Raw genomic sequence first — 57,671 nt, forward strand, 5'->3', positions numbered from 1 at the left:
CGGATGATCCGGCGTCATGCGACACGTCGACCGTTGCGCCAAACCGAACGGACGATCGGTACGCCATGGGGGCGTTCGACGCGGACGAGGTCCGCACGGCGGCCGATCGCGATACGCCCCCGATCTTTAAGGCCGACCGTGCGGGCCGGATTGTCGCTGACGAGCGCAATGGCCTTTTCCAGCCCGAAGCCCTCGATCGCATCGGCGAGCAGGAACGGAGCGTGAATGAGGCTGAAGGGCACATAGTCCGACGAGAGGACATCAAGAACGCCCCGCTCCGCCAGGTCGCGCGCAGCGATATTACCGGAATGCGAGCCGCCGCGAACGACGTTCGGCGCGCCCATGAGAACGCTCAGCCCGGCCTCATGCGACAGGTCGGCCGCCTCCAGGCTGGTCGGGAACTCCGCCAGCTTGACGCCAAGGTCGATCGATTCGCCGACATGGGCGGCGGTCGCGTCGTCGTGGCTGGCGATCGGAATGCCCCGAGCTGCGCAGAGCTCTGCCAAGGCGATACGATGGCGGGCAGAATTGCGCTCCGACAGCGCCAGCTGCTTCTCGACGTAGATCGCGAAGGCTTCGTCCGAGAGGCCACGTTTGGTCTTGTAGTAGAAGATGTACTGATCCATCGTCTGGAACTGCCGCTGACCCGGCGCATGGTCCATCAACGAAACGAGGCCGACCTTCGGATCGTCACGGAATGCATCGAACTGGTCGAGCACGTTGTCGGTCGAAACCTCGCAGCGCAAATGGATGCGGTGGTCGGCGCGCAACCGGTTGTCTCGCTCAGCCTCGGCCAAGGCATCGGCCATGGCCCGCATTTCGCCGGTCGCAAAGCCATCGTCCCCCTCGGCCGATCCCATCCGCAAACAATCGAAAACGGTGGTGATACCGGAGGTGACGATCTGTGCATCATGTGCCTGGATCGCCGCCATCTTCATCCAGCGCAGGCCCGGGCGCGGGGAATAGTGTGTTTCCAGGTGGTCGGTATGCAGTTCGACGAGACCGGGAATCAGGTAATCCCCTTCGAAGTCCTCGCCCGTCTGAACCGCACCGTCGGAGATGTCGGCGATCTGCCCGTCCCTCACGACGACGGACCCCTTCACGATCTGGTCCGGCAGGACGATACTGGCATTTGTGAAGACCTGCTCGACGGCCATCATTTCTCTCCTTCGGTCGCGGCATCGCCCAGCGGCATCAGCGAATGGACGGTAAAGGGGCTGCCGCGCTTCGGCTCGACGAAAAGCGCAAGCGCGCTGACCGGTAGCGGCTTTCCGAGAAAGCCGGCAAAGGCCTCTTCCAGCGCGACGCGCATGGCGGGGCGCCGATCCTCAGGAACCTTGCCGGTCAGGGTCATGTGAAAGCGGAATTCTTCGAAGACATAGGGATAGCCCCAGGTTTCCAGGTTTTGTCGCTCGGCCGGCGGCAGCGAAGCCGGCTTGCGGCGCTCCATGTCCTCGGGAGACAAGGCAGCTCGGAAGGGCTCGAACCGCCGCACGGTCTCGGCGGCGAAGCTCGAAAGTGCGTCCGAAGCGGCACCGGGGACGAGTGCAAAGAAGGGACCGAGTTCGCCCAAGCTCAGAGACGGTATTTCGAAGGGTTCGCTCTCGGCGCAGAATTCGTCCAGGGCGGCCAGCAGTTCGGCCTCCGTACGGCCGGGGGCCAGCTCGAAAGGTGCCTTCAGCGTGGCATGAAAGCCGTAGCGCCGCGGTTCCGCGGTCAGCGCGCCGAGCTCTTCCGTGGTGAAACCAGAAACGTCCGGCGTTGGTACGCGACCGTCGAGAAAGGCATCGCGCGAAAGCCATGCTGCTGCGGCCAGGGTCAGAGCGTCGTCTTTTGGGGGCGTGTAATAAAGGGCGTAGCGCATTGCATCCTCGTTATGTCGCCAACGGTCTCTGCGGATCCCGGTAAAGCCGTGGCCGTCTTTCTGTTCCACATCATCCGACCATGGTGGAAAGTGAGTCGGAGCGGATATGGACCCCGTGCCGTCATTGCGGCACGCGTGTCATCCTGGTGTGACGACGTCATGACATCCAACAATGTTCCCGCGTTTCCGCTGTGCACCATCTCCGCCAGCATATGTTCGGAGAAGCGCGGCCCGACCGTCCCTCCATGCTGTAACGGCCTGCCGATCGGAGAGGCCAAGCACGCCTGACAGGCATGACACCGATCGGTACGCTTGCCCGGTCGAGGAAGCGGCAAACGTGGCTGTCATTCGGTTTTGAGATCACCCAGACCGTCGATCGCGGCCAAAACGACCGCTTCGAGCGGGCGGTCGATATCGACGGTGACCACAAGGTCTTCGCCCGTCGGTGGTTCGAGCGTCGCCAACTGGCTTTCCAAGAGCGTCGTCGGCATGAAATGCCCCGTGCGGTGGCCCATGCGGGACTCCAAAACGGCTCTGGTGCCTGTGAGATACACGAAAGCAAGCCGTCCACCAGCGGCTTGGCGCAGGTGATCGCGATATGTCCTCTTCAAAGCGGAGCAGGACACCACAACCGCATGGCCGCCATCCGAGCCCTCGTGCAGGGCCTTGCCCACCGCATCGAGCCATGGCCAGCGATCTTCGTCGGTCAGTGGCGTACCAGCGGACATTTTGGCAATGTTTTCCGCCGGATGCAGCGCGTCTCCCTCGATGAAATCCGTCGCGAAAGCCTCGGCAATGGCCGCGCCGACGGAGCTCTTTCCGCAACCACTCACGCCCATGACCACCACAGGCACGGACAGATGAGACGCCGTCACGTCATCGAGAGAGGGATGGGGGGCCGAGGCCCCCCGGGTTTCGGATCTGCTGTCTTCTTGCACTGTTCAGGCCATCTTTGCGTAGGTTGCGGCCATTTCGGCCAGTCGCTTGATGCGGATCGACGGTGCCTTGCCGGCAGTGCGGAAGGCTTCGAAACGCTCCAAGCAAACATCGGTCATCAGAGCCGTTGCTGGTTTCAGGTATCCGCGCGGATCGAAATTCTCGGGCTTCTCCTGGAAGGATTTTCGAATCGTGCCCGTCATTGCAAGACGCAGGTCCGTGTCGATGTTGACCTTGCGGACACCGAAGGGAATGCCGCGCTGAATTTCCGACAACGGCACGCCCCACGTCTGCGTCATCTCTCCGCCATAGGCGGTGAAAAGGTCCTGCAGATCCTGCGGTACTGTGGAGGAGCCGTGCATCACGAGGTGTGTGTTCGGAAGGGCCCTGTGGATCTTTTCGATCGTCTCGATCGACAGGATGTCGCCATCCGGCGCGCGTGTGAACTTGTAGGCTCCATGGCTGGTGCCGATCGCAACCGCGAGTGCATCGACCCCCGTCTTGGCCACGAAATCAAGGGCCTGGTCCGGGTCCGTCAGCAGCTCTTCGCGCGTCAGCTTGCCCTCGAAGCCGTGTCCATCCTCTTTTTCGCCCGCGCCCGATTCCAGGTTGCCGAGGCAGCCGAGCTCGCCTTCGACGGATACGCCGGCGGCATGGGCAATCCTCACGACGTCCGCGGTCACCCCGACGTTGTATTCATAGCTGGCCACAGTCTTGCCGTCTGCGAGCAGCGAGCCGTCCATCATGACGGAGGTAAAGCCGTTGGTGATGGCCGAGATGCACGTCGACGGCTGGTCGCCGTGATCGAGATGGAGGCAGATCGGAATATGCGGATATTCCTCGGCGGCGCCGAGGATCAGGTGCCGCAGAAAGCCATCACCGGCATAGGCGCGGGCGCCGCGGCTTGCCTGAAGGATAACGGGGCTGTCCGTCTTGTCGGCCGCGCGCATGACGGCCTGCACATATTCCAGATTGTTGACGTTGAAGGCCGGCACCGCATAGTCGTTTTCGGCCGCATGATCCAGCAATTGCCGAAGGCTGATCAGTCCCATTCCGCTCTCCCTAGTGTACCGGCCGCTCTCTCCGCCGCCGTGATTTCTCCAGGTGGCGCCCGTCGCGGCGCCAACCTGTACGGTCGCTGCCGCACACCCCTGTTGATCGATCAGCATAAGGATCAAGACCGCTTTGGCAACGCTGAACGATCAATCCGGCCGCTGTTCGTCGCGAGGATGGCCTTTCTTGATCGTCTGCTCCCGGAAGAGGATGAAGAGACCCGAGGCAACGATCAGTGCAGCGCCGATGATGACGGAAGGGCGCGGGACATCGCCGAAGAAGATCCAGCCGAAGACGACGGCCCAGAAAAGAAGTGTGTATTGGAGCGGCACGACGGTCGCGGCGTCCGCGAGCTTCAGGGACCGGCTGACAAGCACGTGCGCGCTCATGGCGACCACGCCGAGAAGGGCGGGGAGCAGAATGGTTTCGGGATCGAGCGGTATCCAGCTGCCGGGAACAACAGCAATGCCGACTAGAGAAAAGACCAAGGAGCCGACGAACTGCCAGACGACGAGGGTCATATCCGGAGTGGTGCGCAAGGTGCGGCCGAGGATGATGGCAATGGCAAAGCACGCGCTGCCGAAGAATGCGACGAGAGCCGGGAGAGACAGGCTTTCGCGCGAGGGATCAAGCGCAACGAGCACGCCGGCAAAGCCGATCAAGATCGCCGTCCAACGTCGCCAGCCGACCTTTTCCCCAAGGAGAAACGGTGACAGCGCTGCGACATAGATGGGGACGGCGAGCCAGTAGATCATGGCGTCGGCAAGCGGCATGAACCTGACGGCAAAGTAGAATGCCGTCGCATCGATAGCAAAGAGCAGCGATCGCAGGGCCTGAAGTCCGGGACGCTCGACGCGGATCACGTTCGACAATCCGCGGCTGAGAACAAGGGGCAGCAGCACGAGGAGCGCGGCGACACTGCGGATCGCCATCAACTGCAAGACCGGATAGGTCTCGACAAGCCATTTCCCCATCGTGTCGTTCAGCGAGAACAGAAGCATGCCGAGAAGCATAAAGACAATCCCGAGGCCGACTGGTCTGGCGACAGGCGGGTCTAGAGGCACGGTGGACGACATGGCGGCTTGCTCGGCGTGATCGAGGGAGAAGGGACGGGATGCGCGTCACGGCAGGGGTAAGGCGCGGAGTGTTCGCGCGTGATCAGACGCTGTTTGCGGTCCTCTCTATTGCCATAAAGTGTTGGCGCGAACCAATGCGGCTTTGCCATGGTTTCATGACAAAAGGAAATGAGTTTACCCGTCGCGCGTGTCCTGACTTGACGTCGAGGACGAGATGGCTAGATAGTTCAGCAATTCCGCGCATACGATATCGACACTCGTGCGGAATGAACTTGGTGCCGGGCCCCTCTGGCGAGAGTTTTAACGGCGCTCTCGCGATGTCGGTACCGCCAGCATACTCAGCCGGCGGATGTAGAAATTCCCATGACAAAGAACGTCTTTACGACGATGCGTGCCCGTGCGGGTACGGCATCGCCTCTTGCCCATGCCCATGCCGCTCGCGGACCTCTTACGGTCTGCTTTAAAGCGGACAGTGCTTCGACAGGGAGGGTTGGTTCATGAACGCCTCCTCCCAGACCTCAACCCTCAGCTATTTCACCTGGGCTTTCATCGTGACCGGCATCGGTCTCGCGCTGGGTGCCTGGCTCGGCTGGAACGAGACCGGCACGATCGGCGGCATGGCCACCGTCTTCTTCATTTGCACGGTCCTTGCTGTGCTGGAAATCTCGCTGTCCTTCGACAATGCCATCGTCAATGCCAACAAGCTCAAGGACATGACGCCGGTCTGGCAACAACGGTTCCTGACCTGGGGCATCCTGATTGCCGTCTTCGGCATGCGGATCGTCTTTCCGCTCCTGATCGTCGTCATCGCGGCCGGGATTGGCCCGATCGATGCCGTCATCCTCGCTGCCGCCCGACCCGACGAGTATGCCCGCATCATGAACGACGCCCACTTGCCGATCGCGGCCTTCGGCGGCACCTTCCTGATGATGGTCGGCCTCTCCTATTTCTTCGACCATGACAAGAAGATCCACTGGATCTCCTTCATCGAAAAACGTCTGTCAGCAGCGGCCAGCATCAAGGGCGTCGAGATCGCTTTCGTCCTCATCCTGATCCTCGCCTTTTCCGCACTGATTCCCGACGATGCGGCAACACCGGATGTCGAAAGCACCACGTTCGTCTTCTCCGCCATCTACGGTCTCGTCACCTTCCTGGTCGTCGAAGTCATCGGTGGTCTGCTGGATGCCTCGCAAAAGACGATGAGCGAAGCTGCAAAGGGTGGTCTTGGCGCGTTCATCTACCTGGAAGTGCTCGATGCCAGCTTCTCTTTCGATGGCGTTATCGGCGCTTTTGCGCTGACGCAGAACCTGTTCGTCATCGCCATCGGTCTCGGCATCGGCGCCATGTATGTGCGCTCCATGACGATCATGCTGGTGGAAAAGGGAACGCTCGCGGAATATCGCTACCTGGAACACGGTGCGTTCTACGCGATCCTTATTCTTTCGGTGATCATGTATGTCCAAACGCTTGTGCATATCCCCGAAGTGATCACCGGTCTTGGCGGCGCGACGCTCATCGGTATCGCTCTCTGGTCATCCATCCGGTATAATCGCAGACATCAACCCGTGGGCGCCGACGCCGTGGCCCAGCCTTGAACGCCTGGTGGGGTGGCAGCAACCGCTGTCACTCCCGGCTGCCGTGACCTGGTGATTTCCATGGAATGGCAGGTCTCGGCCGGTCACATGGGGGCCAATGTTACCGGATCTCAAAAAAGCAAAGCCCGCCGGTCCGTCATGGACCTGCGGGCTTTTTGCGGCCCGGGATAGAGATCCCAGGCAAAACGTCTGATGCCACGTTCCCTCGACCTCACTGTCGAGAGCAATCAGCCGCGGCGATAGGGTGCCGGAAAGCTGGCCGGGTCGATGCCGAGCGTATTGAGATCACGGGCCTGCGGGCGACGGCCACCTTCGATGGCTGCGGCAGCGGCGGATGCGGCGCCGATAACGGCAAAGGCTCGGCCAAAAATGTTACGCTTCGTGGTCACTGTCTTTATCTCCTGTTCTCATCTTCACTGAACACAAGATGGGCTCTCGACGCCGCATTGACAACGTACAAGTGCTCATTGCAGCCATGCGCGGCAAGCAAGACGGATGTCCTAACAGAGTGTTACTTTGGGCGACGCTTCAGAAGCACGGATAATTACATGCTTTAATTCCGTCATTAAATCGATTATATTCAGGATTGTACGCTCAACAAAAAATGGCCGGATGCCTCACAGAAGCATCCGGCCATCGATCCCAGGACTTTCGATCTGATCAGTCTTCGCTGGCTGCGAGTTGCGACAGCACCTGTCCGCGTCCCCGCGCGCGCAGGATCAAGGGGACGATCAGTGCGAGCGCGGCGATGGTCAGCAGCACCGCGGCGATCGGCGAGGTAAACAGCACGCTCGGATCGCCTTGGCTGATGGCCAAGGCGCGCCGCAGTTGCTGCTCGGCAAGCGGACCGAGAATGAGACCGACGACGACAGGTGCGATGGGATAGCCGAGAATGCGCATGATGTAGCCGAGAAGGCCGAAGGCAAGCAGCATGCCGAGCTCGAAGACCGATGGATTGGCGCCGATGGTGCCGAGCGTCGCGAACAGCAGAATGCCTGCATAGAGCCAGGGTTTGGGGATCGTCAGCAGCTTGACCCAAAGTCCGACCAGCGGAAGATTGAGCACCAGCAGCATGAAATTGGCGATCAGAAGGGACGCGATAAGGCCCCAGACGAGCTGCGGATTGGTTGCAAACAGCAGCGGACCCGGCTGCAGACCGTATTGCTGAAAGCCGGCGAGCATGATCGCCGCGGTTGCCGTCGTCGGCAGGCCGAGCGTGAGAAGGGGCACGAGTGTGCCGGCAGCCGACGCGTTGTTGGCCGCCTCCGGACCGGCGACGCCTTCAATCGCCCCTTCGCCGAATTCCTCGGGATACTTCGTCAGTCGCTTTTCGGTGGCATAGGAAAGGAAGGTGCCGATTTCGGCACCGCCGGCGGGCATCGCACCGATCGGAAAGCCGATGAGCGTGCCGCGTAGCCAAGGCTTCCACGAACGGGCCCAATCCTGCTTGGTCATCCAGACCGAGCCTTTGACCGCCTCGACCTTGTCGGGCCCCGTCGCGCCCTGTGCTGCGATGTAGAGCGTTTCACCGATCGCGAACATGGCGACGGCCAGCGTCGTCACCTCGATGCCGTCCAGCAGGTCAGGAACACCGAAGCTCATACGCGCCTGGCCCGTCAGCTGGTCAATGCCGACGATGGCAAGCGCAAAGCCAATGAAGAGCGAGGTCAGCCCGCGCAGCGTCGAGTCGCCAAATGCCGAGGAGACGGTCACGAACGCGAGGACCATGAGTGCGAAATATTCGCGCGGGCCGAACACGAGCGCCACCTTGACCACGAAGGGCGCGATGAAGGCGAGACCGATGGTGGCGATGAGGCCGGCCACGAACGAGCCGATGGCAGCAGTGGCAAGAGCCGGACCGCCTCGGCCCTTTCGGGCCATCTTGTTGCCTTCCAGCGCGGTGACGATGGACGCACTTTCACCGGGCGTGTTCAGAAGGATCGACGTGGTCGAGCCGCCATACATGCCGCCGTAATAGATGCCTGCGAACATGATCAGCGATCCCGCGGGATCGAGCCGATAGGTCACGGGCAGCAGGAGGGCCACCGTCAGCGCCGGACCGATGCCGGGCAGAACGCCGACAGCGGTGCCCAGCGTCACCCCGACGAGCGCGTAAAGCAGGTTCATCGGCTGCATGGCAATCGCGATGCCCTGGAGCAGGAATTCGAATGTCGACATGACGCTCTCTTAAAAGAAGAGGTGTTCGAGCGGCCCTGCCGGCAGCGACAGCTGCAGGAGACCGGCGAAGATAAGCCAGACGGCGAGACAGAGAAGGATGCCGACGGGAATGGTGATCCACAGCTTGCGACGACCGAAGCCCGCCGCCGTGAACGCGAAGAGGAGGCCCGTGGCAACGGAGAAGCCGACCGTGCGCAGGAAGAGCATCTGGAGGACGAGACCGGCGACAATCCAGGCAACCGGCGGGATCTCCTGGCGCTCACGCGCCGGGAACTCGTTGCGGAATGCCGCAACGGCTGTCCAGATCGCAAGGCCGAGAAGACACCATGCGATGACGAAGGGAACGGTGGCAGGGCCGATCTTGGAATAGTTGGCCATGGCCGAGAGGCGCGAGCTATCCCAGAAAATCAGGCCGGCCAAGGCTCCCAGGAAGACGGCAACGGCAAGCGCCGCCCTGTCGGGGCGGCGCGAGGTTGCGCTTGGTGTGCGCGAGACGTCGCTCATTGAACGAGACCGATTTCTTTAAGGATCGTTTCCGTTGCAGAAACGTCCTTGGCGAGCTGTTCCTTGAAGGCGTCTCCCGAGAGATACGTGTCCTGCCAGCCCTTGGTCTTCAGCGTTTCCTGCCAGGAGGCGGACTTTACCATCTTTTCGATATCGGCGGTGACGGCGGCCTTCTGTTCGGCGGAAAGACCGGGAGCCGCGGCAACCATGCGCCAGTTCTGCACGACCACGTCAAGGCCGCCTTCCTTCAAGGTCGGAGCCTCGACGCCTGCAATCTTTTCGGCGCTGGAGACAGCGAGGAGGCGCAGCGTGCCGGACTTGACCTGCGACTCGAACTCGCCGTAGCCGGAGATACCGGCTGTGACCTGGTTACCGAGGATGGCGGCCAGAGCCTCGCCGCCGCCCGAGAAGGCGATGTAGTTGATCTTGGTCGGATCGACGCCGGCTGCCTTGGCAATGAGACCCACCGCGATATGGTCGGTGCCGCCGGCCGAGCCGCCGGCCCAGGATACCGAACCCGGATCCTTCTTCAACGCGTCTACGAGATCGCCCATGGTCTTCAGCGGCGATTCGGCTGGCACAACGATCGCTTCATATTCTCCGGTCAAACGGGCGATCGGCTCGACCTCGTTCAGCGAAACAGGCGATTTGTTCGTCAGGATCGCGCCGACCATCACATAGCCGCCAACCAGCAGTGCATTGGGGTTGCCAGCCGACTGGCTGGCGAACTGGGCGAGACCGATGGTGCCGCCGGCGCCCGGTACGTTCTGGACCTGAACGTTGCCGGCAATCTTTTCCTGCTGCAGAGCCGTCTGCATGGAGCGCGCCGTCTGGTCCCAGCCGCCGCCCGGATTGGCAGGAGCGATGATGGTGTAGTCGGCCGCGGCGGCCGGAAGCGCCATGGCACCGGCGATCAGGGATGCAATGAGAAACTGTTTCAAGGTGACGTCCTCCGTCAGCGCGTATACGCGCTTTGTTTCGATTGTTGACGCGAGGAGCTTTGACGACAGGCGCGCAGCCAAGATCGATACGATCTTCGCTCGGGCTGTTTTGGTGAGACACTCCTCCGCACCGCTTCGTCACCGCCTCCACGCTGACGAACATCAGTAAGCCACCATAGTAAGCTGACATCAACCTGACATTCATGCATCCAGCGCATGACGCACGATCGATCGCACCCGTTGCAGGGTAGCAAGCAGCGATCCACCCGCGACAGGGAAATCCCTACGGGAGGTTGAGAACATCCTTCCAGCGGGTGATCAGGCGGGCGCGTTTCACCTGGTCGAGGTAGACCATCAGACCGGGGCTGACGGGAACGGGCCGCAACTGCGCGCCGAGAATATCCTGGAGCGTGCTGGCCGTGTTGTTGCCGGCCACATCCGGATTGACAGCGGCGATATGTAGCTCGCGCGCCATGATCGACTGACCCTCGGCGGACATGAAGAAGGCAAGATAGCGGCGTCCAAGCTCGGGTGCCGCGGCGGCTTCCGGCACAAGACCGATCCGGGAAATCACGACCGTGTAGTCGGTCGGCAGGATGATGCCGAGATCGGGATGGTGTTCGGCCCAATCGGCCGCATAGGATCCGACAATGTTGTAGCCGAGCAGGAAGCGGCCGTCGGCCACCCGCTCCAGAATGTCGGAGCTCGTCGCGTAAAGCTTGACCCCGGCCTCACCCATCGCGCGGATCACCGACCAGATGTCGCTGAACTGCTCCTGGTCGCGGGCCATGAACAGGAAGCCGACGCCTGAGCGCGCGATGTCATAGGTGCCGATACGGCCATAGGCCGAACGTCCGGCATCCTGCAGGAAGCGCACAAACTCAGCTCGCGTGGAGGGCGGTTTGCGTCCGACAAAGCTTGGCTTGTGATAGACGAACACGGCCGGCTCGAAGGTCAGGGCATAGGCCGTGTCGCGCCAGTTCGCCCAAGAGGGCCAGGAGCGGGACAGAGGCAGATGGCTTGGCTGAGCGTAGCCGTCATTGGTCAGCTTGACCTGCAGATCCATCGCCGACGAGAACGCAAAATCCGCTGTCTTCTGCCCGGCATCCGTTTCCCGGACGATTCGGTCATAGATCTCGCCGGTCAGCATGTTTTCATGACGAACGGCAATGTCGGGATTGGCAGCCTGGAACCCCCGTATCAGCGGTTGCGCCAGGGGGTCGTCGAGCGACGAGTAGACATCGAGCACGGGTGCATCCGCCCGGCCGGACCGGGCGGGAAAGAAATCAGGCGCAGCAGTCGCCTCGATCGCACCTGCGAGAAGCAAAAGGATGGCTGCGATGAGACTGGACATAGGCGGACTTTGCGCCAGCGATCGCCGCCACACAAGTGCCGGAACAGTCTGACGCGCTGCCACATCGATCATCGGATGCAATATCGATTTGCCTCTGCCCGGACTTATCCTAGGATCGACCAGGGTGAGGAGCTGCCGCGTTGTGAGAATTCTTCTGGTTGAGGACAACAAGGTGTTGTCGGAGGGGCTTGCCGCCATTTTGCGCGGCAGCGGCTATGCCGTCGACGTGGTGCGCGACGGAGCCTCGGCAGATGCGGCCGCGGCGACGGAGCGGTTCGACCTCGTGATCCTCGATCTGACCTTGCCGGAGATGGACGGGCTCGACGTGCTGCGCTCCATGCGGGCGCGGCAGAACCGGTCGGCCGTGTTGATCCTGACGGCGCGCGGGAGCGCGGAGGAGAAGGTGCGAGGCCTCGATCTGGGGGCTGACGACTACATGATCAAGCCGTTTGATATCGGCGAGTTCGAAGCGCGCGTGCGCGTCCTTTTGCGGCGCCAGGCCGGCCTTCGCTCCTCGATGGTCAGCTTCGGCTCCGTTTCGCTCGATCTCACGTCGCGGACATTCTCTTCGGATGGCGTCCCCATCGATATCCCGTTGCGCGAAACGGGGCTTCTGGAAATCCTGTTCATGCGCGCCGGCAAAGTGGTGGCAAAGGATGCCATCATGCAGTCCCTCACGGCGTTTGACGATGATCTCAGCCCCAATGCCATCGAGCAATATGTCAGCCGCCTGCGCAAGCGGCTGTCATCCTACGGTCTGACCGTTCGCACAGCGCGCGGCATCGGATACTATCTCGACAAGGCGGAAGCGCCGGCTGACACCGGACCGGAGACGCGATGAGCGGCGTGCGTGCGGCACATTCGCTTCGCAGACGGCTGCTTGCCTGGCTGCTGGCGGCCACCGCGGTCATCGGCGTCGTCGCGCTCGGGGACACGTATCGGGAAGCCGTGAAGACGGCAAACAGCGTGTCGGACCGCGTCTTGGCGGGGTCGGCTCTTGCGATCGCCGATCGCGTCGTTGTGGGCGAGGACGGCACGCTTGAGGTGGACATGCCCTATGTCGCCCTGGAAATGCTCACTTCGGCAGCACAGGACAGGGTCTTCTATCGCGTCGATGGGCCGCCTGGCCATTTCATTACGGGCTATCGTACCCTGCCCGGCATTGCCGAAATGCAGGGACGACAGGCTGTCTATCTCGATTCCGACTACCGCGGCGAGCCGATCCGGATTGCTGCGCTCGAGCGGTCCGCCTCAACCGGGATCAACTCCCTGCCGTTTGTCGTGACGGTGGCGGAAACCACGGTGGCGCGCCAGCAGCTCGCCCGCGCGCTCCTGTTTCGCTCGGCATTGCGGCTGTTTCTGCTGATCTTTGGTGCAGCGGCCATTGTCTGGATCGCCGTCACGCTCTCGCTTCGTCCGCTTTACCGGCTGGGGGATGCGATCGCAGAGCGCAGTCCCGACGATCTTCGGCCGATCCGGCAGTCCGTGCCGCAGGAAGTGGAGGGGCTGGTCGAGACGGTCAATTCCTTCATGGTGCGGCTGCAATCGGCGCTGGATGCCATGCGGCATTTCTCGGGCAATGCGGGCCATCAGTTGCGCACGCCGCTGGCCGTCGTGCGCACCCAGCTTGCACTTGCGGCCCGCTCCGAAAAGCCGGAGGACATCAAGGGCTTCATCGCGCGTGGTGATGAAGCAGTCGGTCACGCGGAGCGCATCCTCGCGCAATTGCTGCTGCTTGCAAAGATCGACGCGACGGGATCGGGATCCTCGACAGCGCTCTTGCCGATGGACTTGACGGCGTTGGCGCGGGAGGTCACGGCAGAATACGTGCCCCGTGCGGCGGATGCCGGCATTGATCTCGGTTTCGCGGGCGAGGGGGCGTTGTCGATCGCGGCAGAATCGCTGCTCATCGGCGAGCTCCTGCGCAATCTCGTGGAAAACGCACTTGCCTACGCTGGACAGGGCGCCGAGGTAACGGTGCGGGTCGATCACGCGCCGGGCATCGTTCTGCTCGATGTCGAGGACAACGGTCCCGGCATTCCGCCGGAAAGACTGGCGGGCGTGCGCCAGCGCTTTGCCCGGGGCGAGAGCGAGGCTCCGGGTCTCGGCCTGGGATTGCCGATCGTCGAAGAGATTGCTGTTCGTTTCGAAGGCAGCCTCTCGCTCGGTCCAGCGGTTACGGATGAGGGGACGGCCGGTCGCGGCCTCCGGGCGAGGGTGGCGTTTCCCGCGGTCGCCCGCGGCGACTGAAGCCGCGTTTGCAGAGGCGGCCATTCCAGGGCGTGGTGGTCTGATCAGCGGATTTCATTGGTCATGTCAGGGCAATCGCGGCAAGGTCCTGAGCCAACTCCCAAAGCTGCCGATGCTGTCTGACGCGCGCGGGAGACATGCCTTGATCCGGGAGCTTTTCATGCGTGTCACATCCGACCTTACCCGTCACCTCCGGGATCCCCAGATCCTTGCCGGTGCGGAGGTGACAGGGGCGGCGTTCGAGGTGCGAAATCCCTCGTCCGGCGTTCTCCTGGCAACCCTGCCGGATATGGGGGTGCCCGAGACACGGGCAGCGATCGAGCGGGCAGGATCTGTGCAGCCGATGTGGGCTGGACTTCCGGCCAAGGATCGCAGCCAGTTTCTCCGGCGCTGGCATGATCTCGTTCTCGTGCATATCGACGACCTCGCCGCGATCCTGACCGCCGAGATGGGCAAGCCGCTTGCCGAAGCACGATCGGAGGTGCAGCACGCCGCAGCCTATATCGAGTGGTATGCGGAAGAAGCCAAGCGCGTCTATGGCGAGACGTTTCCGGCCCCGTCCACCGACAGGCGGATGTTCGTCATCAAACAGCCGGTCGGCATCGTCGGCACGATCACGCCGTGGAATTTTCCGGCCTCCATGGTTGCGCGGAAGGTTGCGCCAGCGCTGGCCGTCGGCTGCCCGGTGATCCTGAAGCCGGCGGAGCAGACGCCGCTCGTCGCTGTCGCGCTTCACCGGCTTGCGCTTGATGCCGGTTTCCCCGAGGGCGTTTTCCAGCTCATTCTTGCAAGCGAAGGTCAGGCGGTCGGCTATGAACTGTGCACGCATCCGAATGTGCGCAAGATCAGCTTTACCGGTTCGACCGAGGTCGGACGACTGCTGATGCGACAATGCGCAGATCAGATCAAGAAGCTCAGCCTGGAGCTCGGCGGAAGCGCACCCTTCATCGTCTTTGACGATGCAGACATCGATGCAGCGGTAGACGGCGCCCTGCAGGCGAAGTTTCGCAATGCCGGGCAGACCTGCACCTCCGCCAACCGGATCTAGGTCCAGTCGAGCGTCTATGACGTCTTTGCGGAAAAACTCGCAGCGCATGTTGCCGATCTCAAGGTCGGAGATGGTTTTGAGCCTTCCGTCTCGGTCGGCCCGCTGATCGATGAGGCGGCCCTGCGCAAGGTGGCGTATCATGTGGAGGATGCGACACTGCGCGGTGCGCAGGTGCTGTGCGGCGGCGGTCGCGTGGGGGAAACCGGCACCTTCTTTGCGCCGACGGTGCTCACCGATGTCGATCACGGCATGCTGGTGGCCTTCGATGAAACCTTCGGTCCTGTTGCGCCTGTCATCCGGTTCGAGACGGTCGAGGATGTGATCCATCAGGCAAACGACACGATCTATGGTCTCGCCGCCTATTTCTATGCCACCGAGCTGCGCAAGGTCTGGCACGTGGCTGAGGCTCTCGAATACGGCATGATCGGGATCAACACCGGCCGCATGTCGTCCGAGGCGGCACCTTTCGGCGGGTTGAAACAGTCGGGGATCGGCCGCGAAGGGTCGCGTCACGGCATGGAGGACTATCTCGACATGAAATATCTCTGCATGGGCAATATCTGACCGGCATGGATCGCGCAGGCCGATATCTGCCGAGGGGGAACGAACATGGCGTATCTGGATAGAAACCGGGCAGCACGGCTTATGGCGGAAGCGGGTCTTGATGCGCTTCTTTTGCTGACGCCGGAAAGCTTTACCTATGCGACCGGCGCCAGTCCGGGGGTGGGCGCGATGTGGCGACGAGCGGGCGCCGTCGCGGCGCTCGTGCCTGCAGATCCTTCTCTCGCCATCGGAGCCGTGGTCAGCGATCTCCATGCGGAAAGCTTCCGCGCATCGAGCGACGTGACGGATCTTCGCATCCATCCGCTCTGGGTCGAAACCGCGGATCTCCGCCCCTACGATCTGACCCAACCCGTGCCCGAACTCGTGGCTGCGGCTTGGGCCGGCGCCGGCCGAAAGGCGGGCTTCGCGCGGCCCGAGACCTTTGATGCGTCCCACGGCTTTCGGCTTGCCGGTGACCTCCTGGCCTCGCGGACGTTGTCCGCAGCGCGGGTCGGTATCGAGCTCGACAGTCTTTCGGTGTCGGATTTCGCCCTGCTGACGGACGTCTTGCCCGGTTGCCGGCTGATCGATGGCAGCGATGTGCTTCGACGTTTGAAGATGGTGAAGTCCGTGCAGGAGATCGATCACCTGCGGACGGCCGTCAGATTGTCGGAGGTCGGCATCGAAGCTCTGGCGGAAGCGATCGCGCCCGGGCAGACGCGTGACGCGCTGGCGGCCGTGTGGACGTCGGCCGTCCAGACGGCAGCGCGCGCAGAGAATATCCGCCATCTCGCCGGACACTGGGAATACGTTTCCGTTGAGGATAATCCTTGGTCGCGCGGCGGTGTGGTGGAGGCGGGCTCCTTGATCAAGGTCGATGTCGGTTGCCTGGTTCAGGGTTACACATCGGACACGGGCCGGACCTTTGTCTGCGGTGAACCGAACGCCGTGCAGAGCAGGCTTTTCAGCGCGCTGTCGCATGCGTTCGAGGCCGGTCTTGCGCAGATCCGGCCGGGCAACGAGATGCGAAGGGTTCATGAGGCCGCGACGGCGGCGATGACGGAAGCCGGGTTTCCCGGCTATTCACGCGGCCATTTCGGCCATGGTCTCGGCGCCGGGCTCGGCAGCGAGGAATGGCCGTTCTTCTCTGCGACCAGCAGGGTCGTGCTGGAGCCGGGTATGGTCGTTGCCTTCGAGACGCCTTGGTATGTGGATGGCGTCGGTGGGATGATCATCGAGAATCAGCTGCTGATTACCCCGGATGGTCACGAGGCCATGAACCGCCTGCCCACAGGTCTGGTTGCAATCCGATAACCTCTTTCGCACCGTGGCCGCTCATCCATAGTCGGCTTTACAGGTGGTCGCTCAGGCGCTTGATGGCGTGCAGATCTTCGCGGAACCGATCGATTTCCTCGCGCTTGCGCCCCTCGTCGGGAATGCGAAGGAGGTAGGACGGATGAACGGTGGTGTAGAGGGCGCGGCCGTCATCGAGATCGACCTTGCGGCTCCGATAGTCCCCGAGTTTCTCGGCATGGTTCATGACGGAGGTCAGCGCCGTTGCGCCCATGGCGACCACCAGCTTTGGCTGGATCAACTCAAGTTCCAGCTTGAGCCACCAGCGGCAGGCCCGGATTTCGCCCATGTTGGGTTTCTGGTGGATTCGCCGCTTGCCGCGTGGCTCGTACTTGAAATGCTTCACTGCGTTGGTGACGTAAGCCTGTTTGCGATCGAGATCGACCTCACCTGCGATGGTGTCGAACATCTTCCCGGCAGGTCCGACAAAGGGTTTTCCTGCAAGGTCCTCCTGATCGCCCGGCTGCTCGCCGACGAACATGAGCTTCGCGTCGTCAGGACCTTCGCCGAACACGGTTTGCGTCGCCTTGCAGTATAAGGGGCAGCGGGTGCAATCGCGGGCCTCGGCGCGTGCGGCGTCGAGGGTTCCGGGAAGGGCGGTGCTTTCCTCGGTCTTCGGCATGGCGGCTTCCCGTACTCTGGTGTGAAAGGTCGGTGGGTCTTTCATGGCCTGTTTCGCCATTTCGCGCACCCGTTCCTCCGCGCCGGCGATCAGGCCGGGAATGAGGTCTGCTTCCGGAAGGTTCTTCCAGTACTTCTTCGGCATTTCCGACTGCATGGCCTTCACCTTCAGCCGGGCCGGATTGAAGATGTTGCTGTAGTAGGTGCGCCACAGTGTGTCCGCATCATCGGTCAGCTTGGGGTCGTCCGCCGGCTCGGACGTCACGGTCAGTGTCGTTCCATCCCAAACAGCGGATCCTTTCGGCGTGGCGATGATCCAGTCCATATCCGTGAAACGCCGCTGGAAGAAAGGCGCAACGCGAGCAACGATGAAATGATCCGGCTCGAACCAGGCAAAAAATCGCCTGCGGCCGATCGCAATGCTGCCGGTTTCCAGGGAGACGGGATGGACGATGACGTCCATGATATCCGTCGTTGATGTGCCGGCACCAATCTCCTTGAAGCGGACGAAAGCTTTCATCTTGTGGCTATCGCGCCGAACGGACTTTTCCATCGCCTGCAAACGCACGACATCGGCGTCGGAAACGATATCTAGCAGATTGCGCTCTGACTGCAGACGCCAGAGCGTGCGATAGAGAAGACCAAAGCGGCCGGGATCAGAATGGCAGATCACCGTTTCGGCAAGCGTCATGAAAGCGCGGGGAACGGTGATCTGCATCGGTGATGCCGATCGGGCGCCCTCCCGTTCTTCGTCAAGGTTCGCAGGCACCGGCGTGACCTCGGCAAATAGGTCTGTGGCGATACCCTGTCTTTCGCGCCAGTCCACGGCGGTCGGCAACGTTCCCGCCATCAGGAGGCGGCGTGCTGCATCCCGCCATTCACCAAAGTCGCCTTTGCCATCGAGCATGACGGCTTGCCTCTCGATGAGCGGCGGCATCAGAGCAGGACCAGTTGTTCCGGTTTGGGCTCGAACATCGTGCGCAGATCTGGACGATCGATGAGCCGGGATGGCGTCCAGCCTTCTGCAACGATAAAGGCTTGGACCTTCTTCAGCGACACCTTGAGGCGTGCAAGATCTTCCAATCGCAAGGTGCGATGCCGGCGTGCGGACAGGATGGCGCGAACGATCTTGGTACCGAAGCCGGGAACGCGGAGCAGCATCTCGCGATCCGCCTTGTTGATGTCGACGGGAAAACGCTGCCGGTTGGCCAGAGCCCAGGCAAGCTTTGGATCGAGATCGAGATCCAGCATGCCGTCGGGCTGGTCGCGCGTGATCTCTTCGATGCCGAAGCCGTAGAAGCGGTAGAGCCAGTCGGCCTGGTAGAGCCGGTGCTCGCGCATCAGAGGTGGCTTGACAAGGGGCAGGTTGCGCGAGGCATCGGGGATCGGGCTGAAGGCGGAGTAGTAGACGCGACGCAGTCCATAGCTGCCGTAAAGCCGGGCGCTGGTCCCCAGGATGACGCTGTCGTTCGCCTGGTCGGCCCCGACAATCATCTGCGTGCTCTGGCCGGCGGGAGCGAAGCGCCGGGTCCGCTTGGTCTGCAGCGTGGGATCACGCATCTCCTCGATCTTCAGGCGAAGATCGCCCATCGATTTGCGGATGCCGTCCGGTCGTTTCTCCGGCGCATAGCGCGTGAGGCCCGCATCGGTCGGCAGTTCGATGTTGATCGACAGACGGTCGGCATAGAGCCCGGCCTCCTCGATCAGCGCGGGCGACGCTTCCGGGATCGACTTCAGATGAATGTATCCGCGGAAGTTATGCGTCACGCGCAGCTCGCGAGCGATGCGCACCATTTCCTCCATCGTATGATCCGACGAGCGGATGATGCCGGACGAGAGAAACAGGCCTTCGATGTAATTTCGCCGATAGAATTCGAGCGTCAGCCAGATCACTTCCTCAACCGAAAAACGCGCCCGCTCGACATTGCTGGACGAACGGTTGATGCAGTAGGCGCAGTCGTAGATGCAGAAATTCGTCATCAGGATCTTGAGCAGCGAAATGCATCGCCCATCTGGCGCATAGGCGTGACAGATGCCGGACCCCTCGGTAGAGCCGAGGCCGCCGCTTGCCGACGAATTGCGTTTCGTCGTGCCGCTGGAGGCGCAGGATGCATCGTATTTGGCGGCATCCGAGAGGATGGCCAAACGCTCTTTCAGCGATTTTTTCATAGTGTTCTACATATGTTCTTTTGGTGCAAACGTCAATGTTACGTGCGTTGACGCTTTCATTTTCGGAACGATCGGCGGCGCGCTTCGTTAACAGGTCGAACCCGTCGTGACATTCGCATGCGGGGTCACCGGCCAACGCGCCGTGACCGGACGCAACGTGACAAACAACAAGGAGCAGGCTCATGCCTTCCATCAAGGACTCTAAAATTCTCATTCTCGCCACCGATGGTTATGAACGGTCGGAACTGCGTGTTCCCTATGACGGCTTGAAAAAGCAGGGTGCAACCGTGAAGATCGCCTCGATTGGCAAGACCAGCATCAAGAGCTGGGACGAAAAGGATTGGGGCGACAGCATGGATGTCGATCTCGAAGCCAAGGATGTGAACATCGCAGATTTCGACGCATTGGTTCTGCCGGGCGGCCAGATCAACCCGGACAAGCTGCGCGTCGAAGACGAAGCCTTGCGGATCGTGCGTGAGTTCGTCTCCTCTGGTAAGGTCGTCGCTGCCATCTGTCATGCGCCGTGGCTTCTGGTCGAGGCCGGCGCCGTCAAGGGCCGCAAGGTTACCTCGTTCGCGTCGATCAAGACCGATGTGGTCAACGCCGGTGGCCTGTGGTCAGACGAGGCCGTGGTGACCGACAAGGGCATTATCACCTCCCGCAATCCCGGCGATCTCGATGCCTTCGTGGCAAAGATCGTCGAGGAAGTTGAAGAAGGTCTTCATGACCGCAAGGCAGCCTAAGGTCTGTCCCTGAAAGATCTGACCGGCTCCATTTCAGAATGGGGCCGGTTTTTTTGTGCTTGGTTGTCTGCTGACCCGGAGCGGGATGGCTCTGCGATTATCCTATGCCGAACTGAGGCCATCCTACGCTGAACGGAGGCGGTGGCGGGACCATCTCCGGTGCACGACGCTTGCGAAGCCGAAACGAGACAGGCAAAAGGGTGCATGATGTCTATGTCCGACCGCCACCCCCATCGCCTGCGCCGCTCCGTGCTCTGCGTGCCCGCCGACAATGATCGTGCGCTTGCAAAGATGGCAAGCCTCTCGCCCGATGCGGTTATCTACGATCTGGAAGATGCCGTGCTTCCGGAGCACAAGTTGGAGGCCCGCCAAGCGCTGGTGCGCCATCTTGGGCAGTCAACGCAGACCATGCCGGGCGTCGAACAGATCGTCCGGATCAACAGTCTGGCCTCGGGTTTCGGCGAAGCGGATCTTCAAGCTCTTTCCGTCTGCCGGTTTGATGCGGTTCTTGTGCCCAAGGTGGAGGGGCCGCGGGATATTCTCGACATCGCCGAAGGCTGGGACGAGGGTGATGCGCTTGATGATCTGCGGCTTTGGGCAATGATCGAGACGCCAAGGGGCGTTCTCAATGTGGCGGCGATCGCGGAAACAGGGCGCACGCGCGGCGGGCGGCTCGATTGCTTGATCCCCGGCCTCAACGATCTGCGCAAGGAGACAGGCGTCGCGGCTCTTTCCGGACGCACCTATCTCGTCCCCTGGCTCATGCAGATCCTTCTCGCGGCGCGGGGAAGCGGGCTCGATGCTCTCGATGCCGTCTTCAACGATATTGCCGATGCGGAAGGCTTTGCCCGGGAGTGTGCGGCGGGTCGTGATATGGGGTTTGACGGCAAGATGCTGATCCATCCGCAGCAGATCGCGCCGGCGAACACCGCTTTCGGACCTTCCGCTGCCGAAGAGGCGGAAGCCCGAGAGATCGTCATGGCCTTCGATCATCCGGACAATGCCGGCAGATCGGTCATCGTGCACAAGGGCAAAATGGTCGAAACACTGCATCTCGACCAAGCGCTTGCCTGCCTTGCCAAGGTCGAGGCCATCAAACGAAGAGGGAAACCCACATGAAACTCTACCGCTTTCTCACGGGTCCAGACGATGCGAGCTTCTGCCACAAGGTGACGGCCGCTCTCAACAAGGGCTGGGATCTGCACGGCTCACCGACGTACACCTTCAACGCAGACGCGCAGATCATGCAGTGTGGCCAGGCAGTGGTGAAAGATGTCGACGGCAAGGATTACGTGCCCGACATGAAGCTGTCCGAGCAATAGGCAGACGCACGATTTACATGGCATGCGGCGGGTTCATTACCCGCCGACATGCTCCACGCTTGCCTCGATCCGCTCCATATCGTCGTCAGACAAACCGAAATGATGGCCGATCTCATGGATGAGGACATGGGTGATGATATCGCCCAGCGTCTCGTCGTTTTCGGCCCAGTAGTCGAGGATCGGCCGGCGATACAGCGTGATCCGGTTCGGCATCGTACCGGTTTCCATGGTAAAACGCTCGCCGATACCGCGCCCCTCAAACAGCCCCAGCAGATCGAAGGGCGTTTCCAGCGCCATGTCTTCGAAGACATCGTCATCCGGAAAGTCTTCGATCTCGATGATCAGGTCAGTGGCCAGCAGCCGGAATTCCTCCGGCAGGTGCCCATAGGCTTCCAGCGTCAGGGACTCGAACGTGCTGATGGTCGGCGCATGGCGCTCACGCCAATCGTCGCTTTGGTCAATCCGGGCCATGGATACTCCTTGTCCGTTTATATAGCCATTTCCTCGGTCATTTCGAGAAGCAATTCATACCGTCAGGCGATTGTGCAGAATCTGCGGAATCTTTTCCCAGCTGCGTTGACTCTTTTTTGAAGCTCTGGAATCAATAAGAACATAACAGGAACGTATAGGAGCTGACTGCCATGGCTGAAAACGCTGTGCCGCGGGAGACGGTGCTCGCCCTGCGCGACGCCATTGCCCGCTTGGAACGAGACAGGCCCTCCGGTTCCTGTCTTGCCACTACAAGGACGGAGGGCGAAAAAGCCGGGTTTTCCGCGTCCGGCCTTTCTCCGACCGCGCACGAAGAAACGCTGCCGCTTGGCGTTCCCGCGCTTGATCATGCCATGTCCGGCGGGCTTCCGCTCAAGGGTCTGAGCGAGATCCGCGTGGCGGAAACACGTGATGCCGGTGCCGCTACGGGCTTCACGCTTGGACTTGCCGCCCTTTGCCAGGCACGGCGCAAGGCGCGGGGTGAACTCGGGCCTATTCTCTGGATTTCCGAAACGATGGCGGAAAAAGAGGCCGGCGAGCCTTACGGGGTCGGCCTGTCGCTTCTCGGCATCGATCTGCGCGCCGCACTGTTCTCAAGGCCGCGCAATCTCCAGCAGGCCTTGTGGATTGCCGAGGCAGCGCTTGGATTTTCCGTCTTCTCCGCCGTCATTCTGGAGATCCGCGGCAATCCGGCGCGTCTCGGACTTCAGGAGAGCCGACGGCTGCAGTTGCGATCGATGGGCAGCGGCGTGCCGATTTTTCTGCTGCGCCAAGCCGGGGAGGAGGAGGCAAGTAGCGCGCATCTCCGCCTTCTCGTACGTCCTGCCCCTGCATCCCTGTTCATGCTGCCGGATGGAACGATGCTTTCGACCGGCATCGGGCATCCCGCCTTTCACGTGATTGCCGAGAAGACGCGGGCCTTTTCCCCTGTTGATGCCTACCTTGAATGGAGTTCCCATGCGCGCCGGTTCTACCCTCTCGACCCCGTCGCCGTCTCTCTTCCGGCACACGCAGCGGATCCTGTCGCTGTCCTTCCCGCATCTGTCGGCCGACCGGGTGGCGCGCCGGCGCTGGGGCGCGTCATGGCTTTCAAACGGGCGTCCTGATCATCCGCCGGTGGTGTTCTCGGACAAGGTCGAAAATGCCATGCGGATCGTGGCGCTCGACAGTCTGGCCGAGCGCCTGCGGTTGAAGCGGGGGCAAGGTGTCGCCGAAGCCCGCGCCATGCATCCGCGTCTCGATGTGCTGCCGGCCGATCCTGCCGCTGACCAGAGCTTTCTCTCAGGCTTGGCTGACTGGTGCGATCGCTATACGCCGCTGGTTGCCTATGCTGGTGCCGACGGTCTGGCGCTCGACATCACCGGCTGCACCAAACTGCATGGTGGAGAGAAAGCCCTGCTCGACGATGTCTTGTCGCGCCTTTTCCAGCTTGGCGTTGAGGCGCGGGGGGCGATTGCGGCCTCTCCCGGCCTGTCTTGGGCTCTTGCCCGATTTTCCGGCAATGATGTCATCGAAGCAGGAGAGGAGGCTGTCGCGCTCGGGCCTTTGCCCGTGACGGCGCTTCGACTGCCGCAGGCCCTCACGGATACGCTGATCAGACTGGGGCTGACGCAGGTTGGAGATCTCATGGAAGCGCCGAGAGCGGCCCTTGCCCGACGCTTCGGACCGCTCGTCTTCCTTCGGCTCGACCAGGCGCTCGGGCATGACGACGAACCGCTGTCTCCGCGCCGGCCTGTGGCCGAGCTTTCGGTCGAACGCAGGCTGATATCGCCGGTTTCGGGCGAAGATGACATCCTCGGACTGGCGCTGCAGCTCGCCGATGGCCTGAAGGGGCGCCTCGAGGAGCGGGGAGAGGGCGGGCGCCAGTTCGAACTTCTGCTTTTCCGCGTCGACGGCAAGGTATTCCGGTTGCTCGCCGGCACATCGTCTCCGTTGCGGGATCCAAAGCGCATCGCTGCGCTCTATCGGGAACGGCTTGCCGCCGTGCATGACGATCTGGATGCCGGTTATGGCTTCGAGATCTTGCGGCTTTGCGTGCTCAAGGCCGAGCCGATCTCCTCCGTTCAGGATGATTTTTCGGGACGACCCGACCAAAGCCGCGCCCTTGCCGACTTCACGGACCGCGTCGTCGCTCGTTTTGGAGACGAGGTGCTGTCGGTTGCCGTTCTCGCGGCAAGCCATATTCCCGAGCGGGCGGCAAGCCTTCGGCCCGCCCGCGATGCTGCGTCTCCGGCAGCCAAAGGGCTTCAAGCCGAGGAATGGCCGGTTGTGCCGGTGCGGCCCCTGCGTCTTCTGACGCATCCCGAGCGCGTGGAGGTGCCCGTCGCCGATGTTCCGGACGGTGCACCGGAACGGTTTTTCTGGCGGCGGACCGCGTATCGGGTTGCCCGGGCGGAAGGCCCGGAGCGCATTGCTGCGGAATGGTGGATCGACGGCGAAGACGCGCCGACGCGCGATTATTTTCGCATCGAGGACGAGACGGGGCGCCGGTTCTGGATGTTCCGCAATGGATTGTTCCAGCGCGAGCGGATGCATCCCGACTGGTTCATGCACGGCATTTTCGCATGACCCGCGCTGCTCCCCGAAAGGGACGGGACGGCAGCGACGGCGTGACGAACAACACGCCGCCTGTCTTTTACGAATGGGGCGCCTGTACCAATTTCTCCTTTCTGCGTGGCGCTTCGGGCGCCAAGGAAATGGTGGTCACGGCCAAGCGCATCGGCCTGAAGGGCTTGGGGATCGCCGATCGCAACACGGTTTCGGGTGTCGTTCGGGCTCATGCAGAGGCCCGAGAGGAAAAATTTCCTTTCCAGCCTGGGGCGCGCCTCGTCTTTGCCGATGGCTCCCCGGATATGCTCGCCTATCCGCGCAACCGGAAGGGATGGGCGCACCTCTGCCGTCTTCTGAGCGCGGGCAATCTGCGTGCCGACGACAAGGGCCACTGCACGCTCTTTCTGCCTGATCTCCTCGCATGGCAGGAACATCTGCAGGTGATCGTGATGAAGGGCCGCACCGGATGGAGCGCTCCCGGAGAAGCCTCTGGCGGCTTGCCGCTCGCCCGCGGAAAAGTGACCGACGCGTCCGCGGGAGCGGTCGCAGACGTTCGGACCGACGATGCATCTTGCGGAAACGATGACTGGGCGGTGCTCGGTCATACCCTGAGAACGCTACAGCCTCTCATGAAGGGCCGGCTTTTCCTCGGCATGACGCCGCGCTATGACGGGTTCGACGCGCAGGATTTCGCGGCTCTTGCAGCCCTTGCCGACAGCACGGATGTGCGCCTCATCGCCACGAACGACGTGCTCTACCACGCTCCCGACAGCCGACCGCTGGCCGACGTCATGACGGCCATCCGCGAGCATGTGACGATTGCAGAGGCCGGCTTCCGACTGCAGGCCAATGCCGAGCGGTTCCTCAAGGCTCCCGGCGAGATGGTCCGTATCTTCCGTGACTATCCCCAGGCCGTTGCCAACACGGAGCGGTTCTTCAAGACGCTCGATTTCACGCTCGACGAACTGAAGCACAATTATCCGGACGAGGCCGGTCCGGGCGAGACATCGTCGCAGGCGCTCGAGCGGCTGGTGCGGGAAGGCGCGGCGCGGCGATATCCTCAGGGCGTGTCGGAGGCCGTGGAAACCAAGATCGCCTATGAACTCGATCTCATTCGCAAGAAGCAATACGAGCCTTATTTTCTCACCGTCCATCGCCTGGTGACCTTTGCGCGATCGAAAGGCATTCTTTGCCAGGGGCGCGGATCCGCGGCCAATTCGTCCGTCTGCTACTGTCTTCATGTGACGGAGGTCGATCCAGTCAAGTTCACTCTCCTCTTTGATCGCTTTCTCTCCGTGGATCGCGACGAGCCGCCGGATATCGATATCGACTTCGAGCATGCACGGCGCGAAGAGGTGATCCAGTTCATCTACGACACCTACACCAAGGAGCATGCCGGCATCGCTGCTGCTGCTATCAGTTATCGCGCGCGCTCGGCTGGGCGCGAGGTGGCCAAGGTGTTCGGCTTTTCCGAGGATGTGCAGACGGCGCTTGCGGCCTCCATCTGGGGCTGGTGGACATCGTCCTTCACGAACGAACAGGCCAAGGCGGCCGGGCTCGACCTGTCGGATCCCACTGTGATGCGCATGTTCACCTATGCCGGACGGCTGATGGACATGCCGCGGCACCTGTCCCAGCATGTCGGCGGTTTCGTCATCACGCATGACCGGCTCGACGAGGTCGTGCCGATCATGCCGACGGCCATGCCCGGCCGCTACATGATCGAGTGGAACAAAGACGATCTCGACACGCTCAAGATCCTCAAGGTCGACGTTCTCGCGCTCGGGATGCTCACCTGTCTCGCCAAGGCCTTCCGCATGCTGGAGACCCATTATGGCAAGCAGATGCTGCTGTCTCAGGTCTACGACACCGAGCTCGACTATGTAAAAGACGACAACCCGGTCTACGACATGATCTGTCGTGCCGATACGGTGGGGGTTTTCCAGATCGAGAGCCGGGCGCAGATGAGCATGCTACCGCGGCTTCGACCGCGGGAATTCTACGATCTGGTGATCGAGGTGGCGATCGTCCGGCCGGGTCCCATTCAGGGTGACATGGTGCATCCCTACCTCAAGCGCCGGGAGGCAAAGCTGCGAGGCGAGGCGATCCCCTATGAGAGCCTGGAGCTGAAGACCGTGCTAAAGCGGACGCTGGGTGTGCCGCTGTTCCAGGAGCAGGCCATGCAGATCGCGATGACGGCGGCCAAGTTCACCGCGGCGGAAGCGGATCAGTTGCGCCGCGCCATGGCCACCTTTCGCCGATCGGGGCTGGTCGCGAATTTCGAGACTAAGATGATCGAAGGCATGGTCAAGAACGGTTACAATCGCGAGTTCGCCGTCCGCTGCTTCAACCAGATCAAGGGATTTGGAGAATACGGATTTCCCGAAAGCCATGCCGCTTCCTTTGCGCTCCTTGTCTATGCCTCCTGCTGGTTCAAGACCTTCTATCCCGATATCTTCTGCGCAGCCCTGCTCAACGCCCAGCCGATGGGGTTCTATGCGCCGGCCCAGCTCGTGCGCGACGCCCGCGAGCACGGCGTCCAGATCCGTGCCGTCGATATCAATCTGTCCGACTGGGAAACGATCCTGGAGGGAAACGAACCCCAGGACAGCAATGATGGAAGCGTTGCCCGACCCGATTTCGACCCCCGAGCGATCGATCCCCGCCACCGCGATATGCGCAACGTCATCCTGACGCAATACGCCGTCCGCCTCGGCTTTCGGCTGGTGAAGGGATTGAGAGAAGACGACATGGCGCGTCTGGTGGCCCATCGCGGCGCGGGATATGTCTCGATCTACGATCTCTGGCTGCGGTCAGGATTGACGCGCAGCGTGCTCGAACGCCTGGCGGATGCCGATGCGTTCGGATCGCTCGGGATCGATCGCCGCCGCGCGCTCTGGGACATCAAGGCGCTCGATGAAAAGGCGCCCGCCGAACGCTTGCCGCTCTTTGCCGCGGCGGGAGAGGCAGACTTGAGAGTGGATCCTGCCATGCGTCTTCCGATCATGCCGGCCGGCGAAGAGGTGGTGAACGACTACAGGGCCCTGTCGCTTTCGCTGAAGGCGCATCCGGTCTCCTTCATGCGGGAAGCGTTCGCACGGGATAGCGTGGTGGCATGCCGGAGCCTTGCGACCACGCGTCCGGGGCGTCGCGTCACGGTGGCCGGCCTTGTTCTGGTGCGGCAGCGGCCGGGATCTGCGAAAGGCGTGATCTTCATGACACTGGAAGACGAGACGGGTGTCGCCAATATCATCGTCTGGAAAGCCGTCTTCGAAACGTTCCGTGCCGTCGTCATGGGCGCGCGGCTCGTCAAGGTCACCGGGCGTCTCCAGAGCCAGAACGGGGTCATCCATGTCGTTGCGGAAAGCCTGGACGACATGACCGAGGCACTGGGTCTGCTGAAGAGCGAGGCACGCCGCTTTGCCGTCAACGAAAGAGCGGACGAGGTACTGCGCCCTACGGTCGATCAGAGGCAGAAGGGCGATGCGCGGGAACAGGCCCTGCGCGAGCGCGCCCGTCGTGAGGCGCGACGGAAGTCCGGCCTGATGGAAACGGCGCAGGTGATGCCCAAGGGTCGCAACTTCCATTAAACCTGCGCGCAATGCATCTTCTGTCGGCCACCGATACATGCGTGCAAGCGGCTGGGTGCTGCCGTGCCGACACTGGCTTAGACCGCTCTCTGGAAATGACCTGCCCAATCGACCGAGATCAAGCTGCTACCGCTACCGCGCGCCCGGCGGCACTTGCCGATCATCCTTCGACTACGTTATCTCCTTGGAATTGTTCTAAACTAAGGCTTGCGCGATCACAGGCTTTTTTCTTGACACCAATTATCTTGTTTGTTTACTGCTGCCTCAGCGAGGATGCGAAGACAGGCAAGACGTCATGCTGGTTTGCAGTTGCAATTTCATCTCCGAGAAGGAGATAGAGGATACGATCACCGCCCTTCTCGATGAGGATTGTTGGCAGCTGATCGTGCCTGCAAAAGTCTATCACGCGATGGAGAAGCGCGGGCGTTGCTGCGGCTGCTTCCCCAATGTGGTCGACCTGATTATCCGGACCACGGAACGCTATCACGCCGTGCGGCACTCGACGGATGACCAGATATTTGATTTCATGACCCGTCTCAAAAAATTTCACGAGGAAAACAGGAGAGCGGATCTTGAAAGGCGACACAAGGGTCATCGAGCGGCTTAACGAAGCCCTCTATCTCGAGCTAGGGGCGGTCAATCAGTACTGGCTGCACTTCCGCCTGCTCGAGGACTGGGGTTACACGCTCCTGGCAAAGAAGGAGCGTGCCGAGTCCATCGAGGAAATGCACCACGCCGATAAGCTGATCGCGCGCATTATCTTTCTCGACGGTCATCCCAATCTGCAGACCGTCGGCCCGCTCCGCATCGGGCAAAACGTCAAGGAAGTCCTTGAGGCCGATCTTGCCGGTGAATACGATGCTCGCAATGCCTACAAGGAGTCGCGCGACATCTGTCACGCGGCGGGCGACTATGTCTCCATGAAGCTTTTCGAAGAACTGCTGATGGACGAGGAAGGCCATATCGACTTCCTCGAAACGCAGCTCCAACTGTTCAATTCGATCGGTGCCGAGAAATACGGACAGCTGAATGCGACCTCCGCCGACAAGGCCGAGGTCGGCAGCGAAGACGCCTGATACAGGATGTCGAGAGGTGCGGCGTTCATGACGCCGTACCTCTTGCTGACAGCGGTAGCGCCGGTTCTGATCCTCTTCGCCGCCTCAACGCTTTCTCGTCGTCTCCGTTGCCAGATGCGCGAAAGTGGAAACAACAGTGTCATACACTGCGCGCTTGAAAGGCACGATAAGCCCGGGAAGGTCGGTCATCGGCTTCCAGGCCCATTCCTCGAATTCGGCTTCGTGTCCACCGGGCGGTGGGTTGATAGCAATCTCGCTGTCGTCGCCGTGGAAACGGAAGGCAAACCAGCGCTGGGTCTGACCCCGGAATTTCCCCTTCAGTCCGATTCCGATCAGGTGGGTCGGTAGGTCGTAGTTGATCCAGTCCGGCGCTTCCATCAGCAGCGACACGCTGCGCATGCCTGTCTCCTCATAAAGCTCACGCTTTGCCGCTTCCAGCGGATCTTCTCCCTTGTCAATGCCGCCTTGCGGCATCTGCCAGAGTTGCCCCGATCCGTCATATTCGGAGTTGCCCAAGGGAATACGCCGACCGGCCCAGACGAGGCCCTGGTCGTTCAGCACCATGATCCCGACGCAAGGCCGATATGGGAGATCTTCGGCGCGGAGAGGCGGGGTCTTGCCGGTCTTGCTCATCATCTATCCTCAGGGCATGTGGCGGCTGTCTGGCAGCACGCGCGGACTTCCGTTCAGTTTCGCTTCGTGTCCTTGACCAGCGCAGAGACGCCGACGAATTCGATGCCACGCTTTTCCGCCTCATCCATCCATTGCGCAATAGCCGAAACGCTTTCGTCGAAGGCCGATGCCGTGCCGATGGCGGTGCCGTTGCGTCTTGCGATTCGCTCGAGGTCGTCGAGCTTGCGCAGAATAGCGGTCCGGTCGAGCTGTGTATCCACCACGACGTCGCCGAACGCATAGGGCACATTCAGGGCGTCGCCGAGCGTCGATGTCAACGATTGCGCCGAGGTGCCGTCGTCGAGAAACAGCAGACCGCGTTGCCCGATATCGCGCATTACGGGTTCGAGCGCCTCCGCGTTCGACAGAAAGCGGCCACCGAGAAAATTCATGATGCCGGTATAGTTGGTGATCTTGCCGAGCGCGTCGTGCAGCTGTGCGAGATTCTGCCGTGCGCCGTCGCCAACCAGCAGGGTCTGCGGCCCGGGGTTGTTCGTGGGATAGTCGAAGGGCTCCAGCGGCACTTGCAAAAGGATTTCGTGGCCTGTCCGGCGCGCCTCCTGCATCCAGCGTTGCAGGCTGTTGCCGGATGCGGCAAAAGCCAGGGTCGCCGCCGGGGGAAGCGTGCGAATGGCACTTTGCGTGCCCGTCTGGCTCAATCCCATGCCGCCGATGACAAGCGCGATTCGTGTTCCGCGCGCACCCGACCAGGGGCGAGCATATTGATCCATCGGCCGCAGCCCGTCGGGCCCGATCACGGGCAGGCGACCCTCCGGAGCATCCTCGAGAAGCAATTCGTTCGGCTGTGCTGCCATGCGCGGATCCTGTCCCCGCACGGGCCCGACCTCGATGATGGCAGGACCGTTCTTGCCACGCTGACCCGGGGAATAGGTCGTCACCACATTGCCGTTGTCCAGGAGCGTGCGGTTGATGCTCGCACCCGATGATGCCGCTTCGCCCGTGGATCGGGATCCGGCCTTTACTGGATCCTTTAGGCTATCTTCGGTTTGCCCGGCAGACGGCGCCGCGGCGATCTCGGTCGAGGCAGGCAGTGGCGCTGGCGGGAGCAGGCCGAGGGGGGTCATCCATGCAAAGACGGTCACGCCGGCAATGGCCGTCGCGAACAGGCCAAGCGCCACCCGCCCCTTGCGCAGCCGCGTCCTGGTCTTTGCCGGGCGCCTGTTCTGCCCGAGCGGTGCATTGAGATCCGTGCCCAAAATTGTCCTCTACTTTTGATGCATGTCGCCCGAAAACGCTGCACGCTTTCGGGCGACATGCATCAGCGAACGTGATACCGCGCCAAGCTTGCGCGTCGCCGGACATGCAAAAACGCCGCCCGGGGGCCGGACGGCGTTTCAGGCATTTGCAACGGTCTCTTCGGCTTCAGGGTGCGAGTTCGGCCTTCTGCGGATTCGCCGGGAAGCTCGGATCGCTCTTCTTGCCGCGCAGCAGGTCCAGCGCGTAGTTCAGCTGTATATCGTCCTTGGGTTCCGGCGGAACATAAGCAACGGAGCCGGAGCCCTCCTGCGTCTCGTTCTGGCCCTGGATATGGCCGCGCAGACTCGACTCGCTGGTGTTCTCGACCTTGCCGAGAAGCTCCGGCGGAAGAGGCTGCTCCACCTTGATATCAGGCGAGATGCCTGTGCCCTGGATCGATTTGCCCGATGGCGTGTAATAGAGCGCCGTCGTCAGGCGAAGCGCCCCGGCCTCGCCGAGCGGGATGATCGTCTGGACGGAACCCTTGCCGAAAGACCGCGTTCCGAGAACGGTTGCGCGCTTCAGATCCTGAAGGGCACCGGCGACAATTTCCGATGCGGACGCCGAACCGCCGTTGACGAGAACGATGACCGGCTTGCCGTCGGTCAGGTCGCCCGGCGTCGCATTGAAGCGACGGGTTTCGTCCGCGTTGCGGCCGCGCGTGGAGACCACTTCGCCACGCTCGAGGAAGGCGTCGGAAACGTTGATCGCCTGATCGAGCAGGCCGCCCGGGTTCAGGCGAAGGTCGAGCACATAGCCTTTCAGCTTGTCGGCAGGCACGTCCTTCTTGATCTTCTCGATCGCGTTCTTCAGGTCGTCATAGGTTTTTTCAGTGAACGAAATGACGCGGACGTAGCCGACATCGCCTTCGACACGCGACTTGACGGCGCGGACCGCGATGACATCGCGAACGATCGTCAGTTCGATCGGCTTGTCGGCGCCCTTGCGCAGGATGGTCAGCTTGATCGGCTTGCCGACCGCGCCGCGCATCTTGTCGACCGCCTCTTCGAGCTTCAGGCCGCGAACATCCTGGCCATCGATCTTGGAAATGAAGTCGCCGGCGAGAACACCGGCCTTGGCGGCAGGCGTATCGTCGATCGGGCTCGTGACCTTGACCAGCTCGTCTTCCATCGTGACTTCGATGCCGAGACCGCCGAATTCACCCTTGGTCTGGGTGCGCATGTCTTCTGCGTCGGTGGCATTCATGTAGCTCGAATGCGGATCAAGGGACGAGAGCATGCCGTTGATGGCGTTCTCGATCAGCTTGTCGTCCTGCGGCGGCGTCACATATTGGGCCCGCACGCGCTCGAAGACGTCGCCGAAGATCGACAGTTCGCGATACGTCGACGGATTGGCCGCAACGGCCGGAACGACCGCAGAGTAGACGACGCTCATTGCCGTCGCGCCCATCAACGCCCCGACCAGAACTAGTGAAGCCCTACGAATCATTTCGTACCTTTCCGGTGTCTGAGGCGGTCCACCATGGTCGAGAATCAACCGGTTTACCGTCTTTTCTGAATTCAATGTAAAGCGTTGGTCGATCTGTTTCCAGCGCCAAAGCCGCAGCACTCGCCACTCTTTTCGTTCCCATCTGACCGAGCGGCTCGCCGGCAACGACGAACTGGCCGGGCTGGACGGCAACCGTCTCCATTCCAGACAAAACAACAAGATAGCCATCGCCCGGATTGAGGATGATCATCTGCCCGTAGCTGCGGAATGCGCCGGAGAACATGACCCATCCATCTGCCGGTGCGGTAACCAGCGCGCCCGCTTCGGTTCGCAGCATCATGCCTTGCGAGGAATGCCCAGTTCCATCGTCGTCGCCGTATCGGCGCAGGACGGAGCCGGCGACGGGAAAGGCGAGTTTCTTCTGCAACTCGGAAAATTCATATGCCGGGGCAATACGGTTTTTGTCGGGCACCGCATTGCGCGCCAGCGCGCGCGCTGCCTCGCGATCCGCCTCCGACAGTCGCGCCCGTGCTTCTTCGTCCGCACGGGCCGCTTCGGCCGCGGCCCGAACAGAGCCGATTTCGCTTTCGAGCGAGCCGATCAGGCCCTGAAGGCTTGTTGCCTGCGAGGCCAGTTGCTCTGCCTTGCGACGTTCGGCAGCCAGTTCCGTGGCGTTGCTGCTTTTGAGCTTTTCCTTCTCGGCGACCAGCATGTTCATCCGCCGCTCTTCCTCCAGCCGCGCGGTCATGTCGTTTCCAAGCGCCTGCTTCTGGGTGACGATGTCTGAGCGCAGGCCGGCAAGGGCCTGAAGATCGGCAGCAAGATTTTCCGTTTCGTGGCGGATACCCGGCACGACGGCGCCCAGCAGAATGGCACTCCGGACAGAGCCAAGGGCATCTTCCGGCGTAACAAGAAGGGCAGGCGGCGGGTTGCGGCCCATTCGCTGCAGCGCGGCGAGAACCTCGGCCAGCACGCCACGCCGCGCCTTCAGCGACTGGTGAACGGTGTCTTCGCGCACGCGCAGGTCCGCCAGCTTCGTCTCGCCATCGGCAATCTGCTGTTCGAGCGTCTGGCGCTTGCCCGCGGACTCCACCAGGGCCTGGCGAAGGGCCGCATTGGTCTTCTCGATATCTGCGATCTCGGACTGAAGCGCGAGCGCTCGCTCTTGCGATAGGCTGATGGTCTTTGAGAGCGCGTCGAGTTCGATGCGGGTGTTGTTGCGCCTCTGGGACAAGGCAGCCGCAGGATCCTCCGGTGCGGCGATGGCGGGACGATCGCCACGCTCGGCCTCCTGCGCCTGCGCTGGGCTATCGATCCCGATAAGCGCGACGAGGACCGCCGACAGACGAAGCGCATGGCCGGGGCGATCAATCGGCAGACTCATCCGATCGCCCGACTTGCCCTTTCCACGTCTCTTCTGCCGGTTCCAGATCATCCCGCCATCTGCCGTCTTCCGCCTTGTCCGAAGCTTGTCAGCGCGCATGGTCAAAGCCATTTGCCACAAATGCGGCGCACGCATGGCCGGAAGACCGATGGCGCATGCCTGATAGCCGCGCGAACCGGTGTTTAGACGCGGTGGTAAGGGTGTCCGGACAGAATGGTGACAGCGCGATAGAGCTGCTCGGCAATGAGGATGCGAACAAGCTGGTGCGGCCATGTCAGACGGCCGAGGCAGATGACGGCGTCCGCCCGGGCGTGGAGGTCAGGGTCGAGCCCGTCCGCCCCTCCGATTGCGATCGTTATGTCGCGTTTTCCCTGATCACGGAACCCGCCGACAAGCTCTGCAAAGGCGGGGGAGTCCAGGTGCTTGCCGCGTTCGTCCAAGAGAATGAGAAGACCCGCTTCAGGCAGAGATTTCAGCAGCTGAGCAGCTTCCTCTCGCTTGCGCATCTCACTGGAGGAGGCCCGGCTTTCCGCGATTTCCGTCATTCGCCCTGCTTCGAGCCCGATGGCCGGACCGGCTTTGGCGAAGCGGTCGAGATAGCGCGCCGCAAGATCCTTCTCCGGGCCGGCTTTCAGGCGCCCGACAGCAAAAAGTCCAATTTTCAACCCTCTGGCCTCCGGCACAGCATTTGCGGGCCGACACCGGGATGTCGGCTTTGGTCCGGACGCTGGACATCCGCCGCATGCAACGATCGCTGTGCAGCTGCAACAGCTCTCGACGCACGTTTACAGGCAACGCCGACGACGTGGCGTCAGGATACTGACATCAAGGATCAGTGGCGTGTGCCGTCGTCCATTTCAGGGGCCGCCCACATCCGCTCGATATTGTAGAACTCGCGGATTTCAGGACGGAACACGTGAATGATGATATCGCCAGCATCGATCAGAACCCAATCCGCTGTTTCCAAGCCTTCAACCCGGGGAGCGCCCAAGCCGTCGTCCTTCATGTCGGAAACCAAGTGATCGGAGATGGCTGCAACATGACGGCTCGATCGCCCGGAGACCACAACCATGTAGTCGCCCAGCGCCGATTTTCCGGCAATGTTGATCGTGACAATATCTTCTGCCTTTGAGTCCTCGAGGCTGGCGAGAACCAGTTGGAGCGCGCGGTCGGCGGCATCGTCGCCACGTTCCGTGCTTTTCGGGAAGATGCGGGTGACATTTCCCTTGGCGTGTACTGTTGTCAGAGTATTTCCTTTCCCAATGACCAGAACATGCACGTTCGGCACATCTTGCGCCGGGCAACCGCTTGTCGGACAGTCACCTTGATAAATGTAGTCATCAAAGCCTTAAGGTTTCAAGACGCAGGCAAAAAGATCGTCAGCCCCGCACAGGCTTGGCCGCCCGCAAGGCCGTCGAGCTCAGCGGAGAACGTGGACCATGAAGGAACGTCCAGGCTGGTGCAGGGCGTCGGGCCAGAAGAGCGGCATCTTCCTCATCGACGCGGGCATAGTCGAAGGTTTGCGCCATTTTCGAGGAGAGGTAGGCCAGGGTCGCGCCGGGCCGATCGACGACAGCGATGGGAACGCTGCGGGCAATCTCCTGCCAGCGCTGCCAGCGATCGAATGTCTTCAGATTGTCAGCGCCCATAACCCAAACGAAATGAATGGCCGGATTGCGGGCACGGATCTTTTCGAGTGTTCGCGCCGTGTAGCTTTGCCCGAGTGTATGCTCGAAGGCCGTCACCTTGATGCGCGGACTTTCCGTGATGGCTTCGCTCAGGGCGATACGGTCGGAAAGCGGCGCAAGTTCACGTCGGCTTTTCAGGGGGTTGCCCGGTGTCACCATCCACCAGAGCTGGTCGAGCCGCAGCCGCCGCAAGGCGATGTCGGCCACCAGCACATGCCCGTCATGCGGCGGGTTGAACGAGCCGCCGAAAAGGCCGACCGTCATCCCCGGCTCGACATGCGGCATCCGCAGATAACGATCGGCGAGACCCGCATTTTCCGTCACTTACGGTCGAACCTGGCCGGTGCCGCGCACCCGATACTGGAAGGAGGTCAATTGCTCGACGCCGACGGGACCGCGTGCGTGCATCTTGCCGGTGGATATGCCGATCTCGCCGCCCATGCCGAATTCGCCGCCATCGGCAAACTGGGTCGAGGCATTGTGAAGGAGAATGGCGCTGTCGATCTCCGTGAAGAAGCGATGGACGACTCCGGCGTCCTCGGCGATGACGGCTTCCGTGTGGGACGATGACCAGAGCCCGATATGCTCGATCGCACCGGCAACGCCGTCGACCATCCGCACCGCGATGATGGCATCGAGATATTCCGTCGCCCAGTCTTCTTCCGTGGCCGCAATCAGGCCGGGGACAATGGCCCGAACCGCGTTGTCGCCGCGCACTTCGCAGCCGGCGGTCTGCAGCGCGGCAATCAGCGGCACGACGAAGCGTTCTGCGCCGGCCGTGTCGATCAGCAGGGTTTCCGCCGAGCCGCAAACGCCGGTGCGACGCATCTTGGCATTGACGATGATGGCGCGCGCCATGTCGAGATCGGCCGAAGCATCGACATAGACGTGGCATAGGCCTTCGAGATGCGCGAACACCGGGACACGTGCCTCGTTCTGAACGCGCGCAACGAGGCTCTTGCCGCCGCGAGGCACGATCACATCGATCGCCCCGTTCAGACCGGTCAGCATGGCGCCGACGGCCGACCGGTCGGCGACCGGAACCATCTGGATCGCATGCTCTGGAAGGCCGGCCGAGACCAGGCCCTCCAGCAGGCAGGCATGGATTGCCTGCGAGGAGTGGAGGCTGTCGGAGCCGCCGCGCAGGATCACCGGATTGCCGGCCTTCAGGCACAGCGCACCCGCATCGGCGGTCACGTTCGGCCGGCTTTCATAGATGACTCCGATGACGCCGAGCGGCGTCCGGACGCGCTGGATGCGCAGGCCGTTCGGCCTTTCCCACTCGGCGATGACGTCGCCGACCGGATCGGGCAGAGCAGCGATATCGCGGATGGCGTTCGCCATGCTCGACACGCGCTCTTCATTCAGCGTCAGCCTGTCGATGAAGGCGGCGGCCACGCCGGTCTCCCGTGCATTTTCAAGATCGAGCGCATTGGCAGCCAGAATATCTGCGCTTCGCTTCAGGATCGCATCGGCCATGGCCATGAGGGCTGCCGTCTTCTGCGTCGGCGATGCCGTTGCCAGTGGCCGGGCCGAAGCCTTGGCCTGACGGCCGATGGCGGCCATCAGATCCTGGATTTCGCGCTTGCGGGGATCGTCAAGCATCGATGTCGTTCCTCTCCGTCTCACACGTCGCGCGCGTCGTCGCCTGCGCGTCCGGCAGTGTGCCTGTCATGACCAGATCGTCACGATGCACCATGGCGGCGCGGCCGGCATAGCCAAGGATCTCCGAGATGTCCCCCGATTTCCGGCCCGCGATCTGCCGCGTTTCGTCAGCGTCGTAGCTCGCAAGTCCCCGGGCGATTTCTCGTCCGTCCGCGCTCACGATGGCGATCGTGTCGCCGCGGCTGAACGTTCCGGTCACGTCGCGCACACCGGCCGGCAGCAGGCTCTTGCCGGAACGCAATGCCGTTTCGGCGCCCGCATCGATGGCAAGGGTGCCCGAGGGCAACAATTGTCCGGCGATCCATGTCTTGCGCGCCGTGACAGGCGTAGTGGACGGGGCAAACCAGGAGGATCGGGCACCTTCGGCCAGCGCCGCCAGAGGGTGATCGACCTTGCCCGAGGCAATGATCATCGCGCAACCGGCGCTGGTCGCCATCTTGCCGGCGTCGATCTTCGTGCGCATCCCGCCGCGCGACAGCTCCGATGCTGCGCCGCCGGCCATCGCCTCGATCTCGGGCGTGATGGACGGAATGATCTCGATGAATTTGGCTTCCGGATCCAGATGCGGCGGTGCCGTGTACAGTCCGTCGATATCGGAAAGCAGCACGAGCAGGTCCGCACCGATCATGGTGGCGACGCGCGCGGCCAGCCTGTCGTTGTCGCCGTAGCGGATTTCGCTCGTGGCGACGGTGTCGTTCTCGTTGATGATCGGGATCGCACCCATCTTCAGGAGCTGGGTCATCGTCGCACGCGCATTGAGGTAGCGCCTTCGCTCCTCCGTGTCGCCGAGTGTAAGCAGAACCTGTCCGGCAATGATGGCGTCCCGGGACAGACTTTCCGACCAGGCTCGCGCCAGGGAAATCTGCCCGACGGCTGCTGCGGCCTGGCTTTCCTCCAGCTTGAGCGCGCCCGCGGGCAGCTTCAACACAGAACGGCCGAGGGCAATGGCGCCCGACGAGACGACGAGGACATCGACGCCCTGCGATTTCAGCGCGGCAATGTCGGCGCAGATGGCGTCAAGCCATGTCGTCTTCAGCCCGCGCGCCCGATCGACCAGCAGGGCCGATCCGATCTTGATGACGACCCGCCGATAGGTCGAAAGCGGCTTGCGGGCCGAGCGCATCAGTCGGCGCTCCCCGCGTCGTCGCTGCCCGCCGTCTGGGCCGTCACGATGATATCCCGCAGGGCACGCAAGGTTTCCGTCATGCCCGTGCCGACAATGGCCGAGAGAAGGAAAGGGGTCGTCCCCGATGCTTTCGCCAGCGCTTTCTGTTTCTTCTTCAGCTCAGTAGGATCGAGCGTATCGACCTGCGACAGCGCCACGATTTCCGGTTTGTCCGTCAGCTCGCCACCATAGGCTTCCAGCTCGTGCTTTACGGTCTTGTAGGCCTTGGCCACATCCTCCTCCTGTCCCGAGACAAGGTGAAGCAGGACACGTGTGCGCTCGACATGACCGAGGAAACGGTCCCCGAGGCCGACGCCCTCATGTGCGCCTTCGATCAAGCCGGGAATATCTGCCAGAATGAACTCGCGCCCATCGATGGTGGCGACGCCCAGGTTCGGATGCAGCGTGGTGAAGGGGTAGTTCGCGATCTTCGGCCGCGCCCTCGTGCAAGTGGCAAGAAAGGTGGACTTGCCGGCGTTCGGCAGCCCCACGAGTCCGGCATCGGCGATCAGCTTCAGCCGCAGCCAGATGGTCTTTTCCTCGCCCTCGAGCCCGGGATTGGCCCAGCTCGGTGCCTGATTGGTGGCCGACTTGAAGTGGGCATTGCCGAAACCACCATTGCCGCCGGCCGCGATCCGGAAGCGCTGGCCCTCCGTGATCATGTCGATGATCAGCGTTTCCCCGTCTTCTTCGAAGATCTGCGTGCCGACCGGCACTTTCAGCGTCACGTGATCGCCGCCTGCGCCCGTGCGGTTGCGGCCCATGCCGTGGATCCCGGTGCCGGCCTTGAAGTGCTGCTGGAAGCGGAAATCGATCAGCGTGTTGAGACCATTGACGGCCTCCACCCAGACGTCACCGCCGCGCCCGCCGTCACCGCCGTCGGGTCCACCGAACTCGATGAACTTCTCGCGCCGGAAGGATACCGCACCGGCTCCCCCGTCGCCGGAGCGGATATAGACCTTGGCCTCGTCAAGAAATTTCATCGTCGTACCGTTCGTGCTACCTGCCGGAATTGCCGCCATCGATATAGGCACGGCCCGGAGAGGTCAAAGAAATCCTTCAGGCAGGCGGCCCGAGCCTCGGGCCGCCCACAGTGTCGTCAGGACGCAGGCGCAAAACCATCCCGCGTCAGCTGCGTCTCGATCCGGTTTACTGTCCGGCCCCGCGCCGGCACATAGACATCCGAGATGCCGGTGATCGCGAAACCGAGCTTGGCCTGAACCTTCAGCGAGGCCGCGTTGTCGGCGAGAACGCCGGACAGGAGAACGCATTCCGGTCGCTGGCGAAAGAACGCCTCGATGAGAGCATATGCCGCTTCGCCCATGAAGCCGCGGCCCCAGGCCTGCCGGTTCAGCCAGTATCCCAGGTGCCAGCCATTCCGCTGCCGCTCGATCGAGACCATGCCGATGTGCCCATCACCCTTGTCGGTGATCGCAGCATGCCAGGCATCGCCGGCATGTGCTTCGGCTTGCAGCCACTCGCGGGCATCGCCCAGATGATAGGGCTGGGGCACGCGCAGGAGCATGCGGACAACGTCGTGATCGCAAAGCGAGGCGGCGATCGCCGGCGCATCGGAGAAGGCATGCGGCCGCAAGGTCAGACGCGGCGTCCGGATGACCGGGCAGGGCGGCAAGATCCCGGACGCCCGGGGCTTTGCCTCCGGCCTCTCGCGCCTTGGCCGTGCCGGCATGTCGAGCTCGAGGGTCATCGTCCGCCTCCCCAGCTTCTCAGAGAGATCCAGGTCTTCCGGTCCAGCCGGAACCACTCGACCGGAACCATGCCGCCCAGGGCCAGGCTTCCGATCATGCCGCCGCCCTGGTACTGGAACCCGCATTTCTGAATGACGCGCCGCGACGCGACGTTCATGACGCGGCAGCGGGCATCCAGCTGCGCGATATCGCGCATCCGAAAGGCCATGTCGATCAGCGCCTGCGCGGCTTCGGTCGCATAACCCTTGTTCCAGTGCGGCTCGCCCAGCCAATAGCCGAGTTCCGCAGTGCGCCCATCGTCATGCGGCTCGACGCCGCAGCAGCCGAGAAACGCGCCCGTGTCCGCTTTCGTGATGGCATAGACGCACTTGCCAATCGTGCCGGCGTTCGTGCGTCGCACGAAGTCCGCGGCATCCGCCACCGTGTAGGGATGTGGCATGCGCGAAACCATGGTGGCGATGTTGGCGTTGTTGGCAAGATGGGCAAGGGCGTCGATATCGTCTTCATGGGGCGCGCGCAGGACAAGCCGTGGTGACAACAATATCGGGCAATCGGTCCTTGACCGTTGCGGCCTCGGCCGCTCTTCGGGAAACCGCATCGGGTCTTCCCGTAACAATTCGCTCTGCATGTCTTGATCTCCAGACGTGAAAAAGGGGAGGTGGGTCTTGCCCCATCTCCCCTTTTGTCGTGGTCTGAACCTGAAACGGCCAGCCGGGTCGATGAGACGCCGGCTGTTTTAGAGCGCTACCGGCTTATTCCGCTGCTTCTGCTTTCGGCATCACCGAGACGTACACGCGGCCGTTGGCCTTCGTGCGGAAATCCACGTTGCCTGTCGTCAGCGAGAAAATCGTATGGTCCTTGCCGAGGCCGACATTGGCGCCCGGATGCCACTTCGTCCCGCGCTGGCGCAGGATGATGTTGCCTGGAATGACGGCTTCGCCGCCGAACTTCTTCACGCCAAGGCGCTTGGATTCCGAATCGCGACCGTTACGCGACGAACCGCCAGCTTTTTTGTGTGCCATGGGTCTTCTCCTTTAAACCTTCGATCGATCTTACTTGGCGCCTGCGATGTCCAGGATGCGGACAGTCGTCTGGTGCTGGCGATGGCCGCGCGTGCGCTTGGAGTTCTGGCGACGGCGCTTCTTGAAGGCGATAACCTTCTTGGCACGGCCATGGCTAACGACTTCTGCACTCACGACAGCGCCTTCGACGAAGGGAAGGCCGATCGTGGCGTCGGCGCCGACGCCGACCATCAGGATCTCGGTGAATTCGATCTTGTCGCCTTCGGCGCCACCCAGCTTTTCGATGGTGATGACGTCGTTTGCGGCTACGCGGTACTGCTTACCGCCGGTCTTGATGACTGCGAACATGTCTTGTCCTTGTCTGTTCGGTCCGGCTCTGTCCTCTCGGCTCCGAAAATTCGGAGACCGGTCGTGAACGGCCGTCTTTTTATCAGTCGGAATGGCCAAGAGAAGGTTCTCCCCGGCCGACGAAGCGAATGTCCTTCCGGACATCCGGATGATGTGATGCACCGACCCCGCATCCGGAGTCCGCACCACTTCAGATGCGCCCGTTACGCGAGCTTTAGAAATCTGTCAAGGTAAAAGCCCGGAAATCCCTCAAATTCAAGCCCTTCTCCCTCTTGCCATCCCTCCGAACTGCCGCTATGAACCGCCTCGCGCTCCCAGAGCGCCTTCTGACCCCGCGGAGAGGTGGCAGAGTGGTCGAATGCACCGCACTCGAAATGCGGCATGCCTGCAAGGGCATCGTGGGTTCAAATCCCACCCTCTCCGCCATTTGTCGGGTCATTCTTCCCCAATCTATAGCAAAACCTTGGTTTTCCTTATGAAACTCTGACTGAATGCCCGAACCAAGGGATTTCCGTCATGAAAGTATCGCGCCGGGTCCACCTCGAAGTATCGGGCCAGGTATCGCAACCAGCAGCCAAAAGCGAGCCAAGCAGCGCTTGCCATCGTTGGCAACGCGGACCTTCTAAAGCAGAAGGCACTCGAGAAGCTGCACAGTTCGGTAGCGCACAACATACCTGTAACCACACTGCCTACTGTTGCGCCAGCAGCCCCAGCCCGCGAGCCTACCCATCAACAGGAAAAAGCCTCACCTGCTTTTTATGGAAGGTGAGGCTTTTCTTGTATTTTCTGATCGAGATTAACCGCTGGATCATTTGGCCAGCGCTTCAACGCGATAATCCATAAAAATACTATGTCGATTATAGGTAATACTGTCAAGATCGACAGGATTGGCGGCAGACCAGTTCGCTTAAAAATTATCCAGAATGGAGCTACAAAGCCTGCCGCAATAATCAGAACTATTAGCAAAAGCCATAAACTAAAAATATCCATTTCTCCCTCGCTGCTAAGTCGCTAGAATCTATTTATATATCATAATATATTAAATTAGGGTAAATGATTTAAACGCCTAGCTCTCTCGCTTTAGTGTTATTAATTCCTCTTCTGTTATTGTACATTGGTCTAAAAAATTCTGTATTTTTTTAATTATATATATGTAGTTTATAGAGTCGTCAGTGTTAGCTAACCTAACCGTTTTCATGTCGTTGACGAAGAGGTTCAGTCTGACCTTGCTCCCCGTGATATAATCCATTTTGAAGTAAGCTCTGGCCCATTTGAGACGACCAGGGGATGAAGCGCAATCGTTTCACAGACGAACAGATCATCGGCATATCGAAGGAGCACGAGGCAGGCACGCCGGTCTCGGAGCTTTGCCGCAAGCATGGCGTCAGCGATGCCAGCATCTATAAATGGAAGGCCAAGTTCGGCGGCATGGAGGTGTCCGAGGCCAAGCGGCTGAAGACGCTTGAGGACGAGAACACGAAGCTGAAGCGGCTTCTGGCGGATGCGGTGCTCGACAATGCTGCCTTGAAAGACCTTTGGGAAAGACGTGGTGACGCCCGCGGCCAAGCGGAAAGCTGTCGCGCATCTGATGAGCCAACATGAGATGCGCGAACCATTGCCGGCAAGCGGTGTTTATACCGCTGAGAGGGGCGGGCGTGTAAAGCCATTGGTTCTTGCCGAATGACGGTCCGTTACGAGACCAGGCGCGACGATGATCATGAGCTTCGCGAGCGAATGAAGGCGTTGGCGCATGAACGTCGCCGCTTCGGATATCGACGCATTCATGTGCTGCTCCGGCGGGAGGGTCACCTCGTGAACCGCAAGAGGCTCTTTCGGCTCTATTGGGAGGAGAAACTGACGGTGCGCAAGCGCGGCGGACGCAAGCGAGCGATCGGCACGCGAGCGCCGATGTTGGTGCCGATGGCGGCCAATGATCGTTGGTCGCTAGACTTCGTGTCGGATCAGATCACCGATGGGCGCAGGTTGCGGATTCTGACCGTCGTCGATGATTGCACGAGGGAGTGCCTGGCGCTCGTCGCCGATACATCGCTTTCCAGTCTTCGCGTCGCACGGAAGCTTGACCGGATTATCGAGGAGCGCGGCAAGCCGAGGATGATCGTTAGCGACAACGGCAGCGAGTTCACCAGCAACGCGATCTTGCAATGGGCGGACCGGACCAAAGTTGACTGGCATTACATTGCGCCTGGCAAGCCGATCCAGAACGCTTTTATCGAAAGCTTCAACGGGCGGCTGCGAGACGAGTTCTTGAATGAAATTCTGTTCTCGTCGCTTGCTCACGCCCGGTCCGCGCTTTCAAACTGGCGTAGCGATTACAACGATCAACGCCCGCACTCAGGTCTTGGCTGGCTGACACCGGCCGAATTCGCTCAGACACTCAACCCGCGACGTGATGCGGTGCCGCGCAGCCGAAATGGCTCCGCACCGCAACCCGCCGCTATCAAACCAACAACAGCAACCAAAGACCGTTGGAGCGAACTCAAAACTGGGTAAAACTTGGGGCAAGGTCAATTGAAGCGTCGGCTGTAGTTAGACGCGGCTCAATGACCAAGAAGCGTCTATGCAGATTGCGGTCGTAACACGTTGACGAATAGGTCCGACGTCTGAAATTTCGTGTTGTACCCACCAATGTACCCAGACGGTGGCTCTGGCGACTCTTAGATCAATGGGCTATGCGACGTTAGGCGGGCGATCCCACCCTCTCCGCCATCGGAGCCTTTGGCCTCCAGCCCTTCCAGTGATCTGCTGATGTCTCTTGGTCTGCACGGCATGCCCATGTGGCCAGGGCCATGCTGCGGGCACGTCCCTACAATAGCGCTGCGACTGCCACCATGTCTGCGAATGTGACCGGGAGAGAGGGTGACGTCGCGTGCTTGCTCTCCTGCGTAGGGCATGTGGCAAGGCTCTGAACGATACGCATTCCCGTATGCGACGCAGCTGATGCTCACTGCAGGGGGGTGAGGTCATGCAACTGGCCGCGGGTCGACGTGCTAGCTCCAGGGAGCAGTGCGGATTTCTTCGGTGCCGAGACGTGGGTCATGCCCGTTGCAGTTCGATTCCCGTCGCCAAATCGTTTCCCCGTGTCGTTGTTGCAGCAGTCGCGAGACGACTTTGATGTTCTGCTGGCGAGGTCAAAGGTGATAGTCTGCCGCGTGTGATCTTTTCGAGGTGGAAAAGATCCGGAACACGGCAGGATGGCCGTACTCGACCAGCGGCAGGCGACCGTTTTTGACTTCGTAAGAACCCAGAGGAGGAATGGGAATGAGCAGGAACAGAGGTGTAGTGTATCTGCGGCCGGGCAAGGTCGAAGTGAGAGATATCGATGACCCCAAGCTCGAGGCGCCGGACGGTCGTCGGATCGAGCATGGCGTCATCCTGAAGGTCATTTCCACCAATATCTGTGGGTCCGACCAGCATATGGTGCGTGGTCGCACAACGGCTCTGCCCGGTCTGGTGCTGGGGCACGAGATCACGGGCGAGGTCGTCGAGAAGGGCATCGATGTCGAGATGCTGGAAATCGGCGATATCGTCTCCGTTCCCTTCAACGTTGCCTGCGGCCGTTGCCGCTGCTGCAAGTCGCAGGATACCGGCGTCTGCCTGACCGTGAATCCATCCCGCGCCGGCGGGGCCTATGGGTATGTCGACATGGGCGGCTGGATAGGCGGCCAGGCCCGCTATGTCACCGTCCCCTACGCCGATTTCAATTTGCTCAAGTTCCCGGATCGCGACAGAGCGCTTTCGAAGATCCGCGATCTTACCATGCTGTCCGACATCCTACCGACCGGTTTCCACGGGGCGGTGAAGGCAGGGGTCGGTGTCGGCTCCACGGTCTATGTCGCAGGCGCGGGTCCGGTGGGGCTGGCAGCGGCCGCATCCGCGCGCATTCTTGGTGCGGCAGTCGTGATGATCGGTGATTTCAACAAGGATCGCCTTGCGCATGCCGCCAAGGTTGGCTTCGAGCCGATCAATCTTTCAAAGAGCGACCGTCTCGGGGACATGATCGCCCAGGTCATTGGCACCGATGAGGTCGATAGCGCGATCGATGCGGTGGGTTTCGAGGCCCGCGGCCATTCGGGCGGAGAGCAGCCGGCGATCGTCTTGAACCAGATGATGGAGATCACCCGCGCGGCAGGCTCCATCGGCATTCCCGGCCTCTATGTCACCGAGGATCCCGGTGCCGTCGATGACGCTGCCAAAAAGGGAAGCCTGTCCCTTCGGCTGGGCCTCGGCTGGGCCAAGGCCCAGTCCTTCCATACCGGTCAGACGCCTGTGCTGAAATACAATCGTCAGCTCATGCAAGCCATCCTTCACGACCGGTTACCGATCGCCGACATCGTCAACGCCAAGATCATTTCGCTTGATGATGCCGCGCAGGGCTACGAGAGTTTCGACCAAGGGGCGGCGGTCAAATACGTGCTGGATCCCCACGGGGACCTGACACGAGTCGCGTAACCTGCCTCGGCCGCGTCGCGGTCTGCTGTCCTTGCTCGGCCGGTTCCAAGGCCGGGCAAGAACCGCCTTTCTGGTCGCCCACCTCATGCTCTAGATTCGTTTCGTCTCGCCGGAATGTTCCCTGGCGCCTTCAATACGGCGTGCAACGTCTGATCTCAATGCTGAGATCGGCGCGGCGACCGTCAGAAAGCTCAGGGTGTGCCGGCAAGCGGAGGTCCCTGCCGTGTCACGAAACCTGCTGCAAATCCTTTGATGCAAAGCTTGAAGCAGAGAAGGGGAACGCGAACTGGAGGCGCAGGTCGATCGATTCGGCGCCCCTCCAGAGACGGGCATCCCGGCACGCATCACGCTTTCTCTCCGTCGGCTTATTCCGCCGCGGCATGACCCTGGCCAAAGCGTTTTTCGATATACTCGCCGACGAGCGCTTCGAAGTCGCCTGCGATGTTTGTGCCGCGGATGGTCAGTGCCTTCTTGCCGTCGATATAGACCGGAGCGGCAGGAAGCTCGCCGGTCCCCGGCAGGGAAATGCCGATATCGGCATGCTTGCTTTCACCGGGACCGTTGACGATGCAGCCCATGACGGCAACCTTCAGGCCTTCGACACCCGGATATTTTTCCCGCCAGACCGGCATGTTGCGGCGGATGTCGTCCTGGATCTTCTGGGCGAGCTCTTGAAACACGGTCGACGTCGTGCGCCCGCAGCCCGGACAGGCGGCGACGACGGGGACGAACTGGCGGAAGCCCATCACCTGCAGCAGTTCCTGTGCCACCTGCACCTCACGGGTCCGGTCGCCGCCCGGCTCGGGCGTCAGCGAGATGCGGATCGTATCGCCGATCCCCTGCTGCATGAGAATGCCGAGCGAGGCAGACGAGGCGACGATGCCCTTGGAGCCCATGCCGGCTTCCGTCAGGCCGAGATGGAGCGCGTGATTGGTGCGCACCGAAAGCATGGCATAGGTCGGAATGAGGTCTTGAACGTTGGAAACCTTGGCCGAGAGGATGATACGGTTGCGCGGCAGGCCGATCTCCTCGGCAAGTTCCGCCGAGATCAGCGCCGACTGCACGATGGTCTCGCGCATCACCTGTTGGGCTGTCAGGGGAAAGCCCTTTTCCTGATTGTCGTTCATCAGGCGGGTCAGGAGCTCCTGATCGAGAGAACCCCAGTTGACGCCGATGCGGACGGGCTTGTCGTACTGGATCGCCCGCTCGATGATCGCGCCGAACTGGCGATCCTTCTTTTCCTTGAAACCGACATTGCCGGGGTTGATCCGGTACTTGGCCAAGGCTTCCGCGCAGGCCGGGTGATCGGCGAGCAATTTGTGGCCGATATAGTGAAAATCGCCGATCAGGGGCACGTCGAGGCCAAGGCGTTCCAGCCGCTCGCGAATGCGCGGCACGGCGGCCGCGCTCTCGTCGCGATCGACGGTGATGCGCACGAGTTCGGAACCGGCGCGATGAAGGGCCGCCACCTGGGCCACGGTCGCATCCACGTCAGCCGTATCGGTGTTTGTCATCGACTGCACGACGACAGGCGCGCCGCCGCCGACCAGAACCCCGCCCACATCCACCCCGACTGTTTCACGGCGTGGCTGCGGTTCGAAGGCGAAGGACATGGACATGATGGGCCTCGTGCATTCCCGGTCGGTGGGCGCTCCTGAGGTGCAGGAGGATCGCCGCGCTGTCAACTGACGCTGCCTCCCAAGGGCCGAAAAGCGCCATCGGCAGCAGCGGTGCTCCATCAGATCTTGGCGGCAAATTCGTGGCGCCTGTGCTGTTGCCTTGTGTGCCTTCGGTTCAGCCCTTTGCCGAATCGGCGTGGACCGCATGGCCGGAGAGAAGCAGAACGATGAGGAACAGTGCGGGAATTGCCGTGAAAATCGCGGAGAAGCCGACATGTTCGGCAATGAAGCCGATGAGCGACGGAGCAAACAGGATGCCGGAATAGCCCATGAAGGTGACGACCGAGAGGCCGATGCCCGGCGCCAGGCCCGGCAGGTTGCCGGCCGCCGAAAAGGCGATCGGGACCATGTTGGAAATGCCGATGCCGGCAAGCGCGAAACCGAGGATGGCGACCGTTGCATCGGGTGCAAGCCCGGCCGTCACCAGGCCGACGAGCGCCAGCAGGGTGCAGACCCGTAAAGTCCTCACCGCGCCGAAGCGGTCCCGCACGTGATCGCCGGCAAAGCGCATGATCGCCATGGTGGCCGAGAAGGCGGCAAAGCCGTAGCCCGACAGGGCAACCGACGCGCCCAGTTCGTTGCGCAGGTAGAGCGCGCTCCAGTCGATGACCGATCCCTCGGGAATCATCGAGAACAAGGCGATGATGCCGATCAGCCAGGGCAGCGGCAAGCGGGGCAGGGCCAGTTTTTCCGTCTCCGCCTCGGGGTGCGGATGATCCGCCATCACGAGCGGCCAGGCGACGGCGAGGAATGCAAGCCCGGCGATCGTCACGAGCACCGCATGCAGGATCTCGCCGAAATGCGCGATCGCCGGACCGCCGAGGGCCGCGCCGGCCAGGGCGCCCAGGCTCCAATAGGCATGGCAGGACGACATGATCGCGCGCCGCATGCGCTTTTCGACGGCGACGGCGTTGGCGTTCATTGCCACATCCATCGCGCCGATGAAGCCGCCGAAGAGAAACAGTCCCACGAATGCAAGCGGCAGGCCCGGCATCAGGCTGAGCATCAGAAGAACAGGCACCAGGCACGCGGCCATCAGCTTGGAGATCTTCTGCGAGCCGAGCCGGGAGATCAGACCTCCTGCAATCGGCATCATCAGAAGGGAGCCGATCCCGAAGGTGAGGATCAGCAAGCCGAGCACGCCCTCGCTAATGTCGAGCCGGTCTTTCAGGATGGGAATCTTTGGCGCCCAACTGCCCATCATGAAACCGTTCATGAGGAACAACAACGAGACGGCGAGCCGGATCCGCGGCATGTAGCCCGATGGGGCCAGATCTGTCGGAGGAACCGAAGCGCCTGCGTTCGTGGGGTGGTCCATCCTCTGTCTCCTTGCGGTCTGCGACCGGATCGTGTCGCTCTGGTTCTGTCTGCGGATCAGCTGGCCACCGGCTGCGCGTGCAGAACGGATGCACCGGTTGCCTGAAGCGCGGTCGTAAGCGTGTCTGGCGCATCCGCCTCGAGCGTCAGCGTCATCCGCGCGTCGAGGGCAGCGATGACGAAGGGATGAACCAATCCCAGCTTGTCGGTCGTGCAGGCAACGAGGACGGCCGATGCATGGGCAGCGGCGATCGTCTTGAAGACCACGTCGTCATAGATGAGCCCGGTCAGGCCAGACCCGGCATCGATGCCGCAGGCGCCGAGAATGCAGAGGTCCGGTCGCAGCATCTTGAGATCCCGCTCCGCCTGCGTGCCGATCGCCGCGCCGACATGACGATCGATCCGTCCGCCGATGGTGATCACCTCGATCCGCCCATGGTCGAGCGCCGCCGCGGCGATGGCCGGCATGTTGGTGGCCAAGGTCAGGCAGAGACCGGGCGGAAGCGCCTTGACGATTGCCAGGTTGGTCGATCCGGCATCGACGAACACCGTCATCCCGTCCGTGAGACGCGTGACGGCGGCTGCGGCCAGCGCCTGCTTGCGTCCACGCGAAATGCCGGTCCTCACGGAGAATGGTTGCTCGGAGGGCAGAGCCAGAGCGCCGCCATAGACCCGCTCGCAGAGGCCGGCTGCCGCCATGTCGCGCAGGTCGCGCCGGATCGTGTCTTCCGATACCTTGAAATGGCGCGCAAGGTCGCCGGCGAGAACCCGGCCGGATTGGCGGAGTTCGCTCCGGATCGCTTCCTGTCGCTCGCGCGTCAGCAAATCGCTCGACATCCGCGTTTTCCAATCATGCACAAATCGGTACGAACGTGCATAAACGTATTTTTCCGATATGCAAGGCGTCTCTCGTTCGACGGGGTGCCGGACACGCACTGCGTTCCTTTCCCAGTTGCCGGTTGACGTGTCTTGACGCTTTCGGAATCACAGGTTCACAAGCAGAAGCAAGGGACAGATCGATTGCGTCATCACAGGAGAGACCCGGCATGATTCAAGGCATCACATGGCTGCTGGGCTTCCAACTTGTCGGGGAGGCTCTGTCGTATGCAGCTGGAGGACAGGTTCCAGGACCCGTCATCGGCCTTGCGCTTCTGACACTCTTCTTGCTGACGACCCGGGGGGTGCCGGCTGCCGCATCCATGGAGCAATCCACCGGCAAGGTCGCAGATGGCCTTCTCGCCAATCTCGGCATCCTGTTCGTCCCCGCGGGGGTCGGCATCATCCAGCATCTGGATCTCGTGATGTCCATGGGGCTGTCAATCCTCGCCGCGATCCTCGTCTCCACGGTCGTCACGCTCGTCGTCACCGTCTGGGCTTTCACATTCGCCAAATATCTGGAGCAGAAATGGAAGCGCAAACCATGACCGGCCTAACAGAGGGAGTTCCAACAGGAACAGGTCTGGCGGTTCCGGACATAACGGGACAGGTCCTGGCGGGGCAGGTCTTGGGGGGGCAGGCTGCGGCCGGCGGGGTCATGGCGCAGCAAGCACCTGTTCTGCCATCCAGCCTGTGGGTCTATCTCTCGGCAACGCCCCTCTTCTGGCTGACGGCGACGCTGGTCGTCTGGCTGCTTGCCAGTGCCGTGGCTCGCCGCGCGAAGGGGCATCCCATGGTCAATCCGGTACTGATTTCCGTCATCGTCATTGGCCTCGGGTTGACGCTCGGCGGCGTCGCCTATCCCGCCTATTTCGAGGGGGCACAGTTCATCCACTTCCTGCTGGGTCCGGCGACGGTCGCGCTCGCGGTGCCGCTCGTGCGGCAGATCAGGCTCGTCATTGCCAATCTGCTGCCCATGCTGGTGGCGCTCGCCGCCGGCAGCATCACCGCCGTCCTCAGCGTGCTTGCGCTCGGGAGGCTCTTCGACTTTCCCGACGCGCTCACCGTCTCGATGGCGCCGAAGTCTTCGACAGCCGGCGTTGCCATGGCGATCTCGAAAGGCCTTGGAGGTGATCCCGGTCTCACCGCGGTCTTCGTCATCCTCACCGGCATCACCGGCGCGGTGGTCGTCACGGGTTTGATGAACCGCATGCGGATTACCGACTACGCGGCCCGCGGCTTTGCGGCGGGTCTCGCGTCTCACGGCATCGGTACGGCCCGCGCCTTTCAGGTCGATCCGGTTGCCGGTCTATTCGCCGGCATTGCCATGGCGTTGAACGCGCTGGTCACCGCGCTGATCGTGCCGCTGTTTCTCTGAAGCCGGCGAGACGCACGGACGGTCCGGATACGAATCGGAGCAGACCGTCTAAATCCTAGAACACCGGCCGTCGCCGACCGGTGTTCCCCTGTGATCTGGCCGCGGCTCAGCCGAAGACGACAAGCAGATCCTTGGTGTCGATCTGGTCGCCTGTCTTCACCAGCACCTCCGCGATCACACCGTCTTTTTCGGCATGGAGCGCGGTTTCCATCTTCATGGCTTCGATGGAGAGGAGCACGTCGCCGGCTTTGACTCTCTGGCCGGCAGAGACGGCGACGGTGGAGACGACGCCCGGCATCGGCGCACCGAGATGAGCGGCGTTTCCGGCTTCGGCCTTGCGGCGCACGGCGGTCGTCGCCGCCCGATTCCGGTCCGGCACCTTGATCATGCGGGCCTGGCCGTTCAGCTCGAAGAAGACCTTGACCATCGCCTGCTCATCCGGCTCGCTCTTGGCCTGGTGCTGGATCACCAGCGCCTTGCCGCGCTCGATTTCCGGCAGAAGCTCCTCGCCCGTCGTCAGTCCGTAGAAGTAGGCATGTGTCGGCAGCACCGAGACGGGGCCGTATGTCTCGACCGCCAGTGCGTAGTCTGTAAAGACCTTGGGATACATGAGGTAGGAGGCGAACTCGGCGTCCGACACCGGGCGGCCGATCTTGGTTTCGACCTCCTGGCGCTCGGCATCGAGATCGGCTTCGGCCAGCAGCGAGCCCGGACGATCGGTATAGGCTTCCTCGCCCTTCAGCGCCTTCTTCTGCAAGGCTTCCGGCCATCCGCCCGGAGGCTGGCCAAGATCGCCCTTCAGCATGGACACGACGGATTCCGGGAAGGACACGTCCTTGGCCGGGTTTTCAACATCGGCGACGGAAAGGTCCTGGCTCACCATCATCAGTGCCATGTCGCCGACCACCTTGGACGACGGTGTGACCTTGACGATGTCGCCGAACATCTGGTTGACGTCGGCATAGGTCTGGGCGACCCGATGCCACTTGGTCTCGAGCCCGAGCGAACGGGCCTGTTCCTTGAGATTGGTAAACTGGCCGCCCGGCATTTCATGCAGGTAGACTTCCGAGGCCGGTCCTTTCAGATCGCTTTCGAACGCCGCATACTGATGGCGCACGGCTTCCCAATAGAAGGAGATGCGGCGGATCGCTTCAGGGTCGAGGCCCGGATCGCGCTCCGATCCCTTCAGCGCTTCGACGATCGAGCCAAGGCAGGGCTGCGATGTGTTGCCGGACAAGGCGTCCATTGCTGCGTCGACCACGTCGACGCCTGCATCCACGGCGGCCAGCACCGTTGCCGCGGCAATGCCCGACGTATCGTGCGTGTGGAAGTGGATCGGCAGATCTGTTGCCTCGCGCAGGGCCTTGAAGAGGACGGTGGCGGCTGCCGGCTTCAGGAGGCCTGCCATGTCCTTCAGCGCGATCATGTGAGCGCCGGCCCGCTCCAGCTCGCCGGCCAGCGCCGTGTAGTATTTCAGGTCGTATTTCGGGCGTGCGGAGCTGAGGATGTCACCCGTGTAGCAGATCGCCGCCTCGCAGATGCGATTCTCCGCATTCACGGCGTCCATCGACACGCGCATGTTCTCCACCCAGTTCAGGCAGTCGAACACGCGGAACACGTCGATGCCTTCGCGGGCTGCCTGGCGCACGAAATACTTCACGACGTTGTCCGGATAGTTCTTGTAGCCGACGCCGTTCGCGCCGCGCAAAAGCATCTGGAGCAGGAGGTTGGGCGCGTCCTCGCGAATGCGGGCAAGGCGGTCCCACGGGTCTTCGGTGAGGAAGCGCATGGAGACGTCGAAGGTCGCGCCGCCCCAGCATTCCAGCGAGAAGAGCTGCGGCAGGGTCTTGGCATAGGTGTTGGCGATTCGCGCGATGTCGTAGGTCCGCATGCGGGTCGCCAGCAGCGACTGATGGCCGTCGCGCATCGTCGTGTCGGTCATCAACACACGTTTTTCGGCACGAACCCACTCGGCGAATTTCTTCGGGCCGAGTTCGTCCAGCTTCTGCTTGGTGCCGGAAACCACTTCGCCGCGTGCGAACGGGACGACCGGCTTGGCAGCATCTGCCGGCGGGCGTGGCCTGCCCTTGGCTTCCGGGTGGCCGTTGACAGTGACGTCGGCGAGATAGGTCAGCAGCTTTGTCGCACGGTCCTGCCGTTTGACCTGCTGGAAGAGCTCGGGCGTGGTATCGATGAAGCGCGTCGTGTAGGAATTGTCCCGGAACTTCGGATGCGTGATGATGGCTTCGAGAAAGGTCAGATTCGTCGCCACGCCGCGGATTCGGAACTCGCGCAGCGCGCGCTCCATGCGGGTGATCGCCTCGGCCGCACCCGGCGCCCAGACGGTTACCTTGACGAGCAGCGGGTCATAGAAGCGGGTAATGACAGCGCCGGTGTAGGCTGTGCCGCCATCAAGCCGAATGCCGAAGCCGGCCGCCGAACGATAGCCGGTGATGCGACCATAGTCGGGAATGAAGTTCTGTTCGGGATCCTCGGTGGTGATGCGGCACTGAAGCGCATTGCCATTCAGGCGGATGTCCTCCTGCTTCGGTACACCCGATTCCAGCGTCCCGATGGCATGGCCGTCAAGAATGTGGATCTGCGCCTTGACGATGTCGATCCCCGTGACGACTTCCGTCACGGTATGCTCCACCTGGATGCGCGGGTTTACCTCGATGAAGTAGAACTTGCCGGTATCCATATCCATCAGATACTCGACCGTGCCGGCACCGACGTATTGGGTCGACTGGGCGATCTTGACGGAATAGGCCGCAAGTTCCTGACGCTGCGCCTCGTTCAGATAGGGGGCGGGCGCCCGCTCCACGACTTTCTGGTTGCGGCGCTGAACCGAACAGTCGCGCTCGAACAGGTGGACCACATTGCCGTGCGTATCGCCGAGAACCTGGCTTTCGACATGGCGGGCACGCTCGACGAGTTTCTCCAGATAGACCTCGTCCTTGCCGAAGGCCGCCTTCGCCTCGCGCTTGGCTTCCGTCACCTCGCGGGCAAGATCCTTCGGATCGCGAATGGCGCGCATGCCGCGCCCGCCACCGCCCCAGGAGGCCTTCAGCATAATGGGATAGCCGATCTCCTCGGCCATGCGCGCCACTTCGGCCATGTCGTCCGGCAGCGGCTCGGTGGCGGGTACCACGGGGACGCCGATCTCGATCGCGAGATTGCGGGCCGCCACCTTGTTGCCGAGGCGGCGCATCGTGTCGCCCGTCGGTCCGATGAAGATGATGCCGGCTTCCTTGCAGGCGTCCACGAATTCGGGGCTCTCAGACAGCAGGCCATAACCCGGATGGATCGCATCCGCGCCTGACAGCTTGGCCACGCGCAGGATTTCCTCGATCGAAAGGTAGCTTTCGATCGGTCCGAGGTCGCGTTCCAGATGTGGGCCTCGCCCGATCTGATAGCTTTCGTCGGCTTTGAACCGGTGCAGGGCGAGCTTGTCCTCCTCCGCCCAGACGGCCACGGTTTTCAGGCCCAACTCGTCGGCTGCTCGAAACACGCGGATGGCGATTTCGGATCGATTGGCAACGAGAATCTTTTTGATGGACAAGCTGGCCTCCTACACCTTGACGTGCGGCTCTGCTGCACCGCGGAAGAACTCTATCGGCTCACTTTAGGAAGTTCAATTTCGGAATTTCACGGGATGCGAGATTCAGCACGCCCCGGCGTCTTTTCCGTGCGGACAGCGGAAGCCTGCGCACGCGGCCTGTTCCGCGGCAGCGGAACAGAAAATCCGCGGTCCGCTCCGGATGGAAAGGGCCGTGTCGTGCAGGGAATGCACCGCGCTTATCGCGCTGCACCGCAACATGAATACCCTGTTCAGCGACCATTCATGTTGCGATTGCGATAGTGGCGTCATCGAACAGGGAGAAGCACGTCTTCTGACCGGTTCGCCTTCAAGCCGGGCCGGTTGGCCGGTCTGGCGCGACAACGAGATTTCCCACGAGGGATAAGACAGTGTCATTGTTTCAGGTCTATGCGAGAGCTCTCCAGTATCTCGCCGCTCACAAGTTTCGCGTTTCTGCGATCGTCATTGCCAACATTGTGCTGGCGGCCATCACGATTGCCGAGCCGATCCTGTTCGGCCGCATCATCGACGCGATCTCCTCCAAAACGGAAGTCACGTCGACCCTTATCATGTGGGCGACGCTCGGCATCTTCAACACCATCGCTTTCGTGCTGGTTGCCCGTGAAGCCGACCGCCTGGCGCATCAGCGCCGCGCGACGCTCATCACGGAGGCGTTCGGCCGCATCATCTCCATGCCGCTGTCCTGGCACAGCCAGCGCGGGACATCGAACGCCCTGCATACGCTGTTGCGGGCTTGCGAAACGCTGTTCGGCCTCTGGCTCGAATTCATGCGCGAGCATCTCTCGACCGCTGTTGCGCTGACCCTGCTGGTTCCCACGGCCTTTGCCATGGACTATCGCCTCTCGCTCGTCCTTGTCGTTCTCGGCACGCTCTATGTCATCATCGGCAAGCTTGTCATGGCGAAGACGAAGGACGGTCAGGCTGCCGTTGAAGGTCACTATCACACCGTGTTCGGCCATGTATCGGATGCCATCAGCAACGTCTCGGTCGTCCATAGCTACAACCGCATCGAAGCCGAAACACGCGAACTGAAGGCTTTCACGCAGAAGCTCATGTCGGTCCAGCTCCCGGTTCTCGACTGGTGGGCGCTGGCCAGCGGCCTCAATCGCATGGCCTCCACGATCTCCATGATGACGATCCTCGTCATCGGTACCCTCCTCGTCCAGCGCGGCGAACTGGGTGTTGGCGAAGTGGTTGCCTTCATCGGCTTTGCAAACCTTCTGATCGGCCGTCTCGACCAGATGAAGAACTTCGTCAACCAGATCTTCGAAGCCCGCGCCAAGCTCGAAGACTTCTTCAACCTGGAAGATTCGGTCCGTGACCGCGAAGAGCCTGCCGATGCCGGCGAACTGAACCATGTTCGTGGCGACGTTGAGTTCCGTGATCTCACCTACCACTTCCCGGGCACCACGGATGGCCTGCACGACATCAACATCAAGGTAAAGGCTGGCCAGACCATCGCCATCGTCGGCCCGACCGGCTCCGGCAAGACCACGCTGATCAACATGCTGCAGCGTGTCAACGAACCGAACTCCGGCAAGGTCCTGATCGACGGCGTCGATGTTGCCAAGGTGACGCGCAAGTCGCTGCGTGCGTCGATCGCTACGGTCTTCCAGGATGCTGGCCTCCTCAACCGGTCGATCTCGGACAACATCCGTCTCGGTCGTGAGGATGCAACGCTCGAAGAGGTCGTGAAGGCTGCTGAAGCTGCCGCTGCTTCGGACTTCATCGAAAGCCGCGACACGGGTTACGACACACGGGTCGGCGAACGGGGTAACCGCCTCTCCGGCGGCGAGCGTCAGCGGATCGCGATCGCTCGGGCTATCCTGAAGAACGCACCGATCCTGGTGCTGGACGAAGCCACATCCGCGCTTGACGTGGAAACGGAAAACCGGGTGAAGGACGCGATCGACAACCTGCGCAAGGACCGGACGACGTTCATCATCGCACACCGTCTGTCGACGGTTCGCGAAGCCGACCTGGTGGTCTTCATGGATCGTGGCCGGGTGGTCGAAATGGGCGGCTTCAACGAGCTCAGCCAGTCCAACGGCCGCTTTGCAGCCCTGCTGCGGGCCTCGGGCATCCTGACGGACGACGACGTCCGCCGCGCAACGGCTGCCTGATCTGTCAACGATCAAATACCGGATATAGGAACGCCCCGTCAAAAGCGGGGCGTTCTTGCGTTGAGGTGCTGATGTGCGACGGGATATCTGGGTGCCGTGATCAGCGCCGAAGCGCCGTGACCTCGATCTCGATCCGCATTTCGGGGCGGATCAAGCCACAGACGACCATGGTGGCAGCCGGGCGGATCTCGCCGAACGCTTCTCCCAGAATGGGGAAAACCAGGTCGGCAGAGGACGACTCGGTAATGTAGTAGCGGCAGCGGACGATGTCGGACAGCGCGAAGCCGGCCTCGTGCAGAACGGCGGCGATGGTCTTCAGGCAGTTGCGGGCTTGATCCTCTACCGCTTCCGGCATGGTCATCGTCGCATAATCATAGCCCGTCGTTCCCGAGACGAAACACCAATTGCCCTCGACCACGGCACGCGAATAGCCCGCCGCGCTCTCGAACGGCGAGCCGGAAGAGATCCGCCGTCGCGAAGCGGCGGTGCTGGCGTCCTGGGTCAAGCCCAGGGACGCTCTACGGCGTTAGCCTTCTCGAAGCCGTCGATGGCCGAGACCTTCTCCAGCGTCAGGCCGATATCGTCGAGGCCATTCAGCATGCAATGGCGCTTG

General features: G+C 61.9%; 50 protein-coding genes, 1 tRNA gene and 2 pseudogenes (2 of these 53 running past the window's edge). 19 read left to right on the top strand and 34 right to left on the bottom strand.

Features of this window, described 5'->3' with window-relative positions:
• The 6 genes from phnN to ASG25_RS18375 all read right to left on the bottom strand — a co-directional run.
• Positions 1-18, bottom strand: the 5' portion of a protein-coding gene (phnN, locus tag ASG25_RS18350) for a phosphonate metabolism protein/1,5-bisphosphokinase (PRPP-forming) PhnN (RefSeq protein WP_062477465.1). It extends 573 nt beyond the left edge of the window; only the first 18 of its 591 coding nucleotides appear in the window; the start codon lies at positions 16-18; the stop codon falls past the left edge of the window.
• Positions 15-1,157: an alpha-D-ribose 1-methylphosphonate 5-triphosphate diphosphatase gene (locus tag ASG25_RS18355; protein WP_062477467.1), complete on the bottom strand. Its 1,143-nt coding sequence runs from the start codon at positions 1,155-1,157 to the stop codon at positions 15-17. The genes phnN and ASG25_RS18355 overlap by 4 nt, the downstream gene beginning before the upstream one ends.
• Positions 1,157-1,864, bottom strand: coding sequence for a DUF1045 domain-containing protein (locus ASG25_RS18360; protein ID WP_062477470.1), 708 nt, complete (start codon positions 1,862-1,864; stop codon positions 1,157-1,159). Before ASG25_RS18360 ends, ASG25_RS18355 begins: the two co-directional genes overlap by 1 nt.
• A gap of 344 nt (positions 1,865-2,208) precedes the next feature.
• Complete coding sequence (locus ASG25_RS18365) at positions 2,209-2,703, bottom strand: gluconokinase (protein WP_062477473.1); 495 nt, start codon at positions 2,701-2,703, stop codon at positions 2,209-2,211.
• 102 nt (positions 2,704-2,805) lie between these two features.
• Positions 2,806-3,852 (bottom strand): class II fructose-bisphosphate aldolase, encoded by a 1,047-nt coding sequence (gene fba / locus ASG25_RS18370; RefSeq protein WP_062477476.1) that lies wholly within the window; start codon positions 3,850-3,852, stop codon positions 2,806-2,808.
• A 150-nt stretch (positions 3,853-4,002) separates the two neighbouring features.
• Positions 4,003-4,866, bottom strand: a complete 864-nt coding sequence (locus ASG25_RS18375) for a DMT family transporter (protein WP_347360096.1) — start codon at positions 4,864-4,866, stop codon at positions 4,003-4,005.
• Between the two features lie 560 nt (positions 4,867-5,426).
• On the opposite strand from ASG25_RS18375, the gene ASG25_RS18380 reads away from it, so the two are divergent.
• Positions 5,427-6,524, top strand: a complete 1,098-nt coding sequence (locus tag ASG25_RS18380) for a DUF475 domain-containing protein (protein WP_062477482.1) — start codon at positions 5,427-5,429, stop codon at positions 6,522-6,524.
• A gap of 227 nt (positions 6,525-6,751) precedes the next feature.
• On the opposite strand, the gene ASG25_RS23020 is transcribed toward ASG25_RS18380, so the two are convergent.
• The 5 genes from ASG25_RS23020 to ASG25_RS18400 form a co-directional block, all read right to left on the bottom strand.
• Positions 6,752-6,913 carry a hypothetical protein gene (locus ASG25_RS23020; RefSeq protein WP_162241351.1) on the bottom strand — a complete coding sequence of 54 codons (162 nt, stop codon included), beginning with the start codon at positions 6,911-6,913 and terminating at the stop codon, positions 6,752-6,754.
• A gap of 271 nt (positions 6,914-7,184) precedes the next feature.
• Positions 7,185-8,702, bottom strand: coding sequence for a tripartite tricarboxylate transporter permease (locus tag ASG25_RS18385; protein WP_062477485.1), 1,518 nt, complete (start codon positions 8,700-8,702; stop codon positions 7,185-7,187).
• 9 nt (positions 8,703-8,711) lie between these two features.
• Positions 8,712-9,206, bottom strand: coding sequence for a tripartite tricarboxylate transporter TctB family protein (locus tag ASG25_RS18390; RefSeq protein WP_062477488.1), 495 nt, complete (start codon positions 9,204-9,206; stop codon positions 8,712-8,714).
• Positions 9,203-10,147, bottom strand: coding sequence for a tripartite tricarboxylate transporter substrate binding protein (locus ASG25_RS18395; protein WP_062478042.1), 945 nt, complete (start codon positions 10,145-10,147; stop codon positions 9,203-9,205). The genes ASG25_RS18390 and ASG25_RS18395 overlap by 4 nt, the downstream gene beginning before the upstream one ends.
• A gap of 283 nt (positions 10,148-10,430) precedes the next feature.
• The gene (locus tag ASG25_RS18400) at positions 10,431-11,501 is read right to left on the bottom strand and encodes an ABC transporter substrate-binding protein (RefSeq protein WP_082480349.1); all 1,071 of its coding nucleotides are present in this window, start codon (positions 11,499-11,501) and stop codon (positions 10,431-10,433) included.
• Between the two features lie 142 nt (positions 11,502-11,643).
• Between ASG25_RS18400 and ASG25_RS18405 the strand changes: the two genes are divergently transcribed.
• From ASG25_RS18405 to ASG25_RS18420, 4 genes and pseudogenes are all read left to right on the top strand, one after another.
• Entirely contained in the window at positions 11,644-12,342 is a 699-nt protein-coding gene (locus tag ASG25_RS18405; protein ID WP_062477491.1) for a response regulator transcription factor, read from the top strand.
• 5 nt (positions 12,343-12,347) lie between these two features.
• Positions 12,348-13,751 (top strand): sensor histidine kinase, encoded by a 1,404-nt coding sequence (locus ASG25_RS18410; protein WP_062478048.1) that lies wholly within the window; start codon positions 12,348-12,350, stop codon positions 13,749-13,751.
• Between the two features lie 160 nt (positions 13,752-13,911).
• Positions 13,912-15,363: pseudogene (locus ASG25_RS18415) on the top strand (NAD-dependent succinate-semialdehyde dehydrogenase).
• A 45-nt stretch (positions 15,364-15,408) separates the two neighbouring features.
• The gene (locus ASG25_RS18420) at positions 15,409-16,656 is read left to right on the top strand and encodes a Xaa-Pro peptidase family protein (protein ID WP_062477494.1); all 1,248 of its coding nucleotides are present in this window, start codon (positions 15,409-15,411) and stop codon (positions 16,654-16,656) included.
• Between the two features lie 37 nt (positions 16,657-16,693).
• Here ASG25_RS18420 and ASG25_RS18425 read toward each other — a convergent pair whose 3' ends face one another.
• Together ASG25_RS18425 and ASG25_RS18430 are read right to left on the bottom strand one after the other, a co-directional pair.
• Positions 16,694-18,223 carry a UdgX family uracil-DNA binding protein gene (locus tag ASG25_RS18425; protein WP_244479446.1) on the bottom strand — a complete coding sequence of 510 codons (1,530 nt, stop codon included), beginning with the start codon at positions 18,221-18,223 and terminating at the stop codon, positions 16,694-16,696.
• Between the two features lie 29 nt (positions 18,224-18,252).
• A complete protein-coding gene (locus ASG25_RS18430; protein WP_062477498.1) occupies positions 18,253-19,485 on the bottom strand; it encodes a putative DNA modification/repair radical SAM protein in 1,233 nt (410 codons plus the stop codon).
• 182 nt (positions 19,486-19,667) lie between these two features.
• Here ASG25_RS18430 and ASG25_RS18435 point away from each other — a divergent pair, with 182 nt between their 5' ends.
• The 3 genes from ASG25_RS18435 to ASG25_RS18445 all read left to right on the top strand — a co-directional run bounded on the left by ASG25_RS18435 (position 19,668) and on the right by ASG25_RS18445 (position 21,550).
• Positions 19,668-20,228, top strand: a complete 561-nt coding sequence (locus tag ASG25_RS18435; RefSeq protein WP_062477501.1) for a type 1 glutamine amidotransferase domain-containing protein — start codon at positions 19,668-19,670, stop codon at positions 20,226-20,228.
• 207 nt (positions 20,229-20,435) lie between these two features.
• Positions 20,436-21,347, top strand: a complete 912-nt coding sequence (locus ASG25_RS18440) for a CoA ester lyase (RefSeq protein ID WP_062478050.1) — start codon at positions 20,436-20,438, stop codon at positions 21,345-21,347.
• Positions 21,344-21,550 carry a DUF1737 domain-containing protein gene (locus ASG25_RS18445; RefSeq protein ID WP_062477504.1) on the top strand — a complete coding sequence of 69 codons (207 nt, stop codon included), beginning with the start codon at positions 21,344-21,346 and terminating at the stop codon, positions 21,548-21,550. Before ASG25_RS18440 ends, ASG25_RS18445 begins: the two co-directional genes overlap by 4 nt.
• 36 nt (positions 21,551-21,586) lie before the next feature.
• Here the strand turns inward: ASG25_RS18445 and ASG25_RS18450 are convergent, their stop codons facing one another.
• On the bottom strand, positions 21,587-22,021 hold the full coding sequence (locus ASG25_RS18450) for a metallopeptidase family protein (RefSeq protein WP_062477507.1): 435 nt from the start codon (positions 22,019-22,021) through the stop codon (positions 21,587-21,589).
• Positions 22,022-22,191: 170 nt separating this feature from the next.
• On the opposite strand from ASG25_RS18450, the gene ASG25_RS23510 reads away from it, so the two are divergent.
• The 5 genes from ASG25_RS23510 (at position 22,192) to bfr (ending at position 29,255) form a co-directional block, all read left to right on the top strand.
• On the top strand, positions 22,192-23,145 hold the full coding sequence (locus ASG25_RS23510) for a hypothetical protein (RefSeq protein ID WP_062477509.1): 954 nt from the start codon (positions 22,192-22,194) through the stop codon (positions 23,143-23,145).
• Positions 23,096-24,607, top strand: coding sequence for a DNA polymerase Y family protein (locus ASG25_RS18460; protein WP_277996164.1), 1,512 nt, complete (start codon positions 23,096-23,098; stop codon positions 24,605-24,607). Before ASG25_RS23510 ends, ASG25_RS18460 begins: the two co-directional genes overlap by 50 nt.
• Positions 24,604-28,179, top strand: coding sequence for an error-prone DNA polymerase (locus tag ASG25_RS18465; protein ID WP_082480353.1), 3,576 nt, complete (start codon positions 24,604-24,606; stop codon positions 28,177-28,179). The genes ASG25_RS18460 and ASG25_RS18465 overlap by 4 nt, the downstream gene beginning before the upstream one ends.
• A 295-nt stretch (positions 28,180-28,474) precedes the next feature.
• A complete protein-coding gene (locus tag ASG25_RS18470; RefSeq protein WP_062477511.1) occupies positions 28,475-28,786 on the top strand; it encodes a (2Fe-2S)-binding protein in 312 nt (103 codons plus the stop codon).
• The gene (gene bfr / locus ASG25_RS18475) at positions 28,752-29,255 is read left to right on the top strand and encodes a bacterioferritin (protein ID WP_062477514.1); all 504 of its coding nucleotides are present in this window, start codon (positions 28,752-28,754) and stop codon (positions 29,253-29,255) included. The genes ASG25_RS18470 and bfr overlap by 35 nt, the downstream gene beginning before the upstream one ends.
• Before the next feature lie 84 nt (positions 29,256-29,339).
• On the opposite strand, the gene ASG25_RS18480 is transcribed toward bfr, so the two are convergent.
• The 14 genes from ASG25_RS18480 to rplU form a co-directional block, all read right to left on the bottom strand.
• Entirely contained in the window at positions 29,340-29,888 is a 549-nt protein-coding gene (locus ASG25_RS18480) for an RNA pyrophosphohydrolase (protein WP_062477517.1), read from the bottom strand.
• A gap of 53 nt (positions 29,889-29,941) precedes the next feature.
• Positions 29,942-31,144, bottom strand: a complete 1,203-nt coding sequence (locus ASG25_RS18485) for a divergent polysaccharide deacetylase family protein (protein WP_062477520.1) — start codon at positions 31,142-31,144, stop codon at positions 29,942-29,944.
• 166 nt (positions 31,145-31,310) lie between these two features.
• Complete coding sequence (locus ASG25_RS18490; RefSeq protein WP_062477523.1) at positions 31,311-32,633, bottom strand: S41 family peptidase; 1,323 nt, start codon at positions 32,631-32,633, stop codon at positions 31,311-31,313.
• On the bottom strand, positions 32,623-34,017 hold the full coding sequence (locus tag ASG25_RS18495; protein WP_062478059.1) for a murein hydrolase activator EnvC: 1,395 nt from the start codon (positions 34,015-34,017) through the stop codon (positions 32,623-32,625). Before ASG25_RS18495 ends, ASG25_RS18490 begins: the two co-directional genes overlap by 11 nt.
• 182 nt (positions 34,018-34,199) lie before the next feature.
• Positions 34,200-34,682 carry a 23S rRNA (pseudouridine(1915)-N(3))-methyltransferase RlmH gene (gene rlmH, locus ASG25_RS18500; RefSeq protein ID WP_062477526.1) on the bottom strand — a complete coding sequence of 161 codons (483 nt, stop codon included), beginning with the start codon at positions 34,680-34,682 and terminating at the stop codon, positions 34,200-34,202.
• A 167-nt stretch (positions 34,683-34,849) separates the two neighbouring features.
• The gene (gene rsfS, locus ASG25_RS18505) at positions 34,850-35,296 is read right to left on the bottom strand and encodes a ribosome silencing factor (protein WP_062478062.1); all 447 of its coding nucleotides are present in this window, start codon (positions 35,294-35,296) and stop codon (positions 34,850-34,852) included.
• A gap of 100 nt (positions 35,297-35,396) precedes the next feature.
• Positions 35,397-35,990 carry a nicotinate-nucleotide adenylyltransferase gene (locus ASG25_RS18510; protein ID WP_062478066.1) on the bottom strand — a complete coding sequence of 198 codons (594 nt, stop codon included), beginning with the start codon at positions 35,988-35,990 and terminating at the stop codon, positions 35,397-35,399.
• Positions 35,991-36,029: 39 nt separating this feature from the next.
• Positions 36,030-37,310, bottom strand: coding sequence for a glutamate-5-semialdehyde dehydrogenase (locus tag ASG25_RS18515; RefSeq protein ID WP_062477529.1), 1,281 nt, complete (start codon positions 37,308-37,310; stop codon positions 36,030-36,032).
• Positions 37,303-38,493 (bottom strand): glutamate 5-kinase, encoded by a 1,191-nt coding sequence (gene proB / locus ASG25_RS18520; RefSeq protein WP_062477533.1) that lies wholly within the window; start codon positions 38,491-38,493, stop codon positions 37,303-37,305. The genes ASG25_RS18515 and proB overlap by 8 nt, the downstream gene beginning before the upstream one ends.
• Complete coding sequence (obgE, locus tag ASG25_RS18525; RefSeq protein ID WP_062477536.1) at positions 38,493-39,518, bottom strand: GTPase ObgE; 1,026 nt, start codon at positions 39,516-39,518, stop codon at positions 38,493-38,495. The genes proB and obgE overlap by 1 nt, the downstream gene beginning before the upstream one ends.
• Before the next feature lie 116 nt (positions 39,519-39,634).
• Positions 39,635-40,243 (bottom strand): GNAT family N-acetyltransferase, encoded by a 609-nt coding sequence (locus ASG25_RS18530; protein WP_244479447.1) that lies wholly within the window; start codon positions 40,241-40,243, stop codon positions 39,635-39,637.
• Positions 40,240-40,872: a GNAT family protein gene (locus tag ASG25_RS18535; protein ID WP_062477540.1), complete on the bottom strand. Its 633-nt coding sequence runs from the start codon at positions 40,870-40,872 to the stop codon at positions 40,240-40,242. The genes ASG25_RS18530 and ASG25_RS18535 overlap by 4 nt, the downstream gene beginning before the upstream one ends.
• Positions 40,873-40,996: 124 nt before the next feature.
• Positions 40,997-41,266 (bottom strand): 50S ribosomal protein L27, encoded by a 270-nt coding sequence (rpmA, locus tag ASG25_RS18540; RefSeq protein ID WP_062477551.1) that lies wholly within the window; start codon positions 41,264-41,266, stop codon positions 40,997-40,999.
• A 30-nt stretch (positions 41,267-41,296) separates the two neighbouring features.
• A complete protein-coding gene (rplU, locus tag ASG25_RS18545; protein ID WP_062477553.1) occupies positions 41,297-41,614 on the bottom strand; it encodes a 50S ribosomal protein L21 in 318 nt (105 codons plus the stop codon).
• Positions 41,615-41,950: 336 nt separating this feature from the next.
• Here rplU and ASG25_RS18550 point away from each other — a divergent pair.
• The 3 genes and pseudogenes from ASG25_RS18550 (at position 41,951) to fdhA (ending at position 46,084) form a co-directional block, all read left to right on the top strand.
• Positions 41,951-42,040: transfer RNA gene (locus tag ASG25_RS18550), tRNA-Ser, on the top strand.
• Positions 42,041-42,901: 861 nt separating this feature from the next.
• Positions 42,902-44,125: pseudogene (locus tag ASG25_RS18560) on the top strand (IS3 family transposase).
• A 768-nt stretch (positions 44,126-44,893) separates the two neighbouring features.
• On the top strand, positions 44,894-46,084 hold the full coding sequence (fdhA, locus tag ASG25_RS18565) for a formaldehyde dehydrogenase, glutathione-independent (protein WP_062477562.1): 1,191 nt from the start codon (positions 44,894-44,896) through the stop codon (positions 46,082-46,084).
• A 365-nt stretch (positions 46,085-46,449) separates the two neighbouring features.
• On the opposite strand, the gene ispG is transcribed toward fdhA, so the two are convergent.
• The 3 genes from ispG to ASG25_RS18580 all read right to left on the bottom strand — a co-directional run bounded on the left by ispG (position 46,450) and on the right by ASG25_RS18580 (position 49,917).
• Positions 46,450-47,703, bottom strand: coding sequence for a flavodoxin-dependent (E)-4-hydroxy-3-methylbut-2-enyl-diphosphate synthase (ispG, locus tag ASG25_RS18570; RefSeq protein ID WP_062477565.1), 1,254 nt, complete (start codon positions 47,701-47,703; stop codon positions 46,450-46,452).
• Between the two features lie 175 nt (positions 47,704-47,878).
• Positions 47,879-49,081 (bottom strand): MFS transporter, encoded by a 1,203-nt coding sequence (locus ASG25_RS18575; protein WP_062477568.1) that lies wholly within the window; start codon positions 49,079-49,081, stop codon positions 47,879-47,881.
• Positions 49,082-49,137: 56 nt separating this feature from the next.
• Complete coding sequence (locus tag ASG25_RS18580) at positions 49,138-49,917, bottom strand: DeoR/GlpR family DNA-binding transcription regulator (protein WP_062477571.1); 780 nt, start codon at positions 49,915-49,917, stop codon at positions 49,138-49,140.
• A 209-nt stretch (positions 49,918-50,126) separates the two neighbouring features.
• On the opposite strand from ASG25_RS18580, the gene ASG25_RS18585 reads away from it, so the two are divergent.
• Both ASG25_RS18585 and ASG25_RS18590 read left to right on the top strand, forming a co-directional pair.
• Positions 50,127-50,504, top strand: coding sequence for a CidA/LrgA family protein (locus ASG25_RS18585; protein ID WP_062477574.1), 378 nt, complete (start codon positions 50,127-50,129; stop codon positions 50,502-50,504).
• Between the two features lie 110 nt (positions 50,505-50,614).
• On the top strand, positions 50,615-51,334 hold the full coding sequence (locus tag ASG25_RS18590) for an LrgB family protein (RefSeq protein ID WP_062478077.1): 720 nt from the start codon (positions 50,615-50,617) through the stop codon (positions 51,332-51,334).
• A 106-nt stretch (positions 51,335-51,440) separates the two neighbouring features.
• Here the strand turns inward: ASG25_RS18590 and pyc are convergent, their stop codons facing one another.
• On the bottom strand, positions 51,441-54,896 hold the full coding sequence (gene pyc, locus ASG25_RS18595) for a pyruvate carboxylase (RefSeq protein ID WP_062477577.1): 3,456 nt from the start codon (positions 54,894-54,896) through the stop codon (positions 51,441-51,443).
• 407 nt (positions 54,897-55,303) lie between these two features.
• Between pyc and ASG25_RS18600 the strand changes: the two genes are divergently transcribed.
• Entirely contained in the window at positions 55,304-57,058 is a 1,755-nt protein-coding gene (locus ASG25_RS18600; RefSeq protein ID WP_062477580.1) for a glucan ABC transporter ATP-binding protein/ permease, read from the top strand.
• A gap of 100 nt (positions 57,059-57,158) precedes the next feature.
• Here the strand turns inward: ASG25_RS18600 and ASG25_RS18605 are convergent, their stop codons facing one another.
• Positions 57,159-57,569 carry a RidA family protein gene (locus tag ASG25_RS18605; RefSeq protein WP_082475474.1) on the bottom strand — a complete coding sequence of 137 codons (411 nt, stop codon included), beginning with the start codon at positions 57,567-57,569 and terminating at the stop codon, positions 57,159-57,161.
• Positions 57,560-57,671, bottom strand: the 3' end of a protein-coding gene (gene leuD / locus ASG25_RS18610; RefSeq protein WP_062477586.1) for a 3-isopropylmalate dehydratase small subunit. It continues 494 nt past the right edge of the window; 112 of the gene's 606 nt are visible here — the last part of the coding sequence; the start codon falls outside the window, past its right edge; the stop codon is at positions 57,560-57,562. The genes ASG25_RS18605 and leuD overlap by 10 nt, the downstream gene beginning before the upstream one ends.

The sequence above is a fragment of the Rhizobium sp. Leaf384 genome, from assembly GCF_001424065.1.
Lineage (GTDB): Bacteria > Pseudomonadota > Alphaproteobacteria > Rhizobiales > Rhizobiaceae > Ferranicluibacter.

What these genes read in the sequence shown, in the direction of transcription:
- ASG25_RS18355 (WP_062477467.1), bottom strand. Translation starts at nt 1,157, where the DNA reads ATGGCCGTCGAGCAGGTCTTCACAAATGCCAGTATCGTCCTGCCGGAC.
- ASG25_RS18360 (WP_062477470.1), bottom strand. Translation starts at nt 1,864, where the DNA reads ATGCGCTACGCCCTTTATTACACGCCCCCAAAAGACGACGCTCTGACC.
- ASG25_RS18365 (WP_062477473.1), bottom strand. Translation starts at nt 2,703, where the DNA reads ATGGGCGTGAGTGGTTGCGGAAAGAGCTCCGTCGGCGCGGCCATTGCC.
- fba (WP_062477476.1), bottom strand. Translation starts at nt 3,852, where the DNA reads ATGGGACTGATCAGCCTTCGGCAATTGCTGGATCATGCGGCCGAAAAC.
- ASG25_RS18375 (WP_347360096.1), bottom strand. Translation starts at nt 4,866, where the DNA reads ATGCTTCTCGGCATGCTTCTGTTCTCGCTGAACGACACGATGGGGAAA.
- ASG25_RS18380 (WP_062477482.1), top strand. Translation starts at nt 5,427, where the DNA reads ATGAACGCCTCCTCCCAGACCTCAACCCTCAGCTATTTCACCTGGGCT.
- ASG25_RS18385 (WP_062477485.1), bottom strand. Translation starts at nt 8,702, where the DNA reads ATGTCGACATTCGAATTCCTGCTCCAGGGCATCGCGATTGCCATGCAG.
- ASG25_RS18390 (WP_062477488.1), bottom strand. Translation starts at nt 9,206, where the DNA reads ATGAGCGACGTCTCGCGCACACCAAGCGCAACCTCGCGCCGCCCCGAC.
- ASG25_RS18400 (WP_082480349.1), bottom strand. Translation starts at nt 11,501, where the DNA reads ATGTCCAGTCTCATCGCAGCCATCCTTTTGCTTCTCGCAGGTGCGATC.
- ASG25_RS18420 (WP_062477494.1), top strand. Translation starts at nt 15,409, where the DNA reads ATGGCGTATCTGGATAGAAACCGGGCAGCACGGCTTATGGCGGAAGCG.
- ASG25_RS18425 (WP_244479446.1), bottom strand. Translation starts at nt 18,223, where the DNA reads ATGCTCGATGGCAAAGGCGACTTTGGTGAATGGCGGGATGCAGCACGC.
- ASG25_RS18430 (WP_062477498.1), bottom strand. Translation starts at nt 19,485, where the DNA reads ATGAAAAAATCGCTGAAAGAGCGTTTGGCCATCCTCTCGGATGCCGCC.
- ASG25_RS18435 (WP_062477501.1), top strand. Translation starts at nt 19,668, where the DNA reads ATGCCTTCCATCAAGGACTCTAAAATTCTCATTCTCGCCACCGATGGT.
- ASG25_RS18440 (WP_062478050.1), top strand. Translation starts at nt 20,436, where the DNA reads ATGTCTATGTCCGACCGCCACCCCCATCGCCTGCGCCGCTCCGTGCTC.
- ASG25_RS18445 (WP_062477504.1), top strand. Translation starts at nt 21,344, where the DNA reads ATGAAACTCTACCGCTTTCTCACGGGTCCAGACGATGCGAGCTTCTGC.
- ASG25_RS18450 (WP_062477507.1), bottom strand. Translation starts at nt 22,021, where the DNA reads ATGGCCCGGATTGACCAAAGCGACGATTGGCGTGAGCGCCATGCGCCG.
- ASG25_RS23510 (WP_062477509.1), top strand. Translation starts at nt 22,192, where the DNA reads ATGGCTGAAAACGCTGTGCCGCGGGAGACGGTGCTCGCCCTGCGCGAC.
- ASG25_RS18465 (WP_082480353.1), top strand. Translation starts at nt 24,604, where the DNA reads ATGACCCGCGCTGCTCCCCGAAAGGGACGGGACGGCAGCGACGGCGTG.
- ASG25_RS18470 (WP_062477511.1), top strand. Translation starts at nt 28,475, where the DNA reads ATGCTGGTTTGCAGTTGCAATTTCATCTCCGAGAAGGAGATAGAGGAT.
- ASG25_RS18480 (WP_062477517.1), bottom strand. Translation starts at nt 29,888, where the DNA reads ATGAGCAAGACCGGCAAGACCCCGCCTCTCCGCGCCGAAGATCTCCCA.
- ASG25_RS18490 (WP_062477523.1), bottom strand. Translation starts at nt 32,633, where the DNA reads ATGATTCGTAGGGCTTCACTAGTTCTGGTCGGGGCGTTGATGGGCGCG.
- ASG25_RS18495 (WP_062478059.1), bottom strand. Translation starts at nt 34,017, where the DNA reads ATGAGTCTGCCGATTGATCGCCCCGGCCATGCGCTTCGTCTGTCGGCG.
- ASG25_RS18510 (WP_062478066.1), bottom strand. Translation starts at nt 35,990, where the DNA reads ATGCCGCATGTCGAGCCGGGGATGACGGTCGGCCTTTTCGGCGGCTCG.
- ASG25_RS18515 (WP_062477529.1), bottom strand. Translation starts at nt 37,310, where the DNA reads ATGCTTGACGATCCCCGCAAGCGCGAAATCCAGGATCTGATGGCCGCC.
- proB (WP_062477533.1), bottom strand. Translation starts at nt 38,493, where the DNA reads ATGCGCTCGGCCCGCAAGCCGCTTTCGACCTATCGGCGGGTCGTCATC.
- obgE (WP_062477536.1), bottom strand. Translation starts at nt 39,518, where the DNA reads ATGAAATTTCTTGACGAGGCCAAGGTCTATATCCGCTCCGGCGACGGG.
- ASG25_RS18530 (WP_244479447.1), bottom strand. Translation starts at nt 40,243, where the DNA reads ATGACCCTCGAGCTCGACATGCCGGCACGGCCAAGGCGCGAGAGGCCG.
- ASG25_RS18535 (WP_062477540.1), bottom strand. Translation starts at nt 40,872, where the DNA reads ATGCAGAGCGAATTGTTACGGGAAGACCCGATGCGGTTTCCCGAAGAG.
- rpmA (WP_062477551.1), bottom strand. Translation starts at nt 41,266, where the DNA reads ATGGCACACAAAAAAGCTGGCGGTTCGTCGCGTAACGGTCGCGATTCG.
- rplU (WP_062477553.1), bottom strand. Translation starts at nt 41,614, where the DNA reads ATGTTCGCAGTCATCAAGACCGGCGGTAAGCAGTACCGCGTAGCCGCA.
- fdhA (WP_062477562.1), top strand. Translation starts at nt 44,894, where the DNA reads ATGAGCAGGAACAGAGGTGTAGTGTATCTGCGGCCGGGCAAGGTCGAA.
- ispG (WP_062477565.1), bottom strand. Translation starts at nt 47,703, where the DNA reads ATGTCCATGTCCTTCGCCTTCGAACCGCAGCCACGCCGTGAAACAGTC.
- ASG25_RS18575 (WP_062477568.1), bottom strand. Translation starts at nt 49,081, where the DNA reads ATGGACCACCCCACGAACGCAGGCGCTTCGGTTCCTCCGACAGATCTG.
- ASG25_RS18580 (WP_062477571.1), bottom strand. Translation starts at nt 49,917, where the DNA reads ATGTCGAGCGATTTGCTGACGCGCGAGCGACAGGAAGCGATCCGGAGC.
- ASG25_RS18585 (WP_062477574.1), top strand. Translation starts at nt 50,127, where the DNA reads ATGATTCAAGGCATCACATGGCTGCTGGGCTTCCAACTTGTCGGGGAG.
- ASG25_RS18590 (WP_062478077.1), top strand. Translation starts at nt 50,615, where the DNA reads ATGGCGCAGCAAGCACCTGTTCTGCCATCCAGCCTGTGGGTCTATCTC.